General features: G+C 73.5%; 49 protein-coding genes, 1 tRNA gene and 2 pseudogenes. 24 read left to right on the plus strand and 28 right to left on the minus strand.

Annotated elements, in window-relative coordinates:
- From AB0927_RS33435 to AB0927_RS33475, 9 genes are all read right to left on the minus strand, one after another.
- Window positions 1-589 (minus strand): 1,4-alpha-glucan branching protein (locus AB0927_RS33435; protein WP_366671561.1); only part of this gene is annotated, 589 nt, incomplete at its 3' end.
- Window positions 590-623: 34 nt separating this feature from the next.
- Window positions 624-1301 (minus strand): spherulation-specific family 4 protein, encoded by a 678-nt coding sequence (locus AB0927_RS33440; RefSeq protein WP_366671562.1) that lies wholly within the window; start codon window positions 1299-1301, stop codon window positions 624-626.
- Window positions 1298-2182, minus strand: coding sequence for an NAD-dependent epimerase/dehydratase family protein (locus tag AB0927_RS33445; RefSeq protein WP_366671563.1), 885 nt, complete (start codon window positions 2180-2182; stop codon window positions 1298-1300). Before AB0927_RS33445 ends, AB0927_RS33440 begins: the two co-directional genes overlap by 4 nt.
- 7 nt (window positions 2183-2189) lie before the next feature.
- Entirely contained in the window at window positions 2190-2903 is a 714-nt protein-coding gene (locus AB0927_RS33450) for a nucleotidyltransferase family protein (protein WP_366671564.1), read from the minus strand.
- A 39-nt stretch (window positions 2904-2942) separates the two neighbouring features.
- Window positions 2943-3944: a GDP-mannose 4,6-dehydratase gene (locus tag AB0927_RS33455; protein ID WP_366671565.1), complete on the minus strand. Its 1002-nt coding sequence runs from the start codon at window positions 3942-3944 to the stop codon at window positions 2943-2945.
- A gap of 36 nt (window positions 3945-3980) precedes the next feature.
- A complete protein-coding gene (locus AB0927_RS33460; protein WP_366671566.1) occupies window positions 3981-5363 on the minus strand; it encodes a hypothetical protein in 1383 nt (460 codons plus the stop codon).
- The gene (pelF, locus tag AB0927_RS33465) at window positions 5360-6877 is read right to left on the minus strand and encodes a GT4 family glycosyltransferase PelF (protein ID WP_366671567.1); all 1518 of its coding nucleotides are present in this window, start codon (window positions 6875-6877) and stop codon (window positions 5360-5362) included. The genes AB0927_RS33460 and pelF overlap by 4 nt, the downstream gene beginning before the upstream one ends.
- 116 nt (window positions 6878-6993) lie before the next feature.
- Entirely contained in the window at window positions 6994-9129 is a 2136-nt protein-coding gene (locus AB0927_RS33470; RefSeq protein ID WP_366671568.1) for a hypothetical protein, read from the minus strand.
- A gap of 318 nt (window positions 9130-9447) precedes the next feature.
- A complete protein-coding gene (locus AB0927_RS33475; RefSeq protein WP_366671569.1) occupies window positions 9448-9975 on the minus strand; it encodes a hypothetical protein in 528 nt (175 codons plus the stop codon).
- Between the two features lie 432 nt (window positions 9976-10407).
- On the opposite strand from AB0927_RS33475, the gene AB0927_RS33480 reads away from it, so the two are divergent.
- Window positions 10408-10665: a DUF5133 domain-containing protein gene (locus AB0927_RS33480; protein ID WP_366671570.1), complete on the plus strand. Its 258-nt coding sequence runs from the start codon at window positions 10408-10410 to the stop codon at window positions 10663-10665.
- A gap of 205 nt (window positions 10666-10870) precedes the next feature.
- Window positions 10871-11788, plus strand: coding sequence for an SGNH/GDSL hydrolase family protein (locus AB0927_RS33485; RefSeq protein WP_366671571.1), 918 nt, complete (start codon window positions 10871-10873; stop codon window positions 11786-11788).
- Between the two features lie 113 nt (window positions 11789-11901).
- On the opposite strand, the gene pgm is transcribed toward AB0927_RS33485, so the two are convergent.
- Window positions 11902-13542: a phosphoglucomutase (alpha-D-glucose-1,6-bisphosphate-dependent) gene (pgm, locus tag AB0927_RS33490; protein WP_366671572.1), complete on the minus strand. Its 1641-nt coding sequence runs from the start codon at window positions 13540-13542 to the stop codon at window positions 11902-11904.
- Between the two features lie 285 nt (window positions 13543-13827).
- On the opposite strand from pgm, the gene mgrA reads away from it, so the two are divergent.
- The 3 genes from mgrA to AB0927_RS33505 all read left to right on the plus strand — a co-directional run bounded on the left by mgrA (window position 13828) and on the right by AB0927_RS33505 (window position 15874).
- Window positions 13828-14871 (plus strand): L-glyceraldehyde 3-phosphate reductase, encoded by a 1044-nt coding sequence (mgrA, locus tag AB0927_RS33495; RefSeq protein ID WP_366671573.1) that lies wholly within the window; start codon window positions 13828-13830, stop codon window positions 14869-14871.
- Between the two features lie 133 nt (window positions 14872-15004).
- Window positions 15005-15178 carry a hypothetical protein gene (locus AB0927_RS33500; protein WP_366671574.1) on the plus strand — a complete coding sequence of 58 codons (174 nt, stop codon included), beginning with the start codon at window positions 15005-15007 and terminating at the stop codon, window positions 15176-15178.
- Window positions 15179-15250: 72 nt separating this feature from the next.
- Window positions 15251-15874, plus strand: coding sequence for a DedA family protein (locus AB0927_RS33505; RefSeq protein WP_366671575.1), 624 nt, complete (start codon window positions 15251-15253; stop codon window positions 15872-15874).
- Between the two features lie 18 nt (window positions 15875-15892).
- Here the strand turns inward: AB0927_RS33505 and AB0927_RS33510 are convergent, their stop codons facing one another.
- Together AB0927_RS33510 and AB0927_RS33515 are read right to left on the minus strand one after the other, a co-directional pair.
- On the minus strand, window positions 15893-17548 hold the full coding sequence (locus AB0927_RS33510) for an MFS transporter (protein ID WP_366671625.1): 1656 nt from the start codon (window positions 17546-17548) through the stop codon (window positions 15893-15895).
- A gap of 152 nt (window positions 17549-17700) precedes the next feature.
- Window positions 17701-18177 (minus strand): MarR family transcriptional regulator, encoded by a 477-nt coding sequence (locus AB0927_RS33515; protein ID WP_366671576.1) that lies wholly within the window; start codon window positions 18175-18177, stop codon window positions 17701-17703.
- Between the two features lie 126 nt (window positions 18178-18303).
- Between AB0927_RS33515 and AB0927_RS33520 the strand changes: the two genes are divergently transcribed.
- From AB0927_RS33520 to fdh, 5 genes are all read left to right on the plus strand, one after another.
- Window positions 18304-18477, plus strand: coding sequence for a CsbD family protein (locus tag AB0927_RS33520; RefSeq protein ID WP_366671577.1), 174 nt, complete (start codon window positions 18304-18306; stop codon window positions 18475-18477).
- 250 nt (window positions 18478-18727) lie between these two features.
- The gene (locus AB0927_RS33525; protein WP_366671578.1) at window positions 18728-19180 is read left to right on the plus strand and encodes an ATP-binding protein; all 453 of its coding nucleotides are present in this window, start codon (window positions 18728-18730) and stop codon (window positions 19178-19180) included.
- Window positions 19181-19436: 256 nt separating this feature from the next.
- A complete protein-coding gene (locus AB0927_RS33530) occupies window positions 19437-20462 on the plus strand; it encodes a 4Fe-4S dicluster domain-containing protein (RefSeq protein WP_366671579.1) in 1026 nt (341 codons plus the stop codon).
- Complete coding sequence (gene nrfD, locus AB0927_RS33535; RefSeq protein ID WP_366671580.1) at window positions 20459-21484, plus strand: NrfD/PsrC family molybdoenzyme membrane anchor subunit; 1026 nt, start codon at window positions 20459-20461, stop codon at window positions 21482-21484. Before AB0927_RS33530 ends, nrfD begins: the two co-directional genes overlap by 4 nt.
- Before the next feature lie 112 nt (window positions 21485-21596).
- Entirely contained in the window at window positions 21597-24857 is a 3261-nt protein-coding gene (gene fdh, locus AB0927_RS33540) for a formate dehydrogenase (protein ID WP_366671581.1), read from the plus strand.
- Window positions 24858-24890: 33 nt separating this feature from the next.
- Here fdh and selD read toward each other — a convergent pair whose 3' ends face one another.
- Window positions 24891-25907: a selenide, water dikinase SelD gene (gene selD, locus AB0927_RS33545; RefSeq protein ID WP_366671582.1), complete on the minus strand. Its 1017-nt coding sequence runs from the start codon at window positions 25905-25907 to the stop codon at window positions 24891-24893.
- A 34-nt stretch (window positions 25908-25941) separates the two neighbouring features.
- Here selD and AB0927_RS33550 point away from each other — a divergent pair.
- Window positions 25942-26034: transfer RNA gene (locus AB0927_RS33550), tRNA-Sec, on the plus strand.
- A 47-nt stretch (window positions 26035-26081) separates the two neighbouring features.
- On the opposite strand, the pseudogene AB0927_RS33555 reads toward AB0927_RS33550, so the two are convergent.
- Together AB0927_RS33555 and selA are read right to left on the minus strand one after the other, a co-directional pair.
- A pseudogene (locus AB0927_RS33555) lies at window positions 26082-27815 on the minus strand (SelB C-terminal domain-containing protein); the annotation flags it as partial.
- Window positions 27812-29305 (minus strand): L-seryl-tRNA(Sec) selenium transferase, encoded by a 1494-nt coding sequence (gene selA, locus AB0927_RS33560; protein WP_366671583.1) that lies wholly within the window; start codon window positions 29303-29305, stop codon window positions 27812-27814. The pseudogene AB0927_RS33555 and the gene selA, both read right to left, overlap by 4 nt.
- A gap of 143 nt (window positions 29306-29448) precedes the next feature.
- Between selA and AB0927_RS33565 the strand changes: the two genes are divergently transcribed.
- Window positions 29449-29655: a hypothetical protein gene (locus AB0927_RS33565; protein ID WP_366671584.1), complete on the plus strand. Its 207-nt coding sequence runs from the start codon at window positions 29449-29451 to the stop codon at window positions 29653-29655.
- 14 nt (window positions 29656-29669) lie between these two features.
- On the opposite strand, the gene AB0927_RS33570 is transcribed toward AB0927_RS33565, so the two are convergent.
- The 4 genes from AB0927_RS33570 to AB0927_RS33585 all read right to left on the minus strand — a co-directional run bounded on the left by AB0927_RS33570 (window position 29670) and on the right by AB0927_RS33585 (window position 33379).
- Window positions 29670-30704 carry an MASE1 domain-containing protein gene (locus AB0927_RS33570; RefSeq protein WP_366671585.1) on the minus strand — a complete coding sequence of 345 codons (1035 nt, stop codon included), beginning with the start codon at window positions 30702-30704 and terminating at the stop codon, window positions 29670-29672.
- Window positions 30705-30776: 72 nt separating this feature from the next.
- A complete protein-coding gene (locus AB0927_RS33575) occupies window positions 30777-31607 on the minus strand; it encodes a PP2C family protein-serine/threonine phosphatase (protein WP_366671626.1) in 831 nt (276 codons plus the stop codon).
- Between the two features lie 138 nt (window positions 31608-31745).
- On the minus strand, window positions 31746-32066 hold the full coding sequence (locus AB0927_RS33580; RefSeq protein ID WP_366671586.1) for a hypothetical protein: 321 nt from the start codon (window positions 32064-32066) through the stop codon (window positions 31746-31748).
- 104 nt (window positions 32067-32170) lie between these two features.
- Window positions 32171-33379: a glycosyltransferase family 39 protein gene (locus tag AB0927_RS33585; protein ID WP_366671587.1), complete on the minus strand. Its 1209-nt coding sequence runs from the start codon at window positions 33377-33379 to the stop codon at window positions 32171-32173.
- 217 nt (window positions 33380-33596) lie between these two features.
- On the opposite strand from AB0927_RS33585, the gene AB0927_RS33590 reads away from it, so the two are divergent.
- The 3 genes from AB0927_RS33590 to AB0927_RS33600 all read left to right on the plus strand — a co-directional run bounded on the left by AB0927_RS33590 (window position 33597) and on the right by AB0927_RS33600 (window position 36983).
- A complete protein-coding gene (locus AB0927_RS33590) occupies window positions 33597-35042 on the plus strand; it encodes a glyceraldehyde-3-phosphate dehydrogenase (RefSeq protein WP_366671588.1) in 1446 nt (481 codons plus the stop codon).
- 170 nt (window positions 35043-35212) lie between these two features.
- Window positions 35213-35782: a WHG domain-containing protein gene (locus tag AB0927_RS33595; protein WP_366671589.1), complete on the plus strand. Its 570-nt coding sequence runs from the start codon at window positions 35213-35215 to the stop codon at window positions 35780-35782.
- Window positions 35783-35816: 34 nt separating this feature from the next.
- A complete protein-coding gene (locus AB0927_RS33600; protein ID WP_366671627.1) occupies window positions 35817-36983 on the plus strand; it encodes a GDSL-type esterase/lipase family protein in 1167 nt (388 codons plus the stop codon).
- Between the two features lie 49 nt (window positions 36984-37032).
- On the opposite strand, the gene AB0927_RS33605 is transcribed toward AB0927_RS33600, so the two are convergent.
- Both AB0927_RS33605 and AB0927_RS33610 read right to left on the minus strand, forming a co-directional pair.
- Window positions 37033-37695, minus strand: coding sequence for a class F sortase (locus AB0927_RS33605; protein WP_366671590.1), 663 nt, complete (start codon window positions 37693-37695; stop codon window positions 37033-37035).
- Between the two features lie 175 nt (window positions 37696-37870).
- The gene (locus tag AB0927_RS33610; protein ID WP_366671591.1) at window positions 37871-38476 is read right to left on the minus strand and encodes a hypothetical protein; all 606 of its coding nucleotides are present in this window, start codon (window positions 38474-38476) and stop codon (window positions 37871-37873) included.
- A gap of 345 nt (window positions 38477-38821) precedes the next feature.
- Between AB0927_RS33610 and AB0927_RS33615 the strand changes: the two genes are divergently transcribed.
- The 5 genes from AB0927_RS33615 (at window position 38822) to AB0927_RS33635 (ending at window position 42958) form a co-directional block, all read left to right on the plus strand.
- The gene (locus tag AB0927_RS33615) at window positions 38822-39700 is read left to right on the plus strand and encodes a hypothetical protein (RefSeq protein ID WP_366671592.1); all 879 of its coding nucleotides are present in this window, start codon (window positions 38822-38824) and stop codon (window positions 39698-39700) included.
- 156 nt (window positions 39701-39856) lie between these two features.
- Window positions 39857-40723: a fructosamine kinase family protein gene (locus tag AB0927_RS33620; RefSeq protein ID WP_366671593.1), complete on the plus strand. Its 867-nt coding sequence runs from the start codon at window positions 39857-39859 to the stop codon at window positions 40721-40723.
- Between the two features lie 118 nt (window positions 40724-40841).
- A complete protein-coding gene (gene tgmA, locus AB0927_RS33625; RefSeq protein WP_046416733.1) occupies window positions 40842-41033 on the plus strand; it encodes a putative ATP-grasp-modified RiPP in 192 nt (63 codons plus the stop codon).
- Between the two features lie 18 nt (window positions 41034-41051).
- On the plus strand, window positions 41052-42035 hold the full coding sequence (gene tgmB / locus AB0927_RS33630) for an ATP-grasp ribosomal peptide maturase (RefSeq protein WP_366671594.1): 984 nt from the start codon (window positions 41052-41054) through the stop codon (window positions 42033-42035).
- Between the two features lie 35 nt (window positions 42036-42070).
- A complete protein-coding gene (locus tag AB0927_RS33635) occupies window positions 42071-42958 on the plus strand; it encodes a Gfo/Idh/MocA family oxidoreductase (protein WP_366671595.1) in 888 nt (295 codons plus the stop codon).
- 57 nt (window positions 42959-43015) lie between these two features.
- Here the strand turns inward: AB0927_RS33635 and AB0927_RS33640 are convergent, their stop codons facing one another.
- From AB0927_RS33640 to AB0927_RS33660, 5 genes and pseudogenes are all read right to left on the minus strand, one after another.
- Window positions 43016-43954, minus strand: a complete 939-nt coding sequence (locus AB0927_RS33640) for a class I SAM-dependent methyltransferase (RefSeq protein ID WP_366671596.1) — start codon at window positions 43952-43954, stop codon at window positions 43016-43018.
- Window positions 43951-44577 (minus strand): isochorismatase family cysteine hydrolase, encoded by a 627-nt coding sequence (locus AB0927_RS33645; RefSeq protein WP_366671597.1) that lies wholly within the window; start codon window positions 44575-44577, stop codon window positions 43951-43953. Before AB0927_RS33645 ends, AB0927_RS33640 begins: the two co-directional genes overlap by 4 nt.
- Window positions 44574-45656: pseudogene (locus AB0927_RS33650) on the minus strand (isocitrate/isopropylmalate family dehydrogenase); the annotation flags it as partial. The gene AB0927_RS33645 and the pseudogene AB0927_RS33650, both read right to left, overlap by 4 nt.
- A gap of 17 nt (window positions 45657-45673) precedes the next feature.
- Window positions 45674-46210, minus strand: coding sequence for an EF-hand domain-containing protein (locus AB0927_RS33655; RefSeq protein ID WP_366671598.1), 537 nt, complete (start codon window positions 46208-46210; stop codon window positions 45674-45676).
- Window positions 46211-46434: 224 nt separating this feature from the next.
- Window positions 46435-47343 (minus strand): GNAT family N-acetyltransferase, encoded by a 909-nt coding sequence (locus AB0927_RS33660; RefSeq protein ID WP_366671599.1) that lies wholly within the window; start codon window positions 47341-47343, stop codon window positions 46435-46437.
- Between the two features lie 306 nt (window positions 47344-47649).
- On the opposite strand from AB0927_RS33660, the gene AB0927_RS33665 reads away from it, so the two are divergent.
- Both AB0927_RS33665 and AB0927_RS33670 read left to right on the plus strand, forming a co-directional pair.
- A complete protein-coding gene (locus tag AB0927_RS33665; RefSeq protein WP_366671600.1) occupies window positions 47650-48708 on the plus strand; it encodes a PP2C family protein-serine/threonine phosphatase in 1059 nt (352 codons plus the stop codon).
- A 404-nt stretch (window positions 48709-49112) separates the two neighbouring features.
- On the plus strand, window positions 49113-49592 hold the full coding sequence (locus AB0927_RS33670; protein WP_366671601.1) for a hypothetical protein: 480 nt from the start codon (window positions 49113-49115) through the stop codon (window positions 49590-49592).
- Between the two features lie 122 nt (window positions 49593-49714).
- Here the strand turns inward: AB0927_RS33670 and AB0927_RS33675 are convergent, their stop codons facing one another.
- The gene (locus AB0927_RS33675; protein ID WP_366671602.1) at window positions 49715-51274 is read right to left on the minus strand and encodes a helix-turn-helix domain-containing protein; all 1560 of its coding nucleotides are present in this window, start codon (window positions 51272-51274) and stop codon (window positions 49715-49717) included.
- A 275-nt stretch (window positions 51275-51549) separates the two neighbouring features.
- On the opposite strand from AB0927_RS33675, the gene AB0927_RS33680 reads away from it, so the two are divergent.
- On the plus strand, window positions 51550-52170 hold the full coding sequence (locus tag AB0927_RS33680) for an L-threonylcarbamoyladenylate synthase (RefSeq protein ID WP_366671603.1): 621 nt from the start codon (window positions 51550-51552) through the stop codon (window positions 52168-52170).
- Window positions 52171-52359: 189 nt separating this feature from the next.
- The gene (locus AB0927_RS33685; protein ID WP_366671604.1) at window positions 52360-53115 is read left to right on the plus strand and encodes a dienelactone hydrolase family protein; all 756 of its coding nucleotides are present in this window, start codon (window positions 52360-52362) and stop codon (window positions 53113-53115) included.
- 81 nt (window positions 53116-53196) lie between these two features.
- On the opposite strand, the gene AB0927_RS33690 is transcribed toward AB0927_RS33685, so the two are convergent.
- Window positions 53197-55518 carry a M4 family metallopeptidase gene (locus AB0927_RS33690; RefSeq protein ID WP_366671628.1) on the minus strand — a complete coding sequence of 774 codons (2322 nt, stop codon included), beginning with the start codon at window positions 55516-55518 and terminating at the stop codon, window positions 53197-53199.
- Between the last annotated feature and the right edge of the window lie 219 nt (window positions 55519-55737).

Below are 55737 nucleotides of genomic sequence, written 5' to 3' on the forward strand. Positions count from 1 at the left end.
GGCCGAGGGCGTCCTCGGCCGGGAGCGGCGGGTTCTCGTCCGCCGGCGCCGGCGTGAGGACGCGGTGGACGTGCAGGACGGTGCCGTGCGGGGCGGGCAGGCGGGTGCCGTCCGCGTCGTCGGCCGGTGCCGGGATGAAGCCCTCCGGCGCGAGGGGGGCACCCGTGTAGGCGCGGGACACCTCGTGGTCCGGGGTGTCGGTGATGCTCTGGGCCATCGCCTGTGCCTTGCCCTCGACGAGCAGCAGCAGTTCGGTGACCAGCACCGGGTCGCACAGGCCGTCGTACGCCCAGCGCTTGCCGAGCACGCCGTGCTCCATCGTGCCGACCAGCGCGTGCTCGGCCCCCTCCAGCGGCGCGCCGCGGTAGGTCAACGGCACGAAGTAGACCGTCGGTTCGGGGCCCGCGGTGTCGGTGACCACCATGAACTCGATGCCCACCTCGCCCTCGGGGTCGTCCAGCCGGAAGCCGCCGGTCTTCTCCAGGACGGGGGCGCCGGTGCCGCCGCGGTACCACGGGCGGGTGGGCAGCCACTCGGCGAGCAGTTCGACCTTGGAGGGCGTGAGGGTGGTGCGATGGATGACGGCCATGACGGTACTGGTCTCCCCGATGTGTGCGTACTGATCACGCCCAGCCTCGCACACCGTCCGCGAAGGCGAGGGCGGGGCTCAACACCGCCCATGGATTGGGCCCTTCGCCGGTCACCGGCCCGCAGACCCCGGCGCCGCGCTCCCACGCGGTGCGCACCGCGAGCGGGACCAGGGCGGCGGGGACGCCGTAGACGAGGTGGCAGAGCCGCTCGGGCGGCTGGCGCGCGGCCCAGGAGGGCCGGGTGAACGCCGAGACGTACGTCGACCAGTGCCCCTCGAACGTGACCGTGAGATCGGCGAGCCGGGCGTATCCCGGCGCCGGGTGGACGCCGGGGTTGAGCACCACGGTGCCGGTGCCGAGCCGGCGCAGGTCCCGGACCAGGCGGCGGCAGGCGGGCAGGCCCTCGGGGGTCGCGGTGACCCGGTCGAGGAAGCAGCCGTCGGTCCGGTACCAGCTCCGGTGCCTGCGTACGTCCTCGGTGATCGCGGCACGGTCCCGCATCCCGTAGTCGGTGTCGACGTAACCGAGCAGCCGGGCGCCCGCCGCGCGCAGCGCCCGTGCCGCCGCCGTGTAGGCGGGGTCGGGCGCGGCGCCGGGCCCGCTCGCCGGGTTGAGGACGACCGCGTGGGTGCGGGCCGCCGCCGTGATCAGCCGGTGCCAGGCGCCCGGGTCCTCCGCCGGGTGCACGTACAGCGGTATCAGCAGGCTCACGGCGTGCCCGCCCACAGCGCACCGAGGGCGTCGGCCAGGCCGTGGTCCGGGCGCCAGCCGAGGGCGCGTTCGACGGCGCCGATGTCCGAGCACTGCCAGGACACCTGGGCCGAGCGCGCCGAGCCGTCCCCGCACTCCTCCAACTGCCCGCGGAACCCGGCGAGCCGGGCCAGCCCGCGCACCAGGTCGCGCACCGGAACCGCCCCGCCGCCGCCGATGTTGAGCACCGACGGCAGGGGTCCGGGCGCGGTGACGGCGAGCGCGACCGCTTGGGCGACATCGCGGACGTCCACGAAGTCACGGTAGGCCGACAGGTCCCCGAGCCGCAGCACGGCCCCGGGATCGGATCCCGCCGTGCGCAGCAGCGCGGCCATCCGGCCGGGCAGGCTCGCCGCGGGCGCCCCGGGGCCCACCGGGTTGCCGATCCGCAGGACCACCGCGTCCAGACCGGCCGAGGCCACCGCGAGGGTGCCGGCGAGCTTGGTGGCGCCGTACGGGGTGACCGGGCGGGCGGGCGCCGACTCGGTCACCGGGACGCCCGGGGTGCCGGGGCCGTACTCGGCGGCGGAGCCGAGGTGGACCAGGCGGGCCGCCGGGGCCGCCTCGCGCAGCGCGGCGCAGAGCACGGCGGGGCCCCGGGCGTTGACCTCCGCGAGCGTCACCGGGTCGCCGCCGGTGGCGCCCGCGCAGTTCACCACGGCGTCCGGGGCGGCCGCCGCCAGCGTCTTGGCCAGCCGCTCGGGCCGGTCGGTGGCGAGGTCGACGGCGTACTCGGCACGGGTGCGGCCCCCGGCGAGAAGCCGCGCACCCGGGAGGGTGCGCAGCCGCTCGGCCACATGGCGGCCGAGGTACCCCGTGCCGCCCAGGACGAGAATGCGCATGCGGGACTCAGGCTCCCTTGAGCAGCAGGGACTTGCGGGTGGTGAACTCGGCGTTGGCCCGGTCGTAGTCGTCGGGGCGGCCGATGTCCAGCCAGTAGCCGTCGAACTCGTAGGCGTGCGGCGGGTTCTGGGTCTTCAGCAGGTCGAGGACGAGTTCGTCGAAGCCGAGCGGCAGTCCCGGCGTGTAGCCGTCGAGGGTCGCACGGCTGAGGCCGTAGACGCCCATCGACACCCGGTAGTCCATGCTGGGCTTCTCGGTGAACGCGACGACCCTGCTGGCGTCGGTGGTGAGCACACCGAAGTCGATGTGCACCTTGCGGGCGTAGGTGGCGATGGTGAGCGGGGCGCCGGAGTGGCGGTGGCGGCACAGGACGTCGGCGTAGTCGAGGTCGGTGAGGATGTCGCCGTTCATCACGAGGAAGTCCTCGGGCAGCCGGTCCTTCAGGTTGAGCAGGGGGCCCATGGTGCCGAGCGGGCTTTCCTCGGTGGCGTAGTCGACGGCCAGGCCCCACTGGGAGCCGTCGCCGACGTAGGCGCGGATGATCTCGCCGAGGTGGCCTATGGCGAGGGTGCAGCCGGTGAAGCCGGCCGAGGACAGTTGGCGCAGCACGATCTCCAGGATGGCGTGCTGGTCGCCGATGGGGACGAGTGGTTTGGGCAGCGCGGTGGTGTAGGGCCGCAGCCGGACGCCCTTGCCTCCCGCCAGGATCACTGCGTGCATGGGGTGCCTCCTCAGAAGACGTCGTGACGTGCCGGACGGTCAGATGTTGTAGATGCCGGTCTTGTAGCGGGCCAGGTTGGCCGGGTCGCGGAAGAACCCCGCGGTGTGCGCGAGGCCTTGCTCCAGGGTGTGGACGGGCGCCCAGCCGGTGGCGGCGGTGAGCCGGGTGGCGTCGGCGACCAGCCGCATCACCTCGGAGCCCGTGGGCCGGATGCGCGCGGGGTCCGGGCGGACGTCGATGGCGGTGTCCATGACCTTGCCGATCAGGGCGACGAGGTCGCCGACGGAGATCTCCTCGCCGGTACCGGCGTTGAAGGTGCGCCCGACGACGTGCTCGGCGGGGGCGCCGCCCACGGCGAGGAAGGCCCGCGCGGTGTCCTTGACGAACAGGAAGTCGCGGGTGGGCCGCAGGTCGCCGAGGGTGATGGTCCGCTCCCCCGCCGCGATCTGCCCGATGACGGTGGGGATGACGGCGCGCATCGACTGGCGCGGTCCGAAGGTGTTGAACGGCCGCAGGGTGACCACCGGGGTGCCGAAGCTGGCGTGGTAGCTGTCGGCGAGCCGGTCCCCGCCGGCCTTCGAAGCGGCGTACGGGGACTGGGTGTTGATGGGGTGGTCCTCGGTGATCGGCACGGTCTGGGCGGTGCCGTAGGTCTCGCTGGTGGAGGTGTGCACCAGGCGCGGGGTGCCGAGCGCGCGGACCGCTTCGAGCACGTTGAGGGTGCCGGTGACGTTGGTCTCCACGTAGCTGTGGGGCGCCTGGTAGGAGTAGGGGATCGCGATCAGGGCGGCCAGGTGGTAGGCCACGTCGGCCCCGTCGAGCAGGCCGCGCACGGAGCCGGGGTCGCGGACGTCACCGAGCACGATCTCCACGTGGTCGAGGACGTCCGGAGAAAGGGTCTCCAGCCAGCCGTAGGAGGAGAAGGAGTTGTACTGGGCCATGGCCCGCACCCGGTGCCCGGAGGCGACGAGGGCCTCGGTGAGGTGCGAGCCGATGAAACCCTCGGCCCCGGTGACGGCGGCGAGCGGTTGGGAGGTCAACTGGTTGGTCCTTCCAGTGAGTTGAAGAGAGGTGGTTCAGGCGTGCCGGGCCGGGCGGCCGAGCAGCCGCAGCGCGCACGCCAGGAGACACGGCACGGCGGCCGCGCAGGCGAGCGGCAGCGCGTCCGGACCGGGCGGCAGGTGCAGCACCGCGCTCGCGCCGGCCGCCCCCGCGGCGGCCAGACAGATCGCGGCGGGCGGCCAGGCGGTGCCGAACGCCTGGAGGAGCAGCGCGGTCCACAGGGTGGCCGCGAGCAGCAGCAGCGGGGCCGGCGGGGCGCCCGTGAGGTACGCGGCGGGCAGCAGCGGCAGCAGATAGCCGAGCAGGCACAGGCCGAGTACGGCGGCGGAGCGCAGCAGGAACCCCGCGGGGGTGGCGGTGGCGCGCAGGGCGGCGACGGACAGCCCCCGGTAGCGGTAGAGCAGCCACTCGGCGGGCCCCATGCTGACGGTGAGCACGATCACCGCGTACGGCTCCCGGCGCCCTTCGAGCAGCACCAGCAGCCCGGCGGCCAGTCCGAACAGGCCGTACGGCAGCGACCAGCGCAGCGGGGGCCGCCTGCCGCCGTCGGCCCCGGGCGCCCGGAACAGGCCGCGCAGGGCGTGCGCGGTGACGGCGAGCGTGGCGAGCAGCGCGAGCAGGGGCAGGCCGAGGCGCGGCACGGCGCCCGGGTCCCACCGGAACAGGCAGGCGGCGCCCGCGAGCAGCGGACTCAGCGCGGCGAGCAGCGACTTCTCCCGGGCCAGCACCAGCAGCACACCGGCGGCCGCGAGGTAGAGCGACTGGGCGGCGACGGCGAGCAGGACCGGGCCCCCGCCGGTGAGCGGGGCGGCGACGGCGGTGGCGAGCGCGGCGCCCAGGGGCGCGCCCGTCGCCAGGGTGCGGGCGGCCTCCCGGGGGCCGGTCGCCTTGCGTAAGTGGGCGCGGTGGCCGAGCCCTTGGCCCCAGGCCCAGGAGATCAGCCCGGCGAGGATCAGCGCGGCGGCGTGCCGGCCGGGTTGCCACAGGGGCGCGGTGAGCGGGTAGGCGAGGCCGGGCAGCGCGAAGAGCAGCCCGCGCAGCAGACAGCGGACGTGGTCGGGGCGCCAGGGGTCGGCGGCCGGCGCGGGCTCGGGGAAGGTGCGGGGTACCTGCTCGTAGAGGGCGGTGGCGAGCGAGAACAGGTTCGGATGACCGTACCGGTCCTTGATCGTCTCGGCGGTCAGTCCCTCGGCCTCCAGCAGGGCGGCGACCTCGTAGGGGTGGACGGCGGGGCCGATGCGGTCGGCGAGTTCGGCGGCCAGCAGGCTGACGGCCGCCTCGTCGGTGCCGTGGCCGGGCAGGCGCAGGGACAGGGTGCGGTCGTCGGGGCGGGCGAGCCGGAGGGCGAGGGTGTCCTGTTCCGCGCCGCCCGGCTCCAGGGCCATGGGTCCGCTCATCCGGCCAGGCTCCCCGCGGCGGTCCGGCGCCCGGGCTCGCGCTCCGGGGCGGGCGGGGTCTTGAAATCCCGTGTGTGATAGGGGAGTTCGAGGTATATCGAGCGGAAGGTGTCGATGGTCTGGCGCAGCGTGAACTGTTCGATGACCCGCAGCCGGGCGGCCTCCCCCATGGCCGCGCGCCGGGCGCCGTCGCCGAGCAGTTCCAGGGCGGCCGCGGCCATCGCGGCCGGGTCACGCGGCGGTACGACGAGTCCGGTGTCGCCCACCGCCTCGCGCACCCCGCCGACGTCGGTGGAGACGGTGGCCCGGCCGCAGGACATGGCCTCGATGAGGGTGAACGGGAATCCCTCGCTGATGCTGGAGAGCATCACCACGTTCCCGGCCGCGTAGGCGTCCTTGATGTCCTCGACGCGGCCCTCGAAGGTGACCGCGTCCGCATGGCCCAGCTCGGCGGCCAGCGCCGCACAGCGCTCCCGGTAGGCCTCGCCGCCCCGGGGCGTGCCGCCGAAGAGCCGGAGCCGGGCCTCGGGTATGCCGGCCCTGACCATGGAGAAGGCGCGGATGAGCGTCTCCAGGTCCTTGATCGGGTCGACCCGGCCGGCCCAGCTCAGCGTGGGCACACCGGGTTCGGGTCCGGCGGGCGGGAAGGCGGCCGGGTCCACGCCGTTGTAGACGGTGCGGATGGCCCGCGGGTCGGCGCCGCCCTGTTCCTCCCAGAGCCGGTTGTAGCGGTTGCCGGGGGTGATCAGGGCGGCCCTGCGGTAGCTCTCCTCGGCGAGCAGCCGGAAGAAGCCGAGGACGACGGCCTTGACCGGCCAGCGGTAGGGAGCGGTGCGGTAGCCGAGGTAGCGCTCGCGCAGATAGACGCCGTGCTCGGTGAGCAGCAGCGGGACCCCGTGCCGGTCCAGGGCGGCGAGTCCGGGCAGTACGGCGACGCCGCCGCTGACCGCGTGGGCCACGCCGTGCCGGGGCGTGGGCGCGGCGAGCGGGCGCAGGGCGTGTTCGAGCAGGGCGGTGGCGGTGACCGCGTCGTGCAGGGTGGGACGGGCCTCGCGCACGGCGAGTCCGGGGCGGTGCCACACCGCGGCGAGCAGGGCGATGGCCCGGTCGCCGCGCAGGAACGGGCTCAGTGTCCCGTCGGCGGCGGCCCGCGCCAGCAGGTACAGGGCGGACGGGAACTGGTCCTCGGCGCACGGGTCGAGGAGCGCGCTGAGGAAGCGTTCGTAGGCGTCGGTGAGCCGGGCGAGGGCGCGGCCCCGGGGCGCGCGGCCCTCGGGCGGCTCACCCCACATGGGGACGGAGCGCACCTCGTGGACCTGGGCGGGCAGGTCCCAGACGACGGGTTCGCGTCCGGTGCCGGTGACGGCGATGACATCGAAGTCCAGGTCGGGCATGCCCTGGACGAGTTGGTCGCACCAGACGCTGACGCCGCCGTGGCTGTGCGGATAGGTGCCTTCGGTGAGCAGGGTGACGTGCGCCGCGCCGGGGCGGCGCGCACCGTGGTGAACGTGCATCGATCGGCTCCACGGCCAGAGTTGTGGGGTGGTCGTGCGGGTCCCGGCCGCGGCGGGGCGGCCGGGACCCGGGGCCCGTCCGATGACGCCGGACGGGCCCTTGGGTCGGAGCGCGTTCAGTGATGCGGGACGTACGGGACGTGCCGGGTGACGCCCTTCGGGAGCCTGGTGTGCGGGGCCGGCGTGGTGGCCGCCGGATGGGTGTGGCCATGTGCGTGCGGGGTGGCGGCGGACGCGGTGCCGGGCAGGGTGAAGGTGAGCGGGGTGCCGGTGGAGGCGGTCCAGCCGGACAGCTCGCCCGCGTACGGGGTGCCGAAGGCGGCGGCGTGGAGCGTGCTGCCGGCGGGCAGGGTGGCCGTGGCGTCGGTGCCGCTGGGCGCCTGGACGGTGACGGCGTTGCCGATGCGGTAGGCGGTGACCTGGCCGGCGTTCAGGGCGTTGTTCCAGGCGGTGCGGCGCTGGAGTTCGATGCCGATGTCCTTCATCCGCAGGTTGACCAGCGGGGTGTTGGCGGCGAACAGGCCGTTGTAGCCGTCGAGCACGCCGTTCAGGACCGGGTAGGCGATGCGGTCCTCGGCGAGGTTGGACTGGTGGATGAAGTGCGGCTTCGGGTCGTTGGCGAGCACGTGGCCGAGGTCGATCCGGGTCTCCAGCGGCACGATGTAGCTCTGGTAGCCGGTGGCGGTGGACAGCGGGGCGGCCAGGCAGGTGGTGGTCGCGGGGTTGTCCTCGCAGATGCCGCTGCCGCCCTGGGCGCGGCTGGTGTAGAGCCAGTTGTACTCGTCGGTCTCCTCGGAGGCCCTGCCCGCGTTGTAGAAGACGTTCATCGGGTAGCGGGCGACGGTGGTGGCGGGGCCGAGCTGGCGCTGGGCGGGATCACGGGAGGCGTCCGCGGCGAGCCACTTGACCCCGTTGTCGGTGAGCGCGGGTCCCAGGTTGGGGTTGTCGAGGGGCTGTTGCGGCAGGATCCGCAGCCCGGAGTGCTCGCCGGTCACCAGCTCGCTGTTGTCCAGGGGCAGCCCGTTGGTCTGGCCCCAGACGCGGTTGTTGGCGATCTCGTCGTCGATGCTCTGCCGGCTGACCCACGTGGTGCTGCCGTCGGCGCCGGTCACGCACTTCCACGGGACCACGGTGGTGTCCTGCTGGCAGCCGAGGAAGGCGTGCGTGTAGGTGTGGTTGATCCAGCGGAACCGGTTGCGGTCGGCGATGAGCTTGTCGGCGAGCTGGTCGACGCCGTTGTTGTCCTCGCGCTGGTCGACGCTGCCGGAGCCGTTGTAGGCGAGGTCGAGGGTGAAGCCGTGGCTCTGCTCCCAGGCGGTGGCGTAGTCCACGTCCGCCGGGGTCATCCGGATCGGACTGGGCGTGCCGGAGCTGTTGGTGCAGTCCACGTCGCCGGGCGTGCAGTTGAGCTGGGTGTCCCAGCGGTCGTCGGCGGCGAACACGTCGTCCACGTGCACGGCGAAGTAGTTGCGGGAGGCACCGAGGTGCACCCCGCCGGTCATCCAGTCCACGATGCCGCGCGCCAGCAGCCGGAACTGCTGCTGGTACTGGTTGTAGACGAAGGTGATGACCAGCTCGCGCCGCCCGTCGTGCCGATACTCGCCGACGAGCGAGCCCTGGGTGGTGGTGCCGGGGATGGCCGCCTGGACGTACGGAGTGAAGTCGGCGCCGGCCGCGGGCGTCGACAGGTAGCCGTAACTCTCGCCGACGGTGGGCGAGTTGTCCTCGAAGGGCACGGCGCCCTTGAGGTAGCCGAAGGGTCCGGCCTGACCGGCGCCGGTGACCTGGGCCTGGACGCCGTCGATGCTGCCGGAGTAGCCGCCCGAGGTCGGGACCTGGAGCCCGACCTGGGGGCGGGCGTAGGTGTAGGCGTCGACCTGCGGGATGCCGTACGTCTGCTCGTAGGCGGCGAGCGCGCTCATCTCGGCGCTGCCGGTCGGGAACGGGTTGTCGTTGGGCAGGACGACGGCCTGGTACTTGGCGCGCGCCCGGCCGTCCACGGTGTCGGCGAGGAAGCCGGCGTCGATGGTGGGCCGGCTGCCGCTGGTCAGGTCGACCTTGGTGAACGGCGTTCCCTCGGAGGTGAGTTCCGCGGTGATGGCGTCGGTGGCCGGGCCGCCGTCGCTGATCACCAGGACTCTGAGGTCGATACGTGGTGTGCCGCCGTCGGCCTGGGCCGGTCCTGCCTGCAGGCCGAGTGCGGTGATGAGCGCGCCCACCGTCAGCGCGGTGGTGCGAATGGTCCGCTTCATTGCGGTGAAGTCCCCTCCCCGGACGGGGGCGAGCACGGCTCACTCGGAGCGGACGCACCCCCTCGCGCGACGCCGGCGTCCCCCTCAGAAGCCGGTCGTCGAGCATCCGTCGCGTCACATAGTGATGGATGTGTGTAGCTATTGTGGTCGAGTCACGAAACTTGACGGAAAATGGCGGGTTTCCAACTGTCGTGTGACGCAACCCGATTGATCCATTTTCCGTCCTGTTCCGCGCCGCCCGGCGAACCGTCTGGTCCGCCGGGCGACGTACCGGCTCCCGCGCGTGACGCGGCAGGAGCGCCGGGGACGTCGGGGACGTCAGGAACAGAGCACGCGCGTCTCGGGCGTGTAGACGGGGCCGCCGCTGCTGTTGGTGCCGTCGCTGAACTCGGCGTAGAAGTAGGAGTAGAAACCGATGTTGCCGTTGCAGCCGGAGTCGGCGGCGATCTGGAGGGTCAGGGTCACGGTGCGGCTCTGGCCGGGCGGGATGGTGGCGCCGTAGTCGGTGCCGAGGTTGGTCGGGCCGGTGCCGGAGCAGGGGGTGCTGCTGCCGTCGGCGGCGGCCAGGCTGCAGCCGGTGAAGCTGTACTTCAGGTCCGGACGCTGGGTGGTCAGCCAGGTCGGGTCGATGGTCTGGTACACGAACAGGACGTCGTACGTCTTGTTGTTGGTGAGCGTCATCGACAGCTTGACCGAACCACCGGGGGTGGTGGTGGCGGTGTCGGTGCCGAAGGTGAGGGAGGCCGGGTCCGGGGCGGCACTGGCGAGCGTGCTGAAGCCGAAGACGGCGAGGACGACGGCGAGGACGGCGGTGAGACCGAGGCGTCTCAGCAGAGGTGATCGCATGGCCCGGGAGGCTAGGTGCGGGGCGCGTGCGACGTCTGCCCCCTTGCGATGCCCCGAAGCACGTTCGGCCGAAAGCGATTGTTCGGTGAAGGCCGTGTGAGGATGTTGTGACGATCTTGCGAGAGGGGCATCCGCGCACGGTGCGGGCGGTGGCGGCCGGGACGCGCGGGGCGGCCGGTGACGTCGGCGCAAAGGCGGGTTAATGGCCAGGACCCGCCCCGCGCCCGCGCGCGGAACCGGGGCAGCCGGTTGTATGAGGGCATGTTTCCCGGCCAATCGGCGAATTCCGGCCGCGCCGGGTCCGCGGAGTGCGGCGCCGGGCACGGTACGGCCGGTACGGAAGAGATCACCGGGGTGGCATGCGGGGCCTGCGCGCGGGTAGTCGCGCTTGCGACTTCGTACATCGGCGACACACCAGGGAGGCCGACCCCCATGCTGATGGCACACCCCGCCGTACTGAAGGACCTCATCGCCCAGTACGAGGCCCTCACTCTGCTCGGTGCCGAGGAGAGCACCCCGAGGGCACAACAGCGGCTCGCGGACGTCTCGTACACGCTCTGCGTGGCCACCGGGACGCGGGATGTCGACATGGCCCTGATCGCGGCGCGCCACCGGCTGTCCGGGGCGCGTCCGGAGGACGACTCGCTGCTCCAGGAGCCCGCGCCGGCCGCCGCCGCGTCCGGCGTCTGAGGGCGGGCGCGGGGCCGGGGCGCGGGCCGCCCACCGCCGCCGGCACCGCGCCCCACCAGCGGCTCGACGCCGTACTCCCCCGAACTCACAGGCTCCCGCTTCTGGTCGGCGGGACCTACTGGACGGTATACAGACCCAGTCAATCGCGTGAGGGCCGCTCCACGGCGCCGCCGTCCGCGCTGTGTACCGGTCCCAGGGGGGAACGATGACGAACGACAGACATCCGGCGGACGGGGCGAGAGCCCGGCGGCGGACCGCGGTGCTGGCGGCGGCGGTGGGCGGATGCGCCCTGGTCGCCGCCGCCACCACACCGGCCGCCGCCCAGCCGGCGGGCCACGGCCCCCGCCTCGACTACGTGGCCCTCGGCGACTCCTACACCTCGGGCCCCGGCATACCCACGCAGGTGGACGCCAACTGCGCCCGCTCCAGCCGGAACTACCCCTCGCTGGTGGCGGAGCGAGAGGGCGCGACCAGCTTCACGGACGCCAGCTGTTCCGGGGCGACGACCGCCCAGATGTGGCAGGCCCAGGGCAGCAACCAGCCCCAACTGGACGCCGTGTCACGGGACACCGACCTGGTGACGCTCCAGATCGGCGGCAACGACGTCGGGTTCGGCCCGATCATCGGCACCTGCGCCCAGCTCGGCGTCCAGGACCCGGCGGGCAACCCGTGCGAGCGCTCCTACGAGGCGTCCGGACAGGACGCGCTGGCCCTCGCCGTCCAGCAGACCGCGCCGAAGATCACCCAGGTGCTGCGGGCCGTGCACGAGCGGGCGCCGCACGCCCGGGTCGTGGTCGTCGGCTACCCCGACCTGATGCCCGACGACGGAGTGGGCTGCTTCCCGCAAGTACCCTTCGCACAGGGCGACTTCGCCTATCTGCGGGACACCGAGAAGCGGCTGAACCTGATGCTGCGCACGGTGGCCGCCCACAACCGTGCCGAGTACGTGGACACCTACGGCCCGACCGTCGACCACGACATGTGCAAGGCGCCGGCTGACCGCTGGATCGAGCCGCTCCAGCCGGCCTCGCCCGCGGCCCCGGCGCACCCCAACGCCCGGGGCGAGGAGGCCATGGCGGGGGCGGTCCTGGACCGGCTCGCGGGGAACCACGGGCACCACTGAGCCCGGCACGGCGGCCTCCGCGAGCGCGTGGGAGGCCGCCGTTCTCAGCCATCCGCCCCGAAGGCCGCCGGAACCGGCCCGTCGGCGAGGTACCGCCGGCGAAGGGCCGCCGCTCAGCCGCCCAGGGCGCTCTGCACCACCGCCCGGGCCTCCTCCTGCACCCGGGCCAGGTGGTCCGGGCCGTGGAAGGACTCGGCGTAGATCTTGTAGACGTCCTCGGTGCCCGAGGGGCGGGCCGCGAACCAGGCGTTCTCGGTGGTGACCTTGATGCCGCCGATGGCCGCGCCGTTGCCGGGCGCCTCGGTGAGCACGGCGGTGACCGGCTCCCCGGCGAGGGTGTCCGCGGTGACCTGGGCCGGCGACAACTTGCCGAGCAGGGCCTTCTGTTCGCGGGTCGCGGGGGCGTCGATGCGGGCGTAGGCGGGCTCGCCGAAGCGGGCGGTCAGGCCCGCGTAGTGCTCGGAGGGCGTCTTGTCCGTGACGGCGGTGATCTCGGAGGCGAGCAGGGCGAGGATGATGCCGTCCTTGTCGGTGGTCCACACCGAGCCGTCCCGGCGCAGGAAGGAGGCGCCGGCCGACTCCTCGCCGCCGAAGCCGAGGTCCCCGCCGATCAGCCCGTCCACGAACCACTTGAAACCGACGGGCACTTCGACCAGGCGGCGGCCGAGGTCGGCGGCGACCCGGTCGATCATGGTGGAGGACACCAGGGTCTTGCCGACGCCCGCCTCGGCGGACCAGCGGTCGCGGTGCCGGTAGAGGTAGTCGATGGCGACCGCGAGGTAGTGGTTGGGGTTCATCAGGCCGGCGTCCGGGGTGACGATGCCGTGCCGGTCGGAGTCGGCGTCGTTGCCGGTGGCGATGCGGTAGTCGGCGCGCCGCTCGATCAGCGAGGCCATCGCGTAGGGCGAGGAGCAGTCCATGCGGATCTGGCCGTCCCAGTCCAGCGTCATGAACCGCCAGGTGGGGTCGGTGTGCGGGTTGACCACCGTGAGGTCGATGCGGTGCTGCTCGGCGATCCGGCCCCAGTAGGCGACGGAGGCGCCGCCGAGCGGGTCGGCGCCGATGCGCACCCCGGCCGCGCGGATGGCGTCGAGGTCGAGGACGCCGGGCAGGTCGTCGACGTAGGTGCCGAGGAAGTCGTGACGGCCGGTGGTGTCCGCGGCGAGCGCGCGGGTGTACGGCAGCCGTCGTACGTCCTTCAGGCCGCCGGCGATGATCTCGTTGGCGCGGTCCTGGATCCAGGACGTGGCGTCGGAGGCGGCCGGGCCGCCGCTCGGCGGGTTGTACTTGAAGCCGCCGTCGGCGGGCGGGTTGTGCGAGGGGGTGACGACCACGCCGTCGGCGAGCCGCGTCGTGCGGCCCCGGTTGTGGGTGAGGATGGCGTGCGAGACGGCGGGGGTGGGCGTGTAGCCGTCCGCGCTGTCGATGAGCACGCCGACCCCGTTGGCGGCGAACACCTCCAGCGCGGTGACCTTCGCGGGCTCGGACAGGGCGTGGGTGTCGGCGCCCAGGAAGAGCGGGCCGTCGATGCCCTGCCCGGCGCGGTACTCGCAGATGGCCTGGCTGGTGGCGGCGATGTGGTCCTCGTTGAAGGCGCTCGTCAGGGACGAGCCCCGGTGCCCCGAGGTGCCGAAGGCCACCCGCTGGGCCGGGTCGGCCGGGTCGGGGTGCAGCGCGTAGTACGCCGTGACCAGCCTCGCCACATCGACAAGGTCCTCGGGACCGGCCGGCCGGCCGGCTCGCTCGTGCGCCATGGGTGCGTTCCTCCGCGTCGGTTTCGGTCGCTCGCTCCGGCCCATCTTTCCTCGTCAGAACGCTGCCACGCGAGTCCGCGCGATCAGCGGCCGAGCATTGTGCGACCTCCGCGCCGTGCCTATGGAACCTCTCCGCCGCGCGGCGCGCCGGTTTCCCACTCAGAAACAGAACCGCTCAATCCCATCCAGGTGCGCAATTGGACTTATGGATCACCTGGGAGCAGGGTGGGCAGACCCCCTCGCACCTCTGGGGGCACCCCTACGGCACGACCCGGAGAACACCCGATGACCCACGTCGCGGACCCCGCTCGCTACGACGGCACCATGCGCTACCGGCGCACCGGCCGCTCGGGACTGGACCTGCCGGTCCTGTCCCTGGGCTACTGGCACAACTTCGGCGACGACCGTCCCTTCGAGACCCAGCGCGAGATCGCGCTGCGCGCCTTCGACCTGGGGATCACCCACCACGACCTGGCGAACAACTACGGCCCGCCGTACGGCTCGGCGGAGGCCAACTTCGGCCGGCTGATGAAGCGGGACCTCGCGCCGTACCGCGACGAGATGGTGATCTCCACCAAGGCGGGCTGGGACATGTGGCCGGGCCCCTACGGGCAGGGCGGCGGATCCCGTAAGTACCTGCTGGCCTCGCTGGACCAGTCGCTGCGCCGGATGGGCGTGGACTACGTGGACATCTTCTACTCCCACCGGCTGGACGCGAGCACGCCGCTGGAGGAGACGATGGGCGCCCTCGACACGGCCGTCCGCCAGGGCAAGGCGCTCTACGTCGGCATCTCCTCCTACGACGCCGAGCGCACCCGGCAGGCCGCCGCGATCCTGCGCGAGCTCGGCACCCCGCTGCTGATCCACCAGCCGTCGTACAACATGTTCAACCGCTGGGTGGAGACCGACGGCCTGCTCGACGTGGCGCGGGAGGAGGGGTTCGGCGTCATCGGCTTCACGGCGCTCGCCCAGGGCCTGCTGACCGGCCGCTACCTGGAGGGGGTACCGGGCGACTCGCGCGCCGCGCAGGGCACGTCGTTCGACCGCTCCTGGCTGACCGACGACGTGCTGCGCCGCCTGCGCGCCCTCAACGGCATCGCCGCCCGGCGCGGGCAGACCCTGGCCCAGCTCGCGCTCGCCTGGGCGCTGCGCGACGAGCGGGTGACGTCCCTGGTCATCGGTGCCTCCCGCACCGAGCAGCTGGAGCAGAACGTGGCCGCGCTGGAGAACCTCGACTTCACCGACGAGGAGCTGGCCGAGATCGACACGTACGCCACCGACGGCGGCGTCGACCTGTGGCGGGAGGCCCGGCTGGGCAATCTCCGCTGATCCGGCGGGGACCGGCCCGACATCAGAGCTGTGACGTACATCACATCCGTACGGGATAAATAAGACTTAATATGGGCAATGCGGACATTCCGCATCCTTACGTTCCTCACGACCGCAAGGAGCCCCTCACCGCATGGTGCCCGGAGCCCACCCCAGCCACGTCCCGCCGCCCCATCCCGACCTGGGCAGCGCCCGCGACTGCGAGCGCTGCCTCGGCTGGGGGACCGTCGTCACCCTCGACGGGCAGCACGAACTGTGCCCCGACTGCCAGCCCGCCCCCGGCCCCGACTCCGGCGGCCTCCCCTAGGGGATCGCCCAGGGGTCGCCCAGCGCAGCGGTCCGGACACCGAGCGCGGCGCCGGGGACGTACGGTGGAGGCATGGCCGCCCCTCCGCTGCCGGGACCGCTGGCCCATCTGGCGCCGCTGCTCGGCCACTACGGCTACTGGGCCGTGGGTGCCGTGATCCTCGTGGAGGACTTCGGCGTCCCGGCGCCCGGTGAGACGATCCTGCTCGCGGCGGGGGTGTACGCGGGCGCGGGTGAGCTGGACATCGTGAAGGTGGCGCTCATCGCGTTCGCCGCCGCCGTGGTCGGGGACAACATCGGCTATCTGATCGGCCACTTCGGCGGGCGCGCCTTCGTCCACCGCTGGGGCCGGTACGTCTTTCTGACGCCGAAGCGGTTCGCGGCCGCCGAGGCGTTCTTCACCCGGCACGGCGGCAAGATCGTGACCGTCGCCCGGTTCGTCGAGGGCCTGCGCCAGGCCAACGGCATCATCGCGGGCACCTCGGGCATGCGCTGGCGCCGCTTCCTCGCCTTCAACGCCCTCGGCGCGGCCCTGTGGGTGGGCCTGTGGTCCACGCTGGCCTACCTGGCGGGCAGCCACATCAACACGGTCTACGAGGACATCAAGCGCTACGAGCTCTACTTCCTCGCGGCCCTCGCGGTCCTGGTCCTCGCGCTCGTGGCCCGCCATGTCGTGCGACGGCGCCACGAGCGCTGAGGGCCGGGAACCCACCCCTCACGAGGAGCGCGTCGCCCCGGGCTTCTTCGGCTCGGCCCGCTCCGCTCCGCCCGCCGGCGCCTCGTCGGCGCGTTCGTGGCCGCCGCGCAGCGCGGAGGCCACGGCGGAGACCAGGGCCATGCCCGCGGCCACGCTGAACACGATGGCCAGACCGTGGTGGAAGGGACCGGAGACCAGCTCCGGGAAGAAGGAGTGGCCGGTCAGGGTGGCGCGCTGGGCGGCGGTCAGCTGGTCCAGGGTGCCGCCGCTGCCCAGCAGATGGGCGATGGGGTTGTTGCCGAGGAACGTCGCGAACAGGGTGCTCACCGGTGGCAGCGAGGCCACCTGGTGCGCGGTCGCGGCGGGCACGCCGTGCGCCGTGAGGCCGCTGCTCAGCGTCTTCGGCAGGGTGGCGGCGAGGCCGGAGACCATCAGCGAGAAGAAGACGCCGATGGACAGGGCCGTGCCCGAGTTCTGGAAGGTGGAGCGCATCCCGGAGGCGACGCCCCGGTACTTCGCCGGCACGCTGCCCATGATCGAGGAGGTGTTGGGCGAGGAGAACATGCCCTGGCCCAGCCCGTTGAGCAGCAGCAGCGCGGCGAACGGTCCGTAGTCGAAGTCCACGGGAAGGGCCAGCAGCCCGAGGAAGGACCCGGCGACCACGAGCAGCCCCGCGGTGGAGAAGATCCGGGCGCCGAACCGGTCGGAGAGATAGCCGGAGACGGGACCGGCGAGCAGGAAGCCCAGGGTGAGCGGCAGCATGAAGATGCCCGCCCACAGCGGGGTGTCCTCGAAGTCGTAGCCGTGCAGCGGCAGCCAGATGCCCTGGAGCCAGATGATCAGCATGAACTGGAGGCCGCCGCGGGCAATCGCGGTGAGCAGGGCGGCGAGGTTGCCCGCCGCGAACGCCCGCACCCTGAACAGCGACAGCCGGAACATCGGTTCGGCGACCCTGCTCTCCACCACGCAGAAGACGAGCAGCAGGAAGACGCCGCCGATCAGCCCGCTGAGGACCCAGGGGTTGGTCCAGCCGGTGGGGTGGCCGCCGTAGGGCTGGATGCCGTAGGTGATGCCCGCGAGCAGGATGCCGGCGCCCGAGGCGAAGGTGAGGTTGCCGAGCCAGTCGACGCGGCCCCGCCCGCCGGCCGCGGTCTCGCGCAGGCTCAGGTACGACCAGACGGTGCCGGTGACGCTGACCGGGACGCTCACCCAGAACACGGCCCGCCAGTCCACGGCGGCCAGCAGACCACCGGCGAGCAGGCCGAGGAACTGCCCGGCGAGCGCGGTGATCTGGTTGATGCCGAGCGCCATCCCGCGCTGCCGGGACGGGAAGGCGTCGGTGAGGATCGCGGCCGAGTTGGCGGTGAGCATGGAGCCGCCGAAGGCCTGCACGACGCGCCACAGGATCAGCCACAGCGCGCCCGCCCCCGCCCGGAACGGATCCAGGGACAGGGCGATGGAGGCGACGGCGAAGACGAGGAAGCCCAGGTTGTAGATCCGCACCCGGCCGAACATGTCGCCGAGCCGGCCGAGCACCACCACCAGGACGGCCGAGACCAGCAGATAGCCGAGGATCATCCACAGCAGATAGCCGATGTTGCCCGCGGCGAGCGGGTCCAGGCCGATGCCGCGGAAGATCGCCGGCAGCGAGATGATCACGATGGAGGCGTCCATCGTGGCGATCAGGACACCGAGCGTGGTGTTGGAGAGGGCGACCCACTTGTAGCCGGGGCCGGGCGGCGTGGCCCGCTGCCGGGCCGAGCGGGCGAGCAGCCGGGCACGTATGCCGGTCCCGGGGGTGCCGCCGCCGGTATCGGGCGTGCCGTTCACAGCTGTTCCGCCAGTCGGTCGAGCAGGGGCAGGATGTCGTTCAGGGCCTGCCGCTCGCCGGGGGTGAACCCGTCCAGGGCGTGGGCGAGGCGGTCGGCGGACTCGGAGCGGCGCCGTTCCAGCACGGTCCTGCCCTCCTCGGTGATCGCGATGACGGCCCGGCGCCGGTCGGCCGGATCGGGCGCGCGGCTCACCAGGCCCCGCTGCTCCAGACCGGCGAGGGTGCCGGCCATCGCCTGCGGCCGTACCCGTTCCAGCTCGGCGAGCGCACCCGGCGAGTCCGGGCCGCCGCGCGACAGCCGGGCCAGCACCGAGGCACCGGAGAGAGTGAGGTCGCCCACCGCGTGCGCCTGGCGCAGCCTGCGCACGATCCGTCCCATGGCCAGCTTGAGCGCGCCCGCGAGCGCGGCGGTCTCCGGAGTCCCGCCGGTCTCGGCGGCCGTCTCCGTCACTTCGTCTGTCGTCACATCCATGATTAGTAACAATAGGTTTATCAGTTTGAACTGAACAATCAAGGGCGGGTAATCGGTTTGAGGGGCGTCGCAGTGGCAAACCGGATGGCAACCGGACATCACGAGACGTAGGGATGTGAGACTCCGATGGCTGGCAGCCAGAAGGCGAAGGGCAAGACGGAGCAGGCCAAGGGCAAGGCCAAGGAGGCCATGGGCCGCGCCGTCGGCAATGAGCGCATGGAGGCCGAGGGCCGCGCGGAAGGCGCGCGCGGGGATGCCCGGCAGGCCAAGGAGAAGGCCAAGGACACCTTCAAACACTGAGGCCCGCCGTCGGCCATGACGCTGACCCGGACGACCGATCTCAGCGGGTCCCGGGAAACCGCTCAGCGGATTCCCGGGGCCCGTTGTCGCGTCCGGCGCCCGCTCCGGTCAGGGATTCGTGCGCAACCGGAGGATTCCCGGTGCGCGTCCCCTTGACCGACGGACCAGCGGGTAACCGGGCAGAGACGGCACGTTCCCCCCACGCTCGCAGGAAGGGACTCCGAACCCGGAGGGAAAAGGGCGACGAGGTATGGACATCCCGCTGAGGACGCACCCGAGGACGCAGGACCTGCGCTACACCCGGACCTGGGACACCGGCACGTGCAGCAGCGCCGACGCGCGCGACGCCGTGGCCGCCCTGCTCGCCGAGGCATGGCCGGCGCCGGTGCGGCGCTCGGTGCAGGACGCGCAGCTCGTCGTGAGCGAGCTGGTCACCAACGCGGAGAAGCACGCACCCGGCCCCTGCGCCCTCAGCCTGGAGCTGGGGCCCGGCGGCCGCGCGCTGCGCATCTGCGTGACGGACACCTCCACCGAGCCGCCACGCCCCCGCCCGCCCGATCCCGGGCGGGTCGGCGGCCATGGGCTGCACCTGGTGACGATGCTCGCGCGGAACCTGGAGGTGGCGGTGCTGCCCGAGGGCAAGCGGGTCACCGCGACGGTGCCGCTCGTCGCCGAGGGCGCCGGCTCACCCCACGGCGACTGAGCGGCCGGCTGAGCACGTCGGCCCGGACGAAAGCCGCTCCGGCGGCTCCGCCATCTCCTCGCACCCGGCCCATTCGTCGGCCCCCGGTGGCCCCGCGCGAACGGCACCCGGGCGGCGGACGGCGCCGTTTCGGACGCGCGGAGCGCGGGCACCCGTGCCACGCTCGAACGAGAGCACCCAGAGTGAACGACCCGGCACCGGGCGGAAGGCGAGCACCCGCGAGGAGTCGCGGAGGTCGCGAGCGAGGAGGCATGCCATGAGCGACGGCGCCGAGGTCCACGGGAACCAGTGGTACGGCCCCCAGCCGAACGTGGCCGGCGCGTCCGGCTATCCCGACGCGCCACCGCGGATGGGGTTCTTCACCGACACCTCGGTGTGCATCGGCTGCAAGGCGTGCGAGGTGGCCTGCAAGGAGTGGAACGCGGTCCCGGAGGACGGCCTCGAACTGACCGGCATGTCCTACGACAACACGCAGGGCCTGGGTGCCGACACCTGGCGGCACGTGGCCTTCATCGAGCAGCGCAAGCCCTTCGGCGGGCAGGAACCCGGCGTCGTCCACGAGGACACGGACGTCTTCACGGCCGCGTCCCTGCTCGGCACCGGCGCCTCCTCCCCCGGCCCCGGCGCCACCGCCCCCCCGCCCGGCAAGGCCCCCGAGGGCGCCCCCGCCGGGCGGATCTCCCCGCTCTCCCCCGACGGCCGCACCGAGCTGCGCTGGCTGATGGCCTCGGACGTGTGCAAGCACTGCACGCACGCGGCCTGTCTGGACGTGTGCCCCACCGGGGCGCTGTTCCGCACCGAGTTCGGCACGGTCGTCGTGCAGGAGGACGTCTGCAACGGCTGCGGGTACTGCGTGCCCGCCTGCCCCTACGGCGTCATCGACCAGCGCAAGGACGACGGCCGGGTGTGGAAGTGCACGCTCTGCTACGACCGGCTGGGCGTCGGCATGGAGCCCGCCTGCGCCAAGGCCTGCCCGACGGACTCCATCCAGTTCGGGCCGCTGGAGGAGCTGCGCGAGCGGGCCCGGGGCCGGGTGGCGCAGCTGCACGCGGCCGGGGTGGCGGACGCGCGGCTGTACGGGGAGGACCCGGGGGACGGCGTCGGCGGCGACGGCGCGTTCTTCCTGCTCCTCGACGAGCCCGAGGTCTACGGCCTGCCGCCGGACCCGGTGGTCACCACCCGGGACCTGCCGGACATGTGGCGGCACGCGGCGCTGGCGGCGGTGACGCTGATGGGGCTCGCGGTGGGCGGTTTCGCCGGTCGGCCGAGGAGGGTGCGATGAGCGGATCGGATGTCACTCGCGGCGGTACCGGGGGCGAGCGGCCCGGCCGGGAGGCGCCGACCGGGGCGCACGCGGGGCGGCGGCGCCGACGGCGCGGGCGGGGCGAACAGCCGATGGTGCCGGACGCGTCGTTCTCGTCGTACTACGGCAAACCCGTGCTGAACAAGCCGACCTGGAAGCCGCTGGACATCGCCGGGTACCTGTACCTCGGCGGGCTGGCGGGGGCCTCCTCGCTGCTGGCGGCGGGAGGCCAGCTGACCGGCCGGCCGGGGCTCGCGGCACCGGCGAAGCTCGGCGCGGCCGGCGCGATCTCCCTCTCCCTCGCCGCGCTGGTGCACGACCTGGGCCGCCCGGCCCGGTTCCTGAACATGCTGCGGGTGTTCAAGCCGACCTCGCCGATGAGCGTGGGCTCCTGGATCCTGGTGGGATACGCGCCGCTGACCATGGCCGCCGCGGCCACCGAAGTGGCGGGCCGCTACCGGCTGGTGGGCTCCGCCGCCACCGTGGCGGCGGCCGTGCTCGGCCCCGCCGTGGCCACGTACACCGCGGTGCTGCTCTCCGACACGGCGGTCCCCTCCTGGCACGAGGGCTACCGCCAGCTCCCGTTCGTCTTCGCGGGCTCCGCCGCGACGGCCGCGTCCGGTCTGGCCCTGGTCACGGCCCCGGCCGCGCAGGCGGGCCCGGCGCGCCGGGTGGCGCTGCTCGGCGCCGCGCTGGAGCTGGGCGCCTTCGAGCTGATGAGGCGCCGGATGGGGCTCACCGCCGAGCCCTTCGGCCGGGGCAGGCCCCGGATCCTGCTCCGCGCCTCCGAGACCCTGACCGTCGCCGGCGCCGCCCTGGCCCTCCTCTCCGGCCGGCTGCGCGACCGCCGCGTGGCGATGGCGGCCGGCGCCGCCCTGCTCACCGGTTCGGCGGCCCTGCGCTTCGGCGTCTTCCATGCCGGGGTGGCCTCCGCGGAGGACCCGCGGTACACGGTCGTGCCGCAGCGGGAACGGCTCACGGCGCGCGGGAGTCGGGCCTGAGCCGGGCCGCCGCGCCGTTTGTCCTCGGCCGACCGGGGTACCCCGGCGCCGCAGAAGATGCCGTCCCCGCGCCACCGCGCGAGAATCGGGACGACGAGTGGGAGGAGTGGCCGTGGGCGTACGCACCTGGATCGACTCCTGGCCGGTCTACCGCCAGCTCACCGGGACGGACCCGCTGGGCCGGGGTGCCGCCGCGAAGAGCGGCCCGAGCGAACGGCTCACGCCCCGGGTGGCCTCGGCCGACCGGGTGGTGAAGTCCGTCTGCCCGTACTGCGCGGTGGGCTGCGGCCAGAACGTGTACGTGCAGGACGAGAAGGTCACCCAGATCGAGGGCGACCCCGACTCCCCCGTCTCCCGCGGCCGGCTGTGCCCCAAGGGCTCGGCGAGCCTCCAGCTGACCACCGGCGACGCCCGTGAGCACCAGGTGCTCTACCGGCGTCCGGGCGGCACCGAGTGGGAGCACTTGGACCTCGACACCGCGATGGACATGATCGCCGACCGGGTGATCACGGCCCGCCGGGCGGGCTGGGAGTGGGAGGTCGACCAGACCCGCACCCGGCGCACCCTGGGCTTCGCGAGCCTCGGCGGGGCCACGCTGGACAACGAGGAGAACTACCTCCTCAAGAAGTTGTTCACGGCGCTCGGCGCGATCCAGATCGAGAACCAGGCACGTATTTGACACTCCTCCACCGTTCCCAGTCTGGGAACCTCGTTCGGACGCGGCGGCGCGACCACCTTCCAGCAGGACCTGCAGAACGCGGACTGCATCGTCATCGAGGGCTCGAACATGGCCGAGTGCCATCCGGTCGGGTTCCAGTGGGTGATGGAGGCCAAGGCGCGGGGCGCGAAGGTGATCCACGTCGACCCGCGGTTCACCCGCACCAGCGCGCTCGCCGATCTGCACGTGCCGCTGCGCGCGGGCTCGGACATCGCGTTCCTCGGCGCGATCGTCAACTACGTGCTGGAACAGGAGAAGTACTTCCGCGACTACATCGTGGCGTACACCAACGCGTCGATGATCCTGCGCGAGGACTTCTGTGACACCGAGGATCTGTCCGGCGTCTTCTCCGGCCTGAACAGCGAGACCCGCTCCTACGACAACTCAAGCTGGCAGTACGAGGGTTCGGAGATGCAGGCCGCCTCGGGCGAGCGCGACCAGGAGTACGACGAGCGCACCGGCGGCGGCAAGTCGGTGACGGAGGCCGCGCGCGGCGAGGCGCACGGCTCCGGCGGTGCGGTGATCGGCGAGGGCGAGCCGGAGCGGGACGAGACGCTGACGCATCCGCGCTGTGTCTTCCAGGTGCTCAAGCGGCATTTCGCCCGCTACACGCCGGAGATGGTGGAGCAGGTGTGCGGGGTGCCGCAGGACCTGTTCCGGCAGGTGTGCGAGCTGGTCACGGAGAACTCCGGGCGGGAGCGGACGACGGCCTTCGCCTACGCGGTGGGCTGGACGCAGCACACGGTGGGCGTGCAGTACATCCGCACGGCCTGCATCCTTCAGCTGCTCCTCGGCAACATCGGCCGGCCGGGCGGCGGCATCCTCGCGCTGCGCGGTCACGCCTCCATCCAGGGTTCGACGGACATCCCGACCCTGTTCAACCTGCTGCCGGGCTACATCCCGATGCCGCACGCGCACCAGAACCAGGACCTGGACGCGTTCGTCGAGGCGGAGGCGGCGCACAAGGGCTACTGGGGCAACATGCGCTCGTACCTGGTGAGCCTGCTCAAGGCATACTGGGGCGACGCGGCCACGGAGGAGAACGACTTCTGCTTCGACTACCTGCCGCGGCTGACCGGTTCGCACTCCACGTACGAGACGACGATGGCCCAGCTGGAAGGCGTCTGCAAGGGCTACTTCCTGCTCGGCGAGAACCCGGCGGTGGGCAACGCCAACACCAAGCTGATGCGGCTCGGCATGGCGAACCTGGACTGGCTGGTGGTGCGCGACTTCTCGCTGATCGAGTCGGCGACCTGGTGGAAGGACGGCCCGGAGATCGAGACCGGGGAGCTGCGCACGGAGGACATCCGCACCGAGGTGTTCTTCCTGCCGGCCGCCGCGCACACCGAGAAGGACGGCAGTTTCACCAACACCCAGCGGCTGCTCCAGTGGCACCACCAGGCGGTCGAGCCGCCCGGGGAGGCGCGCAGCGACCTGTGGTTCGCCTTCCATCTGGGGCGGATCATCCGGGAGAAGCTCGCCGGGTCGGTGGACGAGATGGACCGGCCGGTGCTGGACCTCGCCTGGGACTACCCGACGAAGGGCCCGCTGACCGAGCCGGACGCGGAGGCGGTGCTCGCCGAGATCAACGGCAAGGACGCCGACGGCGGTCCGCTCTCCTCGTACGAGCAGCTGAAGCCGGACGGCTCCACCTCGTGCGGCTGCTGGATCTACTGCGGCGTCCGCGCCGACGGCGTCAACCAGGCCGCCCGCCGCAAGCCGGGCCGGGAGCAGGACTGGGTGGCGGCCGAGTGGGCGTGGGCGTGGCCCGCCAACCGCCGCGTCCTGTACAACCGCGCCTCGGCCGACCCCGAGGGCCGGCCGTGGAGCGAGCGCAAGGCGCTGGTGTGGTGGGACGCGGACAAGGGCGAGTGGTCGGGGCACGACGTCCCCGACTTCAAGAAGGACAAGGCGCCGGACTACGAGCCGCCCGAGGACGCGACCGGACCGGCCGCGCTGACCGGTCGGGACCCGTTCATCATGCAGGCCGACGGCAAGGCGTGGCTCTACGTGCCGTCCGGCCTCATGGACGGTCCGCTGCCCGCGCACTACGAGCCGCAGGACTCGCCGTTCCCGAACCTGCTCTACGATCAGCAGCGCAACCCCGTACGGCACTTGATGCCCACGGTGCCGGACAACCGCTATCAGCCGAGCGGGGACGAGCGCGGCTCGCAGGTCTACCCGTACGTGGCGACGACCTACCGGCTCACCGAGCACCACACGGCGGGCGGCATGTCCCGCTGGCAGCCGTATCTGGCGGAGCTGCAACCGGAGTTCTTCTGCGAGGTCTCCCCGGAGCTGGCCGCCGAGCGGAGCCTGGAGCACACCGGGTGGGCGACGATCGTCAGCGCGCGCGGGGTGATCGAGGCGCGGGTGCTGGTCACCGACCGGATGGCCCCGCTGACCGTGCACGGCCGCCGGCTGCACCAGGTGGGCCTGCCCTACCACTGGGGCCCCAACGGCTACACCACCGGCGACGCGGCCAACGAGCTGCTGCATCTGTCCCTGGACCCGAACACCCACATCCAGGAGGCCAAGGCGATCGCGGTGGACATCCGGCCGGGGCGCAGGCCGCGCGGCCCGGCGGCCGTCGAGCTGGTGCGGGGCTACCGGGCGCGGGCGGGCATCGACGAGCACACGGGCACCGAGCCGTGAGCCCCCGGCGCGGAAGTCCCCGGCGCGGGCGCGCTATTCGAGCACGATGGTGTGGGAGTCGTACGGCACCAGCTCCCCCACCACCGGCGCCCCCGGCACCTCTCCGGCGACCAGCAGCCCGCCGGAGGTCTGGGCGTCGGCCAGCAGCAGCCGGGTGTCGGCGTCGGTGGTGCCGAACTCGGTGAAGGGGGCGACCCATTCGAGGTTGCGCCGGGTGCCGCCGCTGACGTAGCCGTCCCGCACGGCCTCGCGGGCGCCGTCCAGGTAGGGCACGGCGGCGGTGTCGAGCACGGCGGTCACCCCGGATGCCTTGGCCAGCTTGTGCAGGTGGCCGAGGAGACCGAAGCCGGTGACGTCGGTGGCGCAGGTGGCCCCGGCGGCGAGCGCGGCCTCGGCCGCGTCCCGGTTGAGGGCGGTCATGGTGGCGACGGCCTGTTCGAAGCGCTCGCCGGTGACCTTGTGCCGGTTGTTGAGCACGCCGAGGCCGAGCGGCTTGGTCAGGGACAGCGGGAGACCCGGCCGGCCGGTGTCGTTGCGCAGCAGCCGCTCGGGGTCGGCGACGCCGGTGACGGCCATGCCGTACTTGGGCTCCGGGTCGTCCACGCTGTGTCCGCCGCCGACATGGCAGCCCGCCTCGGTGGCGATGTCGAGGCCGCCGCGCAGCACCTCGCGGGCCAGCTCGAAGGGGAGCCGGTCGCGCGGCCAGGCCAGCAGGTTGACGGCGAGCACCGGCCGGCCGCCCATCGCGTACACGTCGGACAGCGCGTTGGCGGCGGCGATGCGCCCCCAGTCGTAGGGGTCGTCCACCACGGGGGTGAAGAAGTCGGCCGTGCACACCATGGCCGTGCCCGGTCGGCCGGGCACGGTGACGACGGCCGCGTCGTCACCGGTGGCGAGGCCGACCAGGAGCGGGGTGTCGCCCCCGGCGAGCCGGGGCACGGTCAGGCCGCTGACCACCTCCTCCAGTTCGCCGGGCGGGATCTTGCAGGCGCAGCCGCCGCCGTGGGCGAACTGCGTGAGTCGGACGGACGCTTGGCGGGTCGGTGTCATCGCGGTCTCCTGGGGCACTAGCCTGACGAGCGGTGGAGGCGTGTGGGTGCCTGGTGGCCCTCCCGGTCTTCAAAACCGAGGTGCCCGAGGATCTCGGGCAGGCGGGTTCGATTCCCGTCCGCCTCCGCTCCCGCCCCCGTTTCCGGGCCCGGTACGGCAGCGTCTGCGCTGGTCGTCGACGCGTTCCGTGTAGCCCCGGGCGTCCAGGAACTCCAGCAGCGGTACGGCCACCCGGCGGGTGGTGTCCAGGGCGCGCCGTGCCTCGCTGAGGGTGAAGGGCTGGGGCAGGGCGCGCAGTACGGCGGCGGCCTCGGCGGCGGCGCCGGGCAGCAGCACGATGCCGTCGGCGATCCGCAGCAGGGCTCCGGCGGTCACGGCGGCGGCCAGCGTCCTGCGGTCGAGCCCCAGTGCGGCGAGCCGCCCGGCCTCGGGCGCGCGGAACGGCGCCCTGGCCAGGTCCCGGCGTACGGCGTCCACGGCCGGCGGCAGGTCCGGCCGGGCGTCGCTCGACGCGTACAACCGGCCCTGGCCGCAGTGGAGTCCGGGGGACGCCTCGGCCAGCGCGTCGACCAGGGCGCGGTCGGGCAGGCCGAGCAGCCGGCGGGCGGCCTCGGCGGGCAGGCCGGGGTCCAGGGGGTGGGCGCGGGCGTGCCGTGCGACCTCGGCGGCCAGCCGGTCGCGCAGTTCCCGCCAGTACGCCGCGTCGGCCAGCCAGTCCCCCGCGACGGGGGCGGCGGGGGCCGGGACGCCCATGGCGGTGAGGTCGGCGCGGCGGATCAGCTTGCGGCGGCGCAGTTCGCCGGCTCCGTCGGGGTGGCCGGTCAGGGCGGCGAGTTCGGCGGCGCGGGCCCGCCCCGCGCCGCGCCGGACCAGCCGGGGCGGCCGTACGTCGAGGACGGTGACCCCCTGGGGGGTCCGGGTGCCGCCGGGTTCGCGCAGGACCGCGCGGTCGCCGGTCCGCAGGGGCAGGGGGCGGGCGAGGGTGAGCCGGGCGGTGTCGGTGCCGAGCGGGCGGACGGTCACCGGCACGGCGGCGGTCCCGAGGTGCAGGGTGACCTGGCGGGGCAGGCCGGCCACCGGCTCGCCGTGCACCCGGACGTCGATCACCCCGGTGGTCCGCCAGCGGTCCGGGGCCAGCAGTACCTGCCCGCGGCGCAGTCCCGCGTCCCCCGGCCCGTGCACGTTCACCGCGACGCGGGCCACTCCGCTGACGGCCTCCCGGTCCTGGTGCAGGCTCTGCAGCCCGCGCACCCGCAGCGCGGCGGCGCCGTCCCCGGTCACCAGCCGGTCGCCGACGCGCAGGGTGCCCGCGCCGAGCGTGCCGGTCACCACGGTGCCGTGGCCGCGGGCGCTGAACGCCCGGTCCAGCCACAGGCGTACGTCGGCGGCCGGGTCGGGATCGGGCAACTCCACTGCCATCCGGGCGAGTTCGACCCGCAGTTCGTCAAGTCCCGTGCCGGTCACGGCACTCACCGCGACCGAGGTCACCTTGCCGAGGGAGGTGTCCGCCAGCCGCCGCACGGCGTCCGCGCGCACCGGTTCGGGGTCGGCGAGATCGCTGCGGGTCACCGCGAGGACGGCGTGCCGGACCCCGAGCGCGTCGAGGACGGCCAGGTGCTCCCGCGACTGGGGCTGCCAGCCCTGGTCGGCGGCGACCACGAACAGCACGGCGGGCACGGGTCCGACCCCGGCGAGCATGGTCGGCACGAACCGTTCGTGGCCGGGCACGTCCACGAAGGCGAGGTGGTCGCCGAGCGCGTCGAGCCGCGTCCACACGAAGCCCAGGTCGAGGGTGAGGCCCCGGCGGCGCTCCTCCTCGTACCGGTCGGGTTCCATGCCGGTGAGCGCCCGGACCAGGGCGGACTTGCCGTGGTCGACATGGCCGGCAGTGGCGAGGACCCGCATCATGCCCGCCCTTCCCCGGCGGCCGGCCGGCCGCTCGTGCGCACCGAGCGCACGGCCCCCGCGAGCCGCTCGTCGTCCTTGGGGGGCACGGAGCGCAGGTCCAGCAGGCAGCGGCCGGCCTCCAGGCGTCCGACGACCGGGATCCGGCCGGTGCGCAGCGCGGCGGCGTACGGCTCGGGCAGGGAGAGGGCCGCACTGGGCAGCCCGACCCCGGGCGCCCCGCCCCCGCCGACCGTGGCGGTGCTGTCGACGGCGCGTACGTCGATCCCGTGGGCGCCCAGTTCGGCGGCGAGCCGGCCGGCGCGGGCCTTGAGACCGGCGGCACCGGCGGTCAGGGCGCGGTCGGTGGGGGTGGGCGGTCCGGTGAGGGTGGCCTCCAGGGCGGCCAGGGTCAGTTTGTCCACCCGCAGGGCGCGGGCCAGCGGATGCCGGGCCAGGGTGTGCACCAGATCCCGGTCGCCGAGCAGCAGTCCGCACTGGGGACCGCCGAGCAGCTTGTCGCCGCTCGCGGTGACGAGGGCGGCGCCCGCGCGCAGCTCGGTGTCCGCGTCGGGCTCGTCGGGCAGTACCGGGTGCGGGGCGAGCAGCCCGGAGCCGATGTCCACGACGACCGGGACGCCCAGACCGGCGAGTTCGCCGGTGCGGGCCGCACGGGTGAAGCCGGTGACGCGGAAGTTGGACGGGTGCACCTTGAGCACGAACCCGGTCTCGGGGCCGATCACGTCGGCGTAGTCGGCGGCGGTCGTCCGGTTCGTCGTCCCGACCTCGCGCAGCCGCGCGCCGGTGGAGACGAGCAGGTCGGGCAGGCGGAAGCCGTCGCCGATCTCCACCATCTCGCCCCGGCTGACCACGATCTCCCGGCCGGCCGCGAGCGCGGTGGCGGCGAGGACGAGGGCGGCGGCGCCGTTGTTGACGACATGGACGTCCCCGGCGACGGGCACCCGGGCGCGCAGGGCGGCGAGGGCGGAACGGCCCCGGCGGGCCCGGACCCCGGTCGCCAGCCCGAGTTCCACGTCCGTGGGTCCCGCGGCCTCCGCCACGGCCTGCCGGGCGGCGTCCGAGAGGGGGGCGCGGCCGAGGTTGGTGTGGAGCAGCACCCCGGTGGCGTTGATCACCGGGCGCAGTCCGCTCGCGGCGTCGGGGAGCAGGCCGAGGACCGTCTCCGGCACGTGTTCGGGGGCGACCTTCCCCTCCCTGGCCCGTTGCTGTGCCTCCCGCACGGCCCCTTTGACGACCCCGGCTCCGAGCCGGTCCGCGGCTTCGGCCAACCGGGGGTCGCGCAGGAGTACGTCGGTGCGGGGGACCCGGCGGCGGGGGTCGGGGGCGCGGTGGCTCCGGCCGGCGGGGGGCGCGGTGCCGGCCGTACCGCCGACCGCCTCCGCACGTCCCGCGCTGCCCTCGCCGTCCCCCGCGTCCGCCGGTTCCGCCGTCCCCGTGGTCCCCGTGTTCCCGCCCCCCGCGTCCGCCGTCCGCGGGGTCGCCCGCTGTTCCATGCCGCCCTTGCCGCCCTTTCCCTCCGGTCCGGCCCGCGCCGCCCCTGGCGGGGTCCGTCCATCGTCTCCCGGTGCCCCGTGGTGGCCGTTCGACACGCCGGGAGGGACGTTGCGCCGGCCGGGGCGGGGGTACCCGGCGGCGTATGAACGAACGCGACGACCAGCGTCAGGGCCGACAGGACCAGCGGGCCGCGAACCGCCGGCACGAGACGGAGCGCCGACGCGCCGCCGAGGAGACCGGCGACTCGCCGACGCCGACACCCACCCCCCGCGACATCGCGGAACGCAGCTCCAGGAGCAGGGGCTCCGCGGACCGAGGCGGTGACAAGGAGCCGCGCCGGCCGCACTGACCGGCCGGCGCGCCTCACCGGGTGGGCCGTGACCGGCCCCCGGTGTCGTCGCCGGCGCCCGTTTCGTCCGCCTCCGTCTGGGGGCGGGGCACCGGACCGGCGCCCGCGGTCAGGTGTTCGAGGACCTCCATCAGTTCCTGGCAGGCCCGCTCCACCGAGCGGCGGGTGTTGCGCTGCTCGGTGATCAGGGCGGACATCAGGAGCGCGGTGAGCGTCATCGTGCCGTTGAACGCCTGGAGCTTGGCCATGATCTGGACCGGGTTCAGCCCCTGGAAGGCGCCGCTCGCGTCCGTGGCGGCGATGGTGGCCATCACGGACGTGAACAGCGCGCAGAGCAGGGCGCCCGCGAGCTGGAAGCGCAGGGCCGCCCAGATGATCAGCGGATAGACCAGGAACAGCAGGCTGATCGAGCTGTACGCGGCCACCGGGACGAGCACGCAGGCGATGAGGGCGAGCGCCATCGCCTCCTTCCACCGGCGCAGGGACAGCGGCCGGCGGACGCCCCGCAGCAGGAGCAGCAGCGGGGTGACGAGCAGGACGCCCATCGCGTCGCCGACCCACCAGGCGAGCCACACCGGCCAGAAGGCGTGCGCGGCCAGCTTGCCCGTGAGCACGAGCATGCCCACGCCGACGGTCGCGCTGATCGTCATGGCGGCCAGCGCGCCCAGGAACACCAGGGCGACCCCGTCCCGGAAGCGGCTGAGGTCGATGCGGAAGCGCGCCCAGTGCAGCAGGATCGCCGCGCACACGGGGGCGGCGGTGTTGCCGAAGAGGATGCCGACGAGATCGAGGCCGGGCGGCGAGATGCTCAGGATGACGCCGAAGGCGCCGAGGGTGATGCCGGGCCAGCAGCCGATGCCGAGGATCAGCAGGGCGGCGACGGAGACGCCGGTCGGCGGGAAGACCGGGGTGAAGACGGCACCCCCCACGGACAGCTCGCGCAGCAGGCCGAGCCGGCCGGAGCCGTAGTAGAGGGCCGCGACGGCCAGCACCTGGACGACGTACACGCCCGGCCTGCGCAGTTCCGCGATACCCACCACAGCAGCCATCTCACACCGCCCGGCCCGGCTCGGCGAGGCGAGACGGGCGGGGTCCGCCCCTCTGGCTGAAAGGCGGGGACGCTACGGCCGCGGTCCCGGTCCGTCGAGGCCCACGACGAGTACGGCGGCGTCGTCCTCGTGGCCCACGCTCTCGGCGCCCTTGATCACGGCGGCGGCCAGCGCGTGGCTCTCCAGGCCCGCGACGGCGGCTATGCCCGCCAGCCGCGTCACCTGTTCCAGGCCGTCCTCGACGGCCAGCGAGGGTCCCTCCACCACGCCGTCGGTGAGCAGCACGAACAGCCCGCCGGTGGTCAGCCGGTGCCGGGTCACCGGGTAGTCCAGGCCCCGCTGGATGCCGAGCGGCGGCCCGCCCTCGTCGTCGACGACGCCGGATTTGCCGTCCGCCGTGGCCCAGACGAACGGGATGTGGCCTGCGCGGGCGCTCTCCAGCGCCCCGGTGGCCGGGTCGAGCCGCATGAAGGTGCAGGTGGCGAAGAGTTCGCTGCCGAGCGAGAGGAGCAGGTCGTTGGTCCGGGCGAGCAGTTCGCCGGGCTCGCCGGTGGCGAAGGCGAGGGCGCGCAGCCCGGCGCGGACCTGGCCCATGAAGGCGGCGGCCTCGATGTTGTGCCCCTGCACGTCGCCGATGGCCAGCCCGATCCGGCCGTCGGGCAGCGGGAAGGCGTCGTACCAGTCGCCGCCCACGTTGAGCCCGTAGCAGGCGGGCGCGTAGCGGACCGCCAGGTGGAGTCCGGGGGCGGTCGGCAGATCCCGGGGCAGCATGCCGCGCTGCAGCGCGATGGCCAGTTCGACCTGGGTGCGCTGCAGTTCCGCGCGCTCGCGCGCCTGGGCGGTGAGCGAACCGAGTCTGGCCAGCAGTTCGTCGCCGTCGTCGGTGGAGCGCTTGCGGGGCATCGGTTCACTTCCGGCGGAGGTGCCCTGGGCGGCGGCCGCCTTCCGGGGAGAAGACAGCGCCTGAATGATTGGCAAACGCCTAGATTTTACCTAAATAATCCGAACTCGGCGCGGCCCGGCCGGTGGGCCCCGGGCCCCTCAGCCGGTGTCGGAGTCGATCCCGGTGATCACGGCGGGCCCCAGCGGCGCGCTGCGCTCGTCGAGCCCCGCCCCGCGCAGCGCGGAGTCCGCGAGCCGCCGGGCCGCCTCCTCGGCGTGCCGGCCGGTGTCGGCCTCGACGGTGAGACGGAGGGTGAAGGTGTTGTCGTCGTTGACGTTGAGCACGTCCAGGTCCTCGCTGCTGCCCATCCGGGTGCCGTGCGGGTCGGCGGGGCGCAGCGCCCGGGTCAGCCGGGTCCGGGTGTCCGCGCCGACCCCGGCGGTGAAGGTGCCGGGGACGCTGATCAGGTAGGTCGTCATGACGGTCCTTTCCTCGGGCGTCCCCACGACTACCCCGTTTCCCGGCCTTCGCACGGGCTCCCGGCGCGGTCGGCTCCTCGGGACTCCGCACCGGGGGCGCGCGGTCACAGCGGGGAGTGGGCCACCGCCGTGACGTAGGCACCGACGAACACGGACGTCAGGGTGAGGGCGCCGTAGACGAGGGCCGCCTGGACCGGTCGCGCCCGCCAGGTCCGGGCGAGGGCGCGCGCCACGGGGATGAGCAGGGGGAAGGCCGGCAGCAGGAAGCGCGGCTTGGAGGAGAAGGATCCCGAGCCGCCGACCACGAGCAGGAGCAGCACCCCGGCGAAGACGACCAGGACCAGCGGGGCGCGGTCCAGGCACAGCAGCGCGAACAGCAGCAGTCCGGTGGCCACGACCAGCAGAGCGACCGTGTAGACGACGCCGCCGCCGTGCAGCAGCAGGGCCCTGACGAAGCGGGCCGAGCCGACGCCGAAGTCGAAGCGGGAGCCCCAGGCGCTCTGCACCCGGAAGTAGCCGCCGAACAGGTCGCCGACCCGGCTGCCCACCCACAGCACATAGCCGAGGAAGCCCAGGGGGGCGAGGACGGCGCCCGCCCACAGGGTCCCCGGGACCCGGCCGCGCCGGCGCCCCGCCTCGCAGGCGGCCGCGACGGCGACGGCGACGGCCACCGCGAAACCGCTGGGCCGGGCCAGTCCCGCGAGCGCGGCCAGCGCCCCGGCCCACAGCCAGCGGCCCTTGAGCACGCAGTACAGGGACCAGACGGCGAGCGCGGCGAACAGCGACTCGGTGTAGGCGATGGTCAGTTCGACGGCGTGCGGCATGACGGCCCACAGGCCGACCAGCGCGGTGGCCACCCCGCGGCCGTAGAGCAGATGACCGATGACATAGACGCCGTACGCGGCCACGCCCGCCGCGAGCCAGGCGACGAGCAGCGCGGCCTGTCCCGGGGTGAGCGGCAGGGCGGCGGTGAGCGCCCTGATGAGCGCCGGGTAGAGGGGGAAGAAGGCCCAGTCGGTCTGGACGGCACCTTCCGGGGTGATCCACATCTTGTGGCCGTAGCCCCGGGCGGCGATGTGCAGGTACCAGCGGGAGTCCCAGGAGTGGGCGAGCGTGCCGGCCAGGCGGTGCCCGCGCAGGGCGTTGGTCAGGATCACCGCGAGGATCCCGGCGAGCCGGACGGCCGCGAACAGGGCGAGGGCTGGCACCGCTCCCTCGGGGATCCCGCGGCGGGCGATCCGGGGCAGGTCGAAGCGGCCGACGGGGTGGGACGGGGCGGCCGGCTCGGGCCGGGGAACGGAGGAGGTGCTCACCCTTTTGACCTTGGGCACGCCGGGTGGCACGTGCAATCCACGACTCGGGTTTCTTACACACTTCCACCCTGAATCAGGAATCGACCGTGAAATGCCCACAAGTCCCTTACTTCGCCCGGTCGAACCCGCCTTCGGGGACCCCCGTGCGGATGCCTCACCCGTTCGAAGTAGGGTGGGGCTACCATATGAGCGCTGCCTAGCTCGAAAGATAGATGTTGTGACTGTCAACGACGACTCGTTCACCAACTGGAAGAACCGCGAGGAGATCGCGGAGTCGATGATCCCGCTCATCGGGAAGCTGCACCGCGAGCGGGACGTGACCGTCCTGCTGCACAGCCGCTCCCTGGTGAACAAGTCGGTGGTCAGCATCCTCAAGACGCACCGCTTCGCCCGGCAGATCGCCGGCGCGGAGCTGTCCGTCACCGAGACCATGCCCTTCCTCCAGGCCCTGACCACCCTGGACCTCGGGCCCTCCCAGATCGACCTGGGCATGCTCGCCACCCTCTACCAGGCCGACGAACGCGGCCTGAGCATCGAGGAGTTCACCGCCGAGGCGGTCGCGGGTGCCACCGGCGCCGACAAGATCGACCGGCGCGAGCCGCGCGACGTCGTCCTCTACGGTTTCGGCCGCATCGGCCGGCTCGTGGCCCGGCTGCTGATCGAGAAGGCCGGCTCCGGCAACGGTCTGCGCCTGCGGGCCATCGTGGTGCGCGGCGGCGGCGCCCAGGACATCGTCAAGCGCGCCTCGCTGCTGCGGCGCGACTCGATCCACGGCCAGTTCCAGGGCACCATCACCGTGGACGAGGACAACAGCACGATCCTCGCCAACGGCAACGCCATCAAGGTGATCTACGCCGACGACCCGTCGCACGTGGACTACACCGAGTACGGCATCCGCGACGCCATCCTCATCGACAACACCGGCAAGTGGCGTGACCGCGAGGGCCTGTCCACGCACCTGCGCCCCGGCATCGAGAAGGTCGTGCTGACCGCGCCCGGCAAGGGCGACGTCCCGAACATCGTGCACGGCGTCAACCACGACACCATCAAGCCGGACGAGCAGATCCTGTCCTGCGCCTCCTGCACCACCAACGCGATCGTCCCGCCGCTGAAGGCCATGGACGACGAGTACGGCGTGCTGCGCGGCCACGTGGAGACGGTCCACTCGTTCACCAACGACCAGAACCTGCTGGACAACTACCACAAGGCCGAGCGCCGCGGCCGGTCCGCGCCGCTGAACATGGTGATCACCGAGACCGGTGCCGCCTCCGCCGTGGCGAAGGCGCTGCCCGACCTCAAGGCGAAGATCTCCGGCAGCTCGATCCGCGTCCCGGTGCCGGACGTCTCGATCGCGATCCTCAACCTCCAGCTGGCCCGCGAGGCCACCCGTGAGGAAGTGCACGAGTACCTGCGCGACGTGTCGCTGACCTCGCCGCTCAAGCGCCAGATCGACTTCACCACGGCGCCCGACGCGGTCTCCAGCGACTTCATCGGCTCGCGCCACGCCTCGATCGTGGACGCCGGCGCGCTGAAGGTCGACGGCGACAACGCGATCCTCTACCTCTGGTACGACAACGAGTTCGGCTACTCGTGCCAGGTCGTCCGCGTCGTGCAGTACGTCTCGGGCGTGGAGTACCCGACGTTCCCGGCGACGGCGGTCTGACACCCCGCAGACCCGGCCCAGCCCCCGGCGCCTTCACGGCCGCCGACCGGAATCCCCCGGTCGGCGGCCGTTCGCGTTTCCCAGCGGCCTCCGGCACCTTCACAGCTCAGGCGTTTGCCTAAAGGCTTTAGGCAAGTCCATAATCGTCATCGGCAACAGGGAGGAAGCTGATGGTTCGTGCGGGACTGACCACCGAGCGGCTGGTCCGCGCGGGCGCGGAGCTGGCCGACGAGGTGGGCTTCGAACAGGCGACCGTGTCGGCGCTGGCCCGGCGGTTCGACGTCAAGGCGGCGAGCCTGTACTCGCACCTCAGGAACTCCGAGGACCTGAAGACGCGGATCGCGCTGCTCGCCCTGGAGGAGATGGCCGACCTCGCCGCCGACGCGCTCGCCGGACGGTCCGGCAAGGACGCGCTCGGCGCCTTCGCGGACGTCTACCGCGACTACGCCCGCGCCCACCCCGGCCGCTACACGGCGGCCCGGTATCCGCTGGATCCCGAGACGGCGGCCGCGAGCGCGGGCCCCCGGCACGCCCAGCTGACCCGCGCGATCCTGCGCGGCTACGACCTGCCCGAACCCGACCAGACCCACGCGGTGCGCCTGCTGGGCAGCGTCTTCCACGGCTACGTGAGCCTGGAGGCGGCCGGCGGATTCGCCCACAGCGCCCCCGACTCCCAGGAGTCCTGGACCCGCGTCGTGGACGCCCTGGACTCCCTGCTGCGCAACTGGCCCACCCGCTGAGCCGACATCTCCCCACGAAACACAGGCCGACATGATGCAGACCACTCCCCTCACCCCCGACCTCATACGCGGCGCCCTCGACCTCGAACGCACCGCGCGGGGGCTGCTGCCGCACCGGCTGCCCGCCCGGGCCCGCGCCCAGTGCGCCGACCCGGCGCTTGCCCTGGCCGAGTCCCAGCCCGCCGGCGTACGGCTGGCGCTGCGCACCCGGGCCACGGTCGTCGAGCTGGACACCCTGCCGACCAAGCGGGTCTACACCGGCGCTCCCCCGCGCCCCGACGGGGTGTACGACCTGCTGGTCGACGGACGTCCGGCGGGCAGCGGCACCGCCACCGGGGGAGACACCCTCACCATCGACATGGCCACGGGGAGCGCGCGGCACACGCCGGGCCCGGTCGCCACCGTGCGTTTCACCGGGCTGCCGGACACGCCCAAGGACGTGGAGATCTGGCTGCCGCACAACGAGACCACCGAGCTGGTCGCGCTGCGCACCGACGCCCCGGTGGAGGCCGTACCGGACCGGGGCCGCAAGGTGTGGCTGCACCACGGCAGTTCGATCAGCCACGGCTCCGACGCCGCGAGCCCCACCACCACCTGGCCGGCGCTCGCCGCCTCCCTCGGCGGGGCCGAGCTGGTCAACCTGGGCCTCGGCGGCAGCGCGCTGCTCGACCCGTTCACCGCCCGGGCGCTGCGGGACACCCCGGCCGACCTGATCAGCGTCAAGCTCGGCATCAACGTCGTCAACAGCGACCTGATGCGGCTGCGCGCCTTCGGCCCCGCGGTGCACGGATTCCTGGACACCATCCGCGAGGGACACCCGGACACCCCGCTGCTCGTCGTCTCGCCGCTCCTGTGCCCGATACACGAGGACACGCCCGGCCCCACCGCCTGGGACCTCGACGCGCTCGGCGAGGGCCGGCTCGCCTTCCGCGCCGCCGGGGACCCGGCGGAGACGGCGGCCGGGAAGCTCACCCTCGGCGTCGTCCGGGCGGAGCTGGAGCGCATCGTGCGCGAGCGGGCGGCCGAGGACGACCGGCTGTTCTACGCCGACGGCCGCGAGCTGTACGGCGAGGCCGACTTCGCCGAGCTGCCGCTGCCCGACGGCCTGCACCCGGACGCGGCCGCGCACCGCAGGATCGGCGAGCGGTTCGCGGCGCTGGCCTTCGGCGCGGGCGGCGCCTTCGCGGACCGGCGGGGCTGACGCGGGCCGACCGAGGCGGGGGCGGGCCGGTCGGGGCCGACGGGGCCGCTCACACCAGGTGGGCGAAGACCACGAGGTTGTCGGTGTAGTCCTTCGCCGTGTGGTCGTAGTCGCCCGCGCAGGTGATGAGGCGGGCCTCGGGGCGTGCCGCGTCGGCGTAGACCCGGTCGCTCGGGAAGTCGTCCTTCGCGAAGGTCTCGGCACTGTCCACCACGAAGTCCGCGGTCCGCCCGTCGGCGCGCTCCACGGAGAACCGGTCGCCGGTGTCCAGCTGGTCGAGGTTGACGAACACGGCCGCGGAGACCTTCGTGTCCACGTGCCCGGCGATGACGGCGGTGCCCCTCTCGCCGGGCGCGGCGCCCTTGGCGTACCAGCCGACGAGATTGGTGTTCGCCGCGGGCGGCGGCTGGAGCTGCCCCGAGGGGTCGAGCGTCAGCCGCGTGAAGGGCGCGTCGACGCCGATCTTCGGGATGACCAGCCGGACCGGCTCGGAGCGAGGCAGCGCGGCGCCCGCCGGGGACCGCCCGGTGGAGCTGGCCCCGGAGGCCGGGGTCGCCCGCGGCGCCGGGAACGACCCGTGACGCCCCCCGAACATGCTGACGGCGAGGAAGAGGATCGCCACCCCCCAGAGCACCAGCCGCCCACCACGACCGGCGCCGCCCGCCTCCGGCTCCGGTTCGGGGGGCTGTTCGGAGGACGAATCCGGTGCCATCAAAGACCACCTCACTGGGACACGGCAGCACGGGGACGAGGGGGTGGGGCCGGGGCCGGGGGTCGCGGGTGCGGACCGGCCGGGAAACCCTGACCGGCCCGGCACTCATCCGCCCGCCCCGCGAGGGGCACGCGCCGTCGGCGCTCTCGCCGCGCCGACGGCGTCCGCGACACCGTCAGGACGCCGGTTGCGCGGCCTTCTTGCGGCGCAGGGCGTACATGCCCGCCGCGCCCACGCCGAGGACCGCGAGGCCACCCGTGGTGACGCCGGGGCCGGCGAGCGCGCCGCCGCCGGTGTGCATGCCGCCGCGCGGCTTGCCGCCGCCGCTGTCCGAGCCGCCGCCCCAGTCGTCGCCGCTGTCGTCGCCGCCCTTGCCGCGGCCGCCGCCACCGCTGTCCTCGTCACCGCTCTTGCCCCGGCCGCCGCCGCTGTCCTGGTCGCCGCTCTTGCCTCCCTTGCCCCCGCTGTCCTCCCGGTAGGACTCGGGGTCGAACCGGATGTCGCCACCGCTGTCGGAGCGCAGCACGGTGGCCAGCGCTCCGCCACCCGTGTGCATTCCACCGCGTGGCCGGTCGTGTCCGCGGTCGTTGCCGCCTCCGCTGCCGTTGTCTTGGTCCCGGTCGGAGCCCTTGTCGCGGTCACCGCCGGAGTCACTGCTGTGCGAGGAGTCGCCACGGCCCGAGTCGTGCCCGGCCGGGGCCGCGAACGCGGCGCCGGGCGTGGCGAAGGCCAGGGCGGCCGCGGCGGCTGCCGTGGCCAGGAGGGTGCGGGCAGAACGCATCGTGTTGTCCTTCCGCCGTGGCCGGGCAGCGGACGCCTCATCAGCTGGATGGACCCGGTCTCGACATGAACCACCGTCAGTGAGGCCCCCGGCTCCCACCATCCGGGCCGCCCAGCCGTGTCACCGGCCCACCCGTCTGCCCCAGTGCGCCCGGCCCCGGGCCCCTCGTCCGGGCCAATCGGGGACCACCGCGAACCCTGCCGAGGGGAGAGCCGGGGGGAGGCCGAGGGGAGGGCCGAGGGGAAGTTCACCACCCCCTTGTTATGACAGCGGTCATAGCGCAGTCTTGTCCCGGACGGTACGACGGCACACGGCCGGCGACGGCCGAGGCGGTGGGAGGCGGCAGTGGCGGACGGGATGGCGCGGGCCCTGTGGGAGCGCTACGAACCGGTACACGACCTCGTGTACTTCGCCCCGCAGGCGCACCGCGCGGCGAAGGCACTGGGTCTGCGCGGCTACTGGATGGGCTACTTCGCGCTGCGCGCCGCCCCGCTCGGCGCGGTGTCCCCCGCCGTCGTGACGAGCTGCTTCTACGTCTTCCACCCCGCCCGCGTGGCCAGGGCGCTGCCGGACGCCTGGGGGTACGCGGAGCCGGCGCGGGTGCTCGCGGCCCGCGAGGACGCGATGGACGCGGCGATGACCGAGCTGTTCGGACCACGGGTCACCGGCTCCGCCGACTTCGCCGAGGCCGCCGATCTCGCCTGGGAGGCCGCGGCGGCCGCCGACACCACGGGCCGGGTGCTGGCCGCCGCCAACCAGGCGCTGGAGCGTCCGCACCGGCCCACGGCCCGGCTGTGGCAGGCACTGACGACCCTGCGCGAGCACCGGGGTGACGGGCATGTCGCGGTGCTGGTCAGCCAGGGGCTCGGGCCGGTCGAGGCCATGGTGCTCAAGGCGGCCGCGGGCGAGTCGGACGGCGGGTTCCTGCGGGAGACCCGCAAGTGGGAGCAGAGCGACTGGACCGCGGCCGGTGTCCGGCTGCGCGACCTCGGGCTCCTCGCCGGGAACGGCTCGCTCACCGCGGCCGGGGCGGTGGTGCGCGCGGAGGTCGAGACGCTGACCGACGCGGCGGCCGAGAGCCCCTGGACCGCCCTCGGCCCGGACCGCGCCGCCCGCCTGGCCGCCCTGCTGGATCCGCTGGCCCGCGCGGTGGAGGACTCGGGTCTGCTGCCGCCCGGCAATCCGGTCGGCCTGCCCGCGCGTTCGGCCCCGGTCGGCGACTGACGGTACGGCGGGCGCCTCGCGTGGCCACTCGGCGCACTCACGCCGCCCGTGCGGTCGCGGCACGGGCGCACGGCAGCGCCGATCGGCCGAAAAGCGTCGTAGCAACGGTCGAAGTACCCTCTCCTGACCTGGGGTTGTGCACCGTACTCTGAAGCCGTGGTCACGCGAGACGAGGATCCTGGGCAGGCGGCGTCCCGGCTCACCGGGCGCCCGGCCGGTGCGGCGCGGGGGTTGTCCGGGTCGCCCGTGGAGGTGCTGCTGGACGACGGCACACCGGTGATGGTCAAGCGCGGCGACGCCCCCGGGGCGGTGCGCGCGGAGGTGGCGGGGCTGCGCTGGCTGGCCGCTGCGGGCGCCGTACGGCTGCCGGCGGTGCTCGGGCACGACGAGCGGTGGATGGTCACCGAGCGGGTGGCGGCCGGTGCTCCCGACGCGAAGGCGGCGCTCCGTTTCGGTCACGCCCTGGCGGCCCTGCACGCCTCGGGCGCGCCCCGCTTCGGGGCCCCGCCGCCCGGCGGGCCCGAGGACGCGTACATCGGCCTCGCGCCCATGCGCAACGCCGAGGGCGCCGAGTGGTCCGGCTGGTACGCCGAGCACCGGGTGCTGCCGTACGTGCGCAGGGCGGTCGAGCGCGGCACGCTGCGGCCGGGCGAGGCGGCGGTGTTCGAGCGGCTCTGCGCGCGGCTGCCGGAGCTGGCGGGGCCCGCCGAGCCGCCCGCGCGGCTGCACGGCGACCTGTGGAGCGGCAATGTGCTGTGGGGCGCCGACGGCGAGGTGTGGCTCATCGACCCGGCCGCGCACGGCGGTCACCGGGAGACCGACCTGGCGATGCTCCAGCTCTTCGGCTGCCCCCATCTCGATCGCGTCCTCGCGGGGTACCAGGAGAGGGCACCGCTCGCCGACGGCTGGCGCGAACGCGTCGGCGTGCATCAGCTTTTCCCGCTTCTCGTGCACGCGGTGCTGTTCGGACGCGGGTACGCGGAGCAGGCGCTGACGGTGGCGCGCGGGGCACTCGCGAAATGAGCGCCGCGCCCGGCACGGCGGCGGAACGCGACCGTCCGTGCCATGGTCACGCAGCGTAAGGAAACCAATCATCCGTTCGAATCGTATAAGGACGTGAAAGCCGAACCAGGGAGAGACCATGCAACCGTTCACGCTCAACTACGCGCGCCCGGCTGTGCAGTTGGAAGTAACCGTTCCGTACGCGTACGACTCCGGACTGCAGTTGAACGTCCTCCCGGACGGGCGGATCGCCGCGACGGACCACGCGACCCTGCGTGCGCTGGGCACCACGACCTCGACCGCCGGCTCCAAGACACACTTCGACGACTGAACCACGGACCCGCAGACGATGACCGTGCTCATCCTGACCAGTGAAGAGGACGTGACGGCGGACATGGTGGTCCTCCGCCTCCGCGAGGCCCAGGTGCCCGTCGTCCGGCTCGACCCCGCCGATCTGACCGACGGGGTCGCTCTGTCGGGCGAGTACGCGCGAGGCGCCTGCCACGGGCAACTGTCCGTCGGCGGGCGCCTGGTGGACATGGACGGCCTGCGCTCCATCTGGGTGCGCAGGCCCGGGGCGGCGGCCGCGCGCGCCGCCCAGCCGTCCGCCTGGCTGACCGAGGAGTCCGCGCAGGCGCTGTACGGCATGCTCCGCTGCACCGACGCACGCTGGATGAACCATCCGGACGCCGCCCGCCGCGCCCGGTACAAGCCCTGGCAACTGCGCCACGCCCAACGCGCCGGGCTCCCGGTGCCGGCCACGCTGATCACCACGTTCCCGCAGGCGGCGCGGGAGTTCGCGGCACGCTATCCGGACTTAGTGGTCAAGCCGGTCTCCGGGGCGCATCCGCAGGAGCCGCCGCGGGCCGTGCCGACCAGCCGGGTCGCGCCGGACGCGGACTTCACGGCGGTCGCCTTCGGGCCGACGCTGCTGCAACAACGCGTGGTGAAGCGGGCCGACATCCGGCTCACCGCCGTCGGCGACGTCCTGCTGGCGGCCCGCAAGCCCGTCGACCCGGACGCCCATCCCGACGACGTGGACGTCCGGTTCGCCCCGTCCGTGTCGCCGTGGCTGCCCGCGCCGGTGCCCGCCGGGGTCGCCGAGGGGGTCCTGCGCTATCTCCGTGGGGCCGGACTGGCCTACGGCGCGTTCGACTTCGCGGAGGACGCCGACGGTCTCTGGTGGTTCCTGGAGTGCAACCAGTCCGGCCAGTTCGGGTTCGTGGAGATGGACACCGGGCAGCCGATCGCCGCCACTATCGCCAAATGGCTCGCCGGGGAGGGGGTTTCGCAAGACAGGTATGCGGACACCGCGCCGGGCGCAGCCTGTTGAGGACGCGGGGACCGGCTCGGAGAGAGGAACGTCATATGCGTATCGGACTGCTGGGAACGGGTCCCTGGGCGCGGGCGGTGTACGCCCCCGCCCTCGCCGGGCACCCCGGCCTGGAGTTCGCCGGGGTGTGGGGCCGCCGCCCCGAGGCGGCCGACTCGCTCGCGCGGCCGTACGACGTCACGCCGTACGCCGACGTGGACGCGCTGCTGGCCGACGTGGACGCGGTCGCCGTCGCCCTGCCGCCGTCCGTGCAGGCCCCGTTGGCGGTGCGGGCGGCACGGGCCGGGCGGCATCTGCTGCTGGACAAGCCGCTCGCGCTGTCGGTCGCCGACGCGCGCGCCGTGGCCGAGGCGGTGGAGCGGGCGGGGGTGGCGTCGGTGGTGTTCTTCACCACGCGCTTCCAGAAGGAACAGGAGGCCTGGATCGAGGAACAGGCCGCGGTGGCGGGCTGGTTCACGGCGCGGGCGCAGTGGCTGGGGGCGGTGTTCACGAGCGACAGCCCCTTCGCGGCCTCTCCGTGGCGCCGGGAGAAGGGCGCGCTGTGGGACGTGGGCCCGCACGCGCTGTCGGTGCTGATGCCTGTCCTCGGCGACGTCACCCAGGTGGTAGCGGCGGGCCATGGCCCGGGAGACACCGTGCACCTGGTCCTCGACCACGCCGCCGGAGCCTCCAGCACCGTGGCCCTCAGCCTGACTGCGCCGCCCGCGGCCGCCGGGACCGAGTACGAACTGCGCGGCGAGTCCGGCGTCACCGTCATGCCGACCGCCGCCGAGGACGCCACCACCGCCCTCGCCCGGGCCGCGGACGCCCTCCTGGCCGCCGCCGCGACCGGCCGCCCGCACCCCTGCGACGCGGCGTTCGGCCTACGGGTGACGGAGATCCTGGCGGCGGCGGAGGCCCATCTGGCCGCGGACGCGGAATAGCACCGGGTGCCCGGCCCGCCGACGCGGCGTCGGGCCGGGCCACCAGCGGAGCGGATCTCAGCCCGGAGCCATCCCCCGTGGCGTCGGGACCGGCCTGCGCGCGTCCCGCGACGCGGCCGCGAAGATCCAGCGGTTGGCGGCCAGGGCGTCGTTCGGTTCCGGCAGCGGGCCGCGGCCGTGCCGGCGGGTGAAGTCGTAGGGGGTGCGGATCGTCACCGTCCAGCCCTGGCGGGCGAGTTCGGCCGCCGAGTCGGGGCGGGGCTCGATGGCGAAGAGAGCGAGGAGGTCGATGCCGATGCGGTGGCGAGTGGTGGTGTACACGGGGCTGGAGCGGACCTGGGGCGACTCGACGAGGTCCTTGATCTCGTAGGCCAGGGTGCTGTCCACCGCGCTGAGCCGGTCGATCGTCGCGATGAGTCGTCGTTCGGCCGCCGCCGGCAGATAGAGCAGCAGCCCCTCGGCGAGCCATGCGGTGGGCTCGGCGGGGTCGAAGCCCGCGGCCGTCAGGGCGCCGGCCCAGTCGTCGCGGAGGTCGGCGGCGAGCGTGCGGCGCTCGGTCGCGGGGGTGGCCCGGAGCCGGTCGAGCACCGTCTGCTTGAAGGCCAGCATCTCCGCCGTGTCCACCTCGTACACCACGCAGCCCGGCGGCCAGTCCAGCCGGTACGCCCGGCAGTCCAGGCCCGCGCCCAGCAGCACCACCTGGCGGATGCCCAGGTGCGCGGAGCGCAGCAGATGGTCGTCCAGGACGCGGGTGCGCAGGGCGAAGTACCGGCCGAGCCTGCCCCACAGCGGGTCGGCGTCCCCGCCGGGCACCTGAGCCGGGCGTACCGGCCAGCCCGCCGAGGCCGCCGCCGCGCGCACGAAGTGCTCCGCGAACGGGTCCCGGGCCAGCGCGTCGGGGCGGTGCGTCTCGATCGCGCGGGCCGCGGCCACCAGCAGGGCGGTGCGGCCCACGCCCCGCGCCACCCCCGCGGCCGGTCCGGCGGCCGGGCTCACCGCACCTCCTCGGACTGGAGCACGGGCGCGGTCCAGGCCGCCGGGTCGGCCGCGGTCGTGGTCCGGGCGCCGTACACCACGCGCATGAACCGCAGCACGTCGTCGTACGGCAGGTGCAGGGCGGCGGTGCAGTCCGTCAGTACGGTCACCTGGAAGCCCTTCTGGAACGCCGTGCGGGCGGTGGTGTCCACGCACACGTCGGCGTACACCCCGGCGAGGACCAGGTGGCCGACGCCGTGTGCGCCGAGGTGGTCCTCGAAGCCCTCGCCGAGGAAGGCGTCGAAGCGGGCGCGCTTGGTGAAGACGCGCTCGCCCGGTGCCGGGGCCACCCGGTGGAACTCGGCGCCCCGGGAGCCCTCCAGGCACTTCGGCCGTTTGCCGAGGGCGTGGTCCCGCAACCGCCAGGCGGTGCCCTGGTGTTCGGGGTCGCCGGTGAACCGTACGAAGATCACCTCCACGTCGCGCGCCCGGGCCGCGGCCACCGCCCGGAGGGTGCCGGCGACCGCCGCGTCCAGGACGGTGGGGTCGCCGCCGAAGCGGGCCAGGGCGGCCGGGCCGGTGCAGAAGTCGTTCTGCACGTCCACGACGACCAGGGCCGTCCTCTCCCCCGCCGCACCGGTCATGACCCGCCGACCAGGGCGGCGTCCGCCGGTGTCCCGCCGGTTCCGGGCGCGCCGAGGGCATCGAGCAGGGCGTCGGCCACGTCGGTGGTGGAGTGCCGTCCGCCGAGGTCGGGCGTGGATATGCCTCGCTCGTCCAGGAGCCGCAGCGCCTTCTCGACGGCCTCCACCGCGCCGGCGCATCCGGCGTGCGCTTCCGCGACGCGCGCGGCCGCGCGGATGGTCGCCACCGGGTTGACGAGGTCCCGGCCCGCGAGGTCGTCGGCGGAGCCGTGCACCGTCTGGTACTCGGTGAGGCCCGCCAGCCCGGGAGCGAGGAAGACGTTCTCGGTGCAGCGGTTCTCCTGCCGCCCGTGGCCGAACCGGTCGAGCAGCATGACGTGCATGATGTCGGCCCATTCGTTACCGGCGATCAGCAGCACCCGGTCCGGCAGGCCGTGGGTGACGAGGTTGCGGTTGACCGTGTCCGGCTGCACCAGGTCGATCCGCACACCGAGCCGGCCCGCGAGGTCGGCCACCCAGGCGTCCAGCGCGCCGTCCAGGAGGTGGAACTTGTACGCCATGACGACGCGGCCGATCCGTCCGTCCGGCCACTCCTGCCGGGCCCGCCGCAGGGCGTAGCCGACCACGGCCTCGGTGATCTCCCGGCTGAAGGTCATGGAGCGGGTGATCTCGCCGGGCGTATGCCGGTTCTCGCCGGTGTAGAACCCCTGTGCCTGGTCCCGCACCAGCAGCAGGGAGCGGCCGTCGGCGCCGAGCAGGTCCACCTTGACGGCGCGCAGCCGCTGGCGGACGAGGTACAGGGACTGGGCGTTGACCGCGGTCCGGAAGACCGCCGTCGTGCCCTGCTCGGCGCGGGTGCGGCAGAACCGCTCGTAGTGGTCGGCGTCCTCGGCGGTCAGCTCGCGGATCCGCTCGGTGTCCCCTTCGGCGCGCAGCGAGGCGTAGGAGTGGTAGAGCCGCGGGGAGCGCTCGACCGTCACGGCGCCCGGGCGTCCGGCGGTCAGCGCGCCGAGCACCCGCTCGAAGACGTCCGCGAGTTCGGGTCCGGTGCCCCGGCCCACGGCCAGTCCGATGGCGGGGGCGGCAGGCTCGTGGGTCACCGTGCGCCGCCCGTGGTGAGGTGGTCGCCGGGGATGCCGGACTTCTCGGGGCGGTAGTAGTCACGGATGCCGTCGGCCCACGTGACCACGGGGACGCGGTCGCCGTGGACCGGTTCGAAGGCGTCGAACAGGGCCTCGATGTTGGGGCGCTGGAACCCGATGGCCGTCATCAGGGCGACGAAGTGGGGGCGTTCGACATAGCCGTCGCCGTCCGGGTCGCCCATCGCGGCGAGGGCCTCGGCGAACTCGCTGACGGTGACGTCGAACCGCTGGGGGTCGAGCACGATGGCGTTGAACTCCTCGGGGCTGACCCGGCCGTCGCCGTCGGCGTCCAGTTCGGTGCGCAGGGTGTCCCAGTAGCCCTGGAAGGCCTTGAGCATCCTGCTCTTCACGCTGTCCCCGGCCTCGGGCACGGCCTCGACCACCCGCCTGCCCATCAGTTGGAAGTCCCCGGGATCCAGCACGCCGTTGCCGTTGGCGTCGAACAGGGAGAAGACGAGCTCGACACGGTTGTTCGCCTCGGTGGTGGCCATGGTGTGTGTTTTCCCCTCCGGTCATGCGGTTCGCCAGAACACCACCGGAGCCCGGGCCCGGCGGCCGCTCCACTATCGGCTCGCCACCGGCATCCGGAGAGGAGAAGCCGGCCACGTGCCCCCGAACGGGGGAATTCCCTCCGTCCGGGGCATGAAGCGCCCGGATCCTGGAAACCATCGCGCCCCGGCCGCCGTCTCCTCCTCACGCCCTCCGGCGGCCGATGTCACCCGGCGCCGGCCACCCCCTCGGCCCAGAAGTTCATCCGCTCCCGTACGACCGGATATCCCGCCGTGGCGAAGTGCGCGGCCATCGGGAAGTTGGGCTGGTCGGTGGCGGCGGCGATGAACTCGGCGCCCTGGTCGGCCAGGAAGTGGGTGCACTCGGCGAGGAGGTCGTAGGCGTAGCCGTGACCGCGCCGGCCGGGGACGACGCCGATGAAGCCGACGCAGGGGCCCGAGGGGTTGTGGCCGGGTATGTGGATGCCGACCGGTTCACCGCCGCGGGTGCGGGCGATCTGCCACCAGGAGCGCGGCGAGGGCAGCCAGTGGAAGAGGTCGAGTTCCTCCTGGGCGGCCTGCTCGACCCCGCCCTGGGCGATGGCCCGGCGGGCGTGCGCGTCGAGGGTGTCGGAGTGGATGCGGCGCAGCAGGTCCAGGAAGACGGCGTCGTCCGGTTCCGGGGTGAAGACCAGCCGGCCGGGGCGTGCGGGCAGGCCGAGGTCCGGGGTCCAGCGGTAGATGAAGCGCTCGGCCAGGGGCGCGTAGCCGGCCTCGCGCGCGACCGCGGTGCGGATGTCGGCCTCGGCCCGCAGCCGGGGCTCGGCGCGCCAGCCGGCGGGCAGGTCGAGTTCGAGTTCCTCGGGGTGCCAGGGGGCGCTGCGCAGGAGTTCGGCCCCGGCCGCCTCCTCGCCCTCGGCGACGTCCAGCCAGTTGATCAGCAGCGGCTCGGTGTCCTCGGGGCGGCCCCACCAGGCGGCGCGGGCCACGGTGCGGCCCCCGCGCAGGGCGACGCGCTGCCACTCGGGGCGGAAGCGGACCAGCCGGTGCCGTTCGGCGAAGGCCAGCGGGTCGGGCATGGTGTCGAACAGGTGCGCACTGCTCGCGTCGAGCGTGCGCATGACCAGGTCGGTCATGAATCCTCCGGGATACGTGCCGCGAAGGACCTCGCGGCGGGACGCGCTCCCGGTCAGGCCTGGCACACCCGGGTGACGGGGAGGGGGGAGCGCATGATGACAGCGGCCATGACACTCGCCTCCTTCGTCCGTCTCGGGTGTGCGGCCCCACGCTAGGCGGGCCGCGGCACGGGTGTCCACCGGTTTTCCCCGCCGCCCCGGCGGGGACCGTCAGCGGGCGCCCTCCTCCGGTCCGCGGCGTAGCGTGGGCTTGTGCCATCGGTGCGCGGCTGGTCGTCGCGCGGGAGCCCGGAGGATCGCGGCTGGTTGCGGGGCGCGCCGCCACCGTGGTGGATCCGGCTGCTGCCGGTGCTGCTGCTGGTCGCGGTGACCGGCGCCGCGACCGTCACCCCCCACGCCAGCGACCTGGGCTTCCTGCTGGGCGCGATCCCGCCGCTGGCCGTCCTGTCGTACGGGCCGCTCGTCACCGCCCTGCTGGGTGTCCTCGTGGTCGTGTCCGTGAACGTGCCGGCGACCCATCTGAATCGGCCCGGCAACACCGATCTGCTCACCATCGTCTTCGTCGCGCTGCTCAGTGTGTTCGTGTCGTTCGTGCGCAGCCGCCGCGACGCCCAGTTGAAGGTGGAGCGGGCGATCGGCGAGGCCGTGCAGCGGGCGGTGATGCCGCCGCTGCCCGAGCGGGTCGGGCGCGTCGGCTGCGCGGGCTTCTACCGGGCCGCCGAGGACGGCACGCTGGTGGGCGGGGACTTCTTCGACGTGCGCGAAGGCCCGTACGGCGTACGGGCGCTGATGGGCGATGTGCGCGGGCACGGGCTGACGGCGGTGGTGACCATGGTGTCCCTGCTGGGCGCGTTCCGGGAGGCGGTCCTGGACCAGCAGGACCTGGAGTCGCTGGCGGGCCGGCTGGACCGCCGTCTCGCGGTGGACGCGGCGGGCGCGCCGGACGGTGAGCTGTTCGCGACCGCGGTGCTGGTGGAGTTCCCGGCCGACGCGCGCACGATGCGGGTGGTGGCCTGTGGTCATCCGGCGCCGGTCCTGCTGCGCGAGGGCGACGCGCGGGAGATCACCGTGACGCCGGGGACCCCGCTGGGGATCGGCCTGGTCGGGGCCGATCCGCCGAAGGAGGTCACGGTGCCGCTGGAGCCGGGCGACCGGCTGCTGCTGGCCTCCGACGGCGTCTGGGAGGCGCGCGACCGCTCCGGGGGCTTCTACCCGCTGCCGGACCGGCTGGCCGCCCTCGCGGACACCGCTGCCGGCGCGCTGCCCGCCGCCGTGTGGGCGGACCTCGCGCGGCTGCGCTACGAGGTCCGCGACGACGCCACCATGCTGGCCCTGGCGCCGGACCCGGGCGGCCCGCCCGCCTGATCCCCGGCTGTGCTCGGCCCCGGCGTACGCGGCGCGCGAGCGCGGGTCGCGCGCTCGGCCTCGGCGCTCTCGCGGGCCAGAGGGCGGGTGCGATCCCTGGAAGACCTCGCTGGAGCGGAACGACGGAACGACGCGAGACATCGACCGGGACAGCGACGAACTCCACAGTCAGCGCGTGAATCGACTGCCGTCACGCTCGTATCACGCGACTCTCTGGCCCGGAACTCTCGGAAGGGTGACGCACCCCCGTCGGCCGGCCGACGAACCCGCGCACGGGGTGCGAACACGTCGACTCAAACGCCAGGCCGCGCCACCCCTTCCGCCGCATAGAAATATCTACGAGCATGCAAATGCCGGGTTGCGGTGCGGACGCACCGAGTGCCCGAGAACGTGCGGAGCAGTGCATGACGAACACGATGTGGATGCGGGGAGTGGAATGGCTGGCGGCAGCGGCGGCGGATCCACGCGCGTGCAAGTGGGAGTGGGACCACGGGGAGGGGATCGCGCTGCTGGAGGCGGGGCGCTTCTGGGACGTGCTCAGCGTCCCCGAACGGCTCGGACTGCTCACCCTTGATCTGCTGTGGCGCCCCGCGCTGCCGGTGCCGGGTCCGACCCTGGTGGACCTCACGGCGGGCCGGGTCGGCTTCTTCCTGCCGCCGGACCCCGCCGGGGGCTGGATCGGCGCGGGGCTGCGCTATGCGACCAGGGGCTCCTGGGTCGCCGTGCCGCCGCCCTACCGGCCCGCCCGCTCGCTGGAGTGGCTGGTGCCGCCCGACGGCACCGGCACCCTGCACTCCCCCGGCACCCTGGAGGACGCGCTCCAGCAGGCCAACGGCACCCTGGCGGTCCTCGCCGCGCCGCCGCGCGGGCAGCGGGAAGGGTAGGGGAAAGAACGCGCGGGGCCCCGACCGGCCCCCCGTCCCGGTCGTGCCCCGCGGGAAATGAACCTACGTGCGACGCGCGGTCCGTACCAGCGCACCGGTGCCCGGCACGACGCGCGTAGCACTCACCGGTGCACAGCCGCGTCCGCTTGGTCCGGGTTCGCCGGGCCGAGGCCGGGGACGGGGAGTTCACCGGTGACGAGATGGGCGAGGACGACCTCGTACAGATCGGTGCCCCCGGCCAGCAGCCGCCGCTCCAGGACGGGTTCGGCGGCCCGCACGTGCTCCCGCACGGTCTGGGCGTGCACCCCCCGCGCCGTCGCGGCGGGCCCGGCGTTCGCGTCGGCGGCCAGCCAGGCGCGCAGGGTGCCGCGCAGATCCCGGCCGTCGTCGTCGAGGCGCCCGAGCAGGCCCTCGGCCCAGGAGCGCAGCGCGTCGCCGCCGAGCAGGTCCGCGAACGCCACGGGCGTGGCGGGGGCGTGGCCCTCGGGGTCGTACGGGCCGTGTGCCGCCTCGGTGTTGAGCGCGATGTGCGCCACGGCGCGGACGGCCAGCGCGGAGAAGTCGGCGCCGAGCAGCGCGGCGACCCGGTCCATACGGGCGCGCACCGTGTTGCGGCTGACGCCGAGCACCTTGGCCGCGCTCACCGCGGTGAACTCCAGCCCCAGCCGGGTGGTGGCGAGCAGTTCGGCGCGCACGTGGTACGGCAGCGTGTCGAGGGGGCGCAGCACGGCGGCCGACCAGGCGTGCAGCGCGGCCGGGTCCATCAGGCGTGCGGGGCGGGTGCGTTCGGCGTAGACGGCGGTCCGTTCCGGGCTGAAGCGGGCCACGGCGAGCGCGGTGACGGCCTGTCCGTAGGCGGTGGCGGTCAGGGCGAGGCGCTGGCGGGGGCTGCCGCCGAGGTAGGTGCCGGGCCGGCGGGCGACCAGGGAGCGCAGCCGCTCCCCCACCTCGGCGTCCGGGCCGAGGACGATGACGTGCTCGTCCATCGCGGGGCAGCGCACCACGAGCGCGCCGCCGCTGGTGGCCGTCCCGCATTCGTCGGCGAGCCGGTCGCGTTCGGCGACGGTGCCCTCGATGACGTACACGCGGGCGGTGTCGTTCTCCAGCAGTCCGGGCCACAGTCCCGCGGCGACCCGGCGGGCGGAGACGGTGTCCTCCACCATCAGCAGTTGCAGGATGGCGAGGCGCAGGTCGGCGGTGGCCTGCCGCAGCCGGTAGCCGGCGTGGGCCAGCTCGCGCTCGCGCAGGAGGAGTTCGAGCACTCCGGCGGTGTGGCCGAGGATCTCCGTGGTGTGCCGGTCGAAGGGCTCCGAGCGGGCCACGGCCAGTACGGCCGAGGCGGCCGGGTCGGGCCGGGGGTGCCGTATACCGACCAGGCGCACGTGCCGGGCGCCGTCCTCCAGCGCGGCGGCGGAGACCCGGCCCGCGGCCACGTCGGCGACGACGGCGGCGTCCAGCGGCAGCCGCCCCCCGGCCCCCGTCTCGGCCCCGGCCTCGGCGAGGAGGGCGCCCCGCGCGTCCTGGAGGCGCACGGACGCCCCGGTGCCGCGGGCGAGCCAGGCGACCAGCCGGTTCAGGTCGCGGCCCGCGGGGCGCAGCTGGTCGAGCAGCTCGCGTTCCCAGGCGCTGTCGGTCCCATACGGCTGCCGGGACACCGGCTCCTCGTCCGCTCGGCGGGCCACGTGTCCCTCTCCTGTCATCCCATGTCGGTCTTGATGCTCGCAGCGGGACGTTACCCGACAGTTCACTTCCCCGTCCCCTCGGGCCGGACATGGCTCCGCCGGCGGCCCGGGGGGGGTGGGGCCACCGGCGGAGGCAACGCCTCCGGAGCGGGGGAAAGGCTCCGAACGGCTCAGGGTTCGAGTGCCCGGAATCCCCGGGTGTACACCAGGGAATTTTCCGGGGAGCGCCAGAGGCGCCGCCCGCGTCGGCTCCGGGTACGGCATAAGCTCGGCGAATGGCGAAGTACTTCGACGTGCACCCCGAGAACCCGCAGGCCCGCAGCATCGCGCAGATCGCCGACGCGGTGCGGTCGGGGGCACTCATCGCATACCCGACCGACTCCTGCTACGCGCTCGGCTGCCGGCTGGGCAGCCGGGACGGCATGGACCGCATCCGTGCCATCCGGCAGCTGGACGACCGGCACCACTTCACGCTGATGTGCCGGGACTTCGCGCAGCTCGGGCAGTTCGTGCGGGTGGACAACGACGTCTTCCGGGCCGTGAAGGCGTCCACGCCCGGCAGCTACACCTTCATCCTCCCGGCCACCCGCGAGGTCCCGCGCAAGCTGATGCACCCGAAGAAGAAGACCGTGGGCGTGCGCATCCCGGACCACGTGGTCACCCAGGCGCTGCTGGCCGAGCTGGGCGAGCCGCTGCTGTCCAGCACGCTGCTGCTGCCGGACGAGGAGGAGCCGATGACCCAGGGCTGGGAGATCAAGGACCGCCTCGACCACGTGGTGGACGCGGTGGTCGACTCCGGGGACTGCGGCACCGAGCCGACCACGGTGGTCGACTTCTCCGGCGGCGAGGCGGAGATCGTCCGGCGCGGCGCGGGGGACACCGCACGGTTCGAGTGACCGGCGGGGCGGTACCGCCGACGGTGACGGCGGGGCCGGTACGGCGGACCGGTCGCGAGGGAGTGGATCTTGCGTGGCAGCATGAGAGCCGCCCGCAGCGGCCCGCGCGTTCTCGCAGGACATCCGGCGTACCCGCGACACCGCGGGGCACCCGCCGCCCGCCCACCCTTCCCCAGGAGGCCTGTCACCATGACCGACGTACAGGGAGCATCCGTCGACATCACCACCGAGGACGGCACCGCCGACGCCTACCTCGCCCATCCCGCGGACGGCGAGCCGCACCCGGGCGTCCTGTTCTACCAGGACGCCTACGGCCTGCGCCCCCAGCTGAGGTCGATGGCCGACCGGCTGGCGGCCGCCGGGTACACGGTCCTGGTGCCTAACGTCTTCTACCGGCACGGCAGCACCCCGATCGGTGAGCTGCCGGAGTTCATCGACCCGGCCGCCGACCCGACCATCTGGCAGCGCATCGGCCCGGTGATGAGCGCCCTCACCCCCGAGCAGTGCAGGCGGGACGCGGACGCCTATCTGCGCTTCCTCGCGGACAACCCGTTCGTCGCCGACGGCCCGGTCGCGCTGACCGGCTACTGCATGGGCGCCCGGCTCGCCCTGCGCACGGCGGCCACGCATCCCGGCCGGGTGGCCGCGGCGGCCGGTTTCCACGGCGGCAAGCTGGTCACCGACGCCCCGGACAGTCCGCACCGCGGCGCCGGGGACGTCACCGCGGAGCTGTACTTCGGCTTCGCCGACCAGGACGCCTCCATGCCGGCCGAGCAGATCCGGGAGCTGGAGCAGGCGCTGGACGCGGCCGGCGTGCGGTACACGTCCGAGGTGTATCCGGGCGCGCGGCACGGCTTCACCCAGGCCGACACCCCCGCCTACGACCGGCAGGCCGACGAGCGCCACTGGTCGGCCCTGCTGGCTCTGCTCGACCGCGCCTTCTGAACCGCCGGCCCGCAACGAGAAGGTCCCGCCCCCGGCCTGCGGCCGGGAAGCGGGACCCTCGGGTTCAGGTGGTGCGGGTGATCAGCTGGTCGTCAGGGACGTGTCGTCCACGAGGAAGCTGGTCGCCAGCGAGGAGTCCTCGACGCCGTTGAACTTCAGGGTGACCGTCTGGCCCGCGAGGGACGAGAGGTCGAGGCTCTTGAGGACGTAGCCCGAGCTGGCGTTCAGGTTCGAGTAGGTCGCCAGGGTGGTGGAGCCGGCGGTGACCGTCAGCTTGTCGTACGCGGTGCTCGTGCTGGTCTCGGCGGTGTCGACGTACAGGTAGAAGGACAGGGTCGCCTTGCAGCCCGTGGGGATCGTCACCGACTGGGAGACGCTGTCGGTGTGCGAGGTGCCGTAGCCGTCCATCCAGGCGTAGTACGAGCCGCCGTGGGCCGGGGCGCCGGTGTCGTTGGTGATGACGCCGCTGCTCGCGGTCCAGCCGGTGTTACCCGACTCGAAGCCCGGGTTCGACAGCAGCTGCGAGGAGGAGCAGCCGCCACCGCCGGTGGTGCTGACGGTCCAGGAGAAGGTCGCGGTACCGGTCGCGCCGGTGGAGTCCTTCACCGTGACGGTGGTGCTGAAGGTGCCGGCCGCGGAAGGCGTACCGGAGATCACACCGGTGGAGCTGTTGATCGACAGGCCGGTCGGCAGGCCGGAGGCGCTGTAGGTCAGGGCGCCGGTGTTGGTGCTGCTCGCCTGGACCTGGAGGCTGACCGCCGTACCCACCTTGGAGGACTGGCTGCCCGGGTTGGTGACCGTCACGCCGCTGCTCGGCGGGTTGATGTGGGCACCGACGTTGATGCCCGCGAAGGCGTTGCCGACACCCGCGTACTGCGTCGAGTTGGTGCCGTACAGCGCGGCGGCCGCGTTCAGGGCCGCGGTGCGGGCACCGGCGTAGTTGGTGCTGGACGTCATGTACGACGTCAGCGCCTTGTACCAGATCTGCAGGGCGGCGGCCCGGCCGATACCGGTGACGGCGACACCGTCGGAGGTCGGGCTGTTGTACGTGACACCGTTGATCGTCTTGGTGCCGCTGCCCTCGGAGAGCAGGTAGAACATGTGGTTCGCCGGACCCGACGAGTAGTGCACGTCGAGGTTGCCGACGCCCGAGTACCAGCTGTCCGCGGACCCGCCGTCCTTGCTCGGCTGGTCCATGTAGCGCAGCGGGGTGCCGTCGCCGTTGATGTTGATCTTCTCGCCGATGAGGTAGTCACCGGGGTCCGCGCTGGTGTTCGCGTAGAACTCCACGCCGGTACCGAAGATGTCGGAGGTCGCCTCGTTCAGACCGCCGGACTCACCGCTGTAGTTCAGGCCCGCGGTGTTGGAGGTGACGCCGTGGCTCATCTCGTGGCCGGCGACGTCCAGCGAGGTCAGCGGGTCGTTGTTGCTCGAACCGTCGCCGTAGGTCATGCAGAAGCAGCTGTCGTCCCAGAACGCGTTCACGTACGAGTTGCCGTAGTGGGCGCGGGAGTAGGCGCCGACACCGTCGTTCTTGATGCCGTTGCGACCGAAGGTGTTCTTGTAGAAGTCCCAGGTCTCCTGGGCACCGAAGGCGGCGTCCGCGCCGGCGGTGGCGGCGTTGGTGTTGGTGCCGTCGCCCCAGGTGTCGCTGGTCTGCGAGAACAGGGTGCCGGTGCCGGAGGTCCCGTGGTTCAGGTTGTACGTCTTGTGGCCGCCGCGCGTGCCGTCGGTCAGGGTGTACGACGAGCCCGACTGGGTCGTGGTCAGCGAGACCTGGCCGCTGTAGTGGGTGTTGCCGACGCCGGTCTGGATGCCCTGGTACCGGTACAGCTCCTTGCCGGTGGTGGCATCGGTGATGACGTGCAGCTGGCTCGGCGTGCCGTCGTCCTGGAAGCCGCCGATCACGGTCTCCCAGGCGAGCTTCGGGGTGCCGTTGCCGGCCCAGATCACCTTGCGGGCGCTGTCGGTGGAGGGCTTGGCGGCGTCGAGGGCCTTGGCGGCCTTCAGCGCCTTGCTCTCGGCGGACGCCTTGGTGAAGGTCGCCGTGGTCGAGGAGACCTGGATCTTGTTCTTGTTGTTGTACGTGGTGGTCACGGTGCCGGCCGCCAGCGAGGCCGGGGGCGTGTGCACGACGAGGTCGCCACCGAGGACGGGGAGGCCGTCGTAGGTGCGCTCGTAGCGGGTGTGCAGCGTGCCGTCGGCGTCCTTGATGACGTCCCGGACGACCAGCTTCTCCTTGGCGCCGAGGCCGAGGGTGCGGGCGGTGTCGGCCGTCTTGTCCTGGGCGCTCTGGACCAGGGCCTTGTGCTGGGCCGGGCTGAGCTTGGCCTCGAGAGCGCCGGTGCGCAGGGGGCTGAGGTGGTGCGCGGCAGGCGCGGCGGTCGCCGGGACAGCCTGCATGCCAACGGCGAAGAGGGCCGCGGTGGAGAGCAGCGCGGCTCCGACCGTGGCCCGCTTGGAGAGACGTCCCTGGGGAAGACGTCCACGAGAAAGGGCTCTGTGGGGTGTCACTCTTACTCCTCCTGCGTAGGCCGCCGGGTCGCGGCCTGTGACAGACCGGACAGCCGGGTCTGGTGTCCGGTGGGTTGTGCTGTGCGGGACCGTGATCCGTATTGCGCT

Source organism: Streptomyces sp. NPDC048106 (genome assembly GCF_040706415.1).
Classification (GTDB): domain Bacteria; phylum Actinomycetota; class Actinomycetes; order Streptomycetales; family Streptomycetaceae; genus Streptomyces.

Excerpts from the sequence above, each read along its gene's own strand:
- AB0927_RS33690 (WP_366671628.1), bottom strand. The coding sequence starts at position 55,518 with ATGCAGGCTGTCCCGGCGACCGCCGCGCCTGCCGCGCACCACCTCAGC.
- AB0927_RS33520 (WP_366671577.1), top strand. The coding sequence starts at position 18,304 with ATGGCTGGCAGCCAGAAGGCGAAGGGCAAGACGGAGCAGGCCAAGGGC.
- AB0927_RS33445 (WP_366671563.1), bottom strand. The coding sequence starts at position 2,182 with ATGCGCATTCTCGTCCTGGGCGGCACGGGGTACCTCGGCCGCCATGTG.
- AB0927_RS33570 (WP_366671585.1), bottom strand. The coding sequence starts at position 30,704 with ATGGCTGCTGTGGTGGGTATCGCGGAACTGCGCAGGCCGGGCGTGTAC.
- AB0927_RS33655 (WP_366671598.1), bottom strand. The coding sequence starts at position 46,210 with ATGGCCACCACCGAGGCGAACAACCGTGTCGAGCTCGTCTTCTCCCTG.
- pgm (WP_366671572.1), bottom strand. The coding sequence starts at position 13,542 with ATGGCGCACGAGCGAGCCGGCCGGCCGGCCGGTCCCGAGGACCTTGTC.
- pelF (WP_366671567.1), bottom strand. The coding sequence starts at position 6,877 with ATGCACGTTCACCACGGTGCGCGCCGCCCCGGCGCGGCGCACGTCACC.
- AB0927_RS33685 (WP_366671604.1), top strand. The coding sequence starts at position 52,360 with ATGACCGACGTACAGGGAGCATCCGTCGACATCACCACCGAGGACGGC.
- AB0927_RS33480 (WP_366671570.1), top strand. The coding sequence starts at position 10,408 with ATGCTGATGGCACACCCCGCCGTACTGAAGGACCTCATCGCCCAGTAC.
- AB0927_RS33680 (WP_366671603.1), top strand. The coding sequence starts at position 51,550 with ATGGCGAAGTACTTCGACGTGCACCCCGAGAACCCGCAGGCCCGCAGC.
- AB0927_RS33460 (WP_366671566.1), bottom strand. The coding sequence starts at position 5,363 with ATGAGCGGACCCATGGCCCTGGAGCCGGGCGGCGCGGAACAGGACACC.
- AB0927_RS33565 (WP_366671584.1), top strand. The coding sequence starts at position 29,449 with ATGAACGAACGCGACGACCAGCGTCAGGGCCGACAGGACCAGCGGGCC.
- AB0927_RS33500 (WP_366671574.1), top strand. The coding sequence starts at position 15,005 with ATGGTGCCCGGAGCCCACCCCAGCCACGTCCCGCCGCCCCATCCCGAC.
- nrfD (WP_366671580.1), top strand. The coding sequence starts at position 20,459 with ATGAGCGGATCGGATGTCACTCGCGGCGGTACCGGGGGCGAGCGGCCC.
- mgrA (WP_366671573.1), top strand. The coding sequence starts at position 13,828 with ATGACCCACGTCGCGGACCCCGCTCGCTACGACGGCACCATGCGCTAC.
- AB0927_RS33605 (WP_366671590.1), bottom strand. The coding sequence starts at position 37,695 with ATGGCACCGGATTCGTCCTCCGAACAGCCCCCCGAACCGGAGCCGGAG.
- AB0927_RS33505 (WP_366671575.1), top strand. The coding sequence starts at position 15,251 with ATGGCCGCCCCTCCGCTGCCGGGACCGCTGGCCCATCTGGCGCCGCTG.
- AB0927_RS33485 (WP_366671571.1), top strand. The coding sequence starts at position 10,871 with ATGACGAACGACAGACATCCGGCGGACGGGGCGAGAGCCCGGCGGCGG.
- AB0927_RS33660 (WP_366671599.1), bottom strand. The coding sequence starts at position 47,343 with ATGACCGACCTGGTCATGCGCACGCTCGACGCGAGCAGTGCGCACCTG.
- AB0927_RS33475 (WP_366671569.1), bottom strand. The coding sequence starts at position 9,975 with ATGCGATCACCTCTGCTGAGACGCCTCGGTCTCACCGCCGTCCTCGCC.
- AB0927_RS33600 (WP_366671627.1), top strand. The coding sequence starts at position 35,817 with ATGCAGACCACTCCCCTCACCCCCGACCTCATACGCGGCGCCCTCGAC.
- AB0927_RS33515 (WP_366671576.1), bottom strand. The coding sequence starts at position 18,177 with ATGGATGTGACGACAGACGAAGTGACGGAGACGGCCGCCGAGACCGGC.
- AB0927_RS33580 (WP_366671586.1), bottom strand. The coding sequence starts at position 32,066 with ATGACGACCTACCTGATCAGCGTCCCCGGCACCTTCACCGCCGGGGTC.
- AB0927_RS33575 (WP_366671626.1), bottom strand. The coding sequence starts at position 31,607 with ATGCCCCGCAAGCGCTCCACCGACGACGGCGACGAACTGCTGGCCAGA.
- AB0927_RS33470 (WP_366671568.1), bottom strand. The coding sequence starts at position 9,129 with ATGAAGCGGACCATTCGCACCACCGCGCTGACGGTGGGCGCGCTCATC.
- AB0927_RS33525 (WP_366671578.1), top strand. The coding sequence starts at position 18,728 with ATGGACATCCCGCTGAGGACGCACCCGAGGACGCAGGACCTGCGCTAC.
- AB0927_RS33645 (WP_366671597.1), bottom strand. The coding sequence starts at position 44,577 with ATGACCGGTGCGGCGGGGGAGAGGACGGCCCTGGTCGTCGTGGACGTG.
- AB0927_RS33450 (WP_366671564.1), bottom strand. The coding sequence starts at position 2,903 with ATGCACGCAGTGATCCTGGCGGGAGGCAAGGGCGTCCGGCTGCGGCCC.
- selD (WP_366671582.1), bottom strand. The coding sequence starts at position 25,907 with ATGACACCGACCCGCCAAGCGTCCGTCCGACTCACGCAGTTCGCCCAC.
- AB0927_RS33670 (WP_366671601.1), top strand. The coding sequence starts at position 49,113 with ATGACGAACACGATGTGGATGCGGGGAGTGGAATGGCTGGCGGCAGCG.
- tgmA (WP_046416733.1), top strand. The coding sequence starts at position 40,842 with ATGCAACCGTTCACGCTCAACTACGCGCGCCCGGCTGTGCAGTTGGAA.
- tgmB (WP_366671594.1), top strand. The coding sequence starts at position 41,052 with ATGACCGTGCTCATCCTGACCAGTGAAGAGGACGTGACGGCGGACATG.
- AB0927_RS33610 (WP_366671591.1), bottom strand. The coding sequence starts at position 38,476 with ATGCGTTCTGCCCGCACCCTCCTGGCCACGGCAGCCGCCGCGGCCGCC.
- AB0927_RS33510 (WP_366671625.1), bottom strand. The coding sequence starts at position 17,548 with ATGGACGCCTCCATCGTGATCATCTCGCTGCCGGCGATCTTCCGCGGC.
- AB0927_RS33595 (WP_366671589.1), top strand. The coding sequence starts at position 35,213 with ATGGTTCGTGCGGGACTGACCACCGAGCGGCTGGTCCGCGCGGGCGCG.
- selA (WP_366671583.1), bottom strand. The coding sequence starts at position 29,305 with ATGGAACAGCGGGCGACCCCGCGGACGGCGGACGCGGGGGGCGGGAAC.
- AB0927_RS33635 (WP_366671595.1), top strand. The coding sequence starts at position 42,071 with ATGCGTATCGGACTGCTGGGAACGGGTCCCTGGGCGCGGGCGGTGTAC.
- AB0927_RS33530 (WP_366671579.1), top strand. The coding sequence starts at position 19,437 with ATGAGCGACGGCGCCGAGGTCCACGGGAACCAGTGGTACGGCCCCCAG.